Here is a 57,671-nt window from a genome sequence, read left to right as displayed (position 1 = left end):
TATGGTGAGCATCCCCTGTCGCCCCGTAGCCGATGAGTTCTCCATATATGTGAGCACCACGAGCTAAGGCATGATCTAATTCTTCTAATATGAGGATTGCAGCGCCTTCTCCAATGACAAATCCATCACGATTCTTGTCAAAAGGCCGGCTTGCTGTGCTTGGATCTGGATTTTTTGAAAGTGCGGTCATATTAGAAAAACCAGCAACGGTCATTGCCGTAACCGTAGCTTCAGTTCCGCCGGCAATCATCATATCCACATCTCCCTTTTGAATCACGCGGAATGCATCACCGATGGAATTTGCTCCGGATGCACATGCGGTCACCGAACAATTGTTAATCCCTTTGGCACCTAGTTCAATAGAAACTTGGCCTGCCGCCATGTCAGGAATAAACATAGGAATGGTAAATGGATTAACCCTTCTTTGCCCTTTTTCAATAAATTTTAGATGCTGTTCCTCGAATTCTCCTAAACCGCCGATACCGGATCCAATCCAAACACCGACTCGTTCAGGCTGAATATCCTTACCAATTTGAATGCCAGCATCCTGAACAGCCATTTTACTTGCAGCGACAGCGAACTGACTATAACGCCCCATTCTTCTAGCTTCTTTTCTATCCATAAATGCTCCCGGAGAGAAGTCTTTTACCTCTGCTGCAATTTTGACATCCACTTTTTCCACATCAAATAATGTCGCAGGACCAATCCCAGAAACCCCATTTTTTATGTTATCCCATGTAGTTAAAGCATCATTCCCTACAGGAGTGACCGCTCCAATACCTGTAATCACTACTCTTTTCATGTAAACTCTCCCACCCGTTTGATAATAAAACCGTTAACAAATCTCTTATCCTTCATCTTTATATTCTAACTAAATAAGAGGTGTTGGACAAATTGATTTGTTTGAGAGACCATGGAAGCAAGGAATTGATCACACAGTAAGAGCCAGAGGATAAACCTCTGGCTTTTACTTCGTTGCATGTAAAATGTTTACTTTTCTATCCCTAATTTTTGCATTTTCCGCAATAAGGTTGCATGGCTTATTTGTAAACGGGCAGCCGCCTTCCGAATACTCCCTTCAATTTCAAGTGCCTGTCTAATTAATTGACTCTCAAACTCACCCACTTGGGACTCCCACGAACTAATAGACACAGGTTTTGCTTGGATATATTCAGGAAGGTGAGCTGATAAAATGTATTCAGCATTAGTACTTATGCAAAGCTTTTCAACCAAACTCCTTAATTCAAGGATATTTCCGGGAAAGGGGTAATTTTTTAAAATTTCTAATGTCTCACTTTTGAACCATTTCTTTATTTTGTATTCCTTACAGTAATAGTCAAGGTAATGGTTGATTAATGGTAAGATTTCTTCCGGCCGGTTGCGTAATGGAGGAACCGAAATATAACCTATATTCAAACGATAGTAGAGCTCTTCACGAAATTTCTTTTCCTTAACGAGTTGAAAAAGCGGAGAAGAAGAGCTTGCAATAATCCGTATATCTAACTTTTTGGTCCAACTTCCTCCTGCCCTATCATTTTCCCGATCTTGTAAAAACCGCAGTAACTTAACTTGTATTTTTGGACTCAATTCACCTACTTCATCAAGAAAAAGTGTTCCCTGATTAGCTGACTCAAACAAGCCAGGCGATACACGGTCTGTTCCAAATAACTCATTATCAGACACCTGGTCCGAAATAGAACCACAGTCTATTTTAACAAACGGCATATTGGACCGATTGCTAAAACTATGAAGTGTCTCTGCGACCATTTCCTTCCCCGAACCTATTTCTCCCTCAATTAAAACGGTAGAAGGAAAATTTGAAAAACGTTTGACCATATCATATAAGGCAATACTTAATGGGCTTTTAATAATATAAGAGATATCCAAGATAGCCTCACCTCTACATTGGTTCAACTTTAAGAAATCCAAAACAAAATTGAACCGCATTTATTAACTTAAAATGTTCATAATCATATTATTATGGTTTATTAACGTACCATTGTCAATAAAAGAAAATAAAAACAGTTGAAAAAAGTAAAAATATTTTGTATATTAAATAAAAATTAACTATCAACGGTTCATAATTGAACAGAAGGGAGAGTGTGCTAGATTGAGAGAAGCTGATTGGCAGCATCATATTCAACAAATGGCGCGGGATTACCAAATTCATACAGTACGTATGTCGCTAAATGATAACTCTAATATCGCCCGGGCAAGGTACATTCCAGTGCAAAAGTTCTTAGAAATGGGAACAAGTGGACGTATTTCCTTTCCATCAGTGCTATTTTCTATGGATACTTCTGAAACGGTACAAACAAAGGTTGGAGCAGGATTTAGCGGGGGATATCCAAGCTGGGAAATCCAACCGGATTACTCAACATTTGGCCCTCTCCCCTATAAAACCGGAATAGCAAGGCTGATTGGGGATCTTTACAAAGGGGACGGCACACCGATCGAAACAGCTCCACGCTACGTGTTAAAGCGAGTTCTAGAAGAATATAAAAAATTGGGCTATCGAGTTTATGGAGCTTTCGAATACGAATTTTACGTCTTTAAAGAAACTGCAGAGGGGCTGGAACCGGCATGGAAAGGATTACACTGTTTTTCTGAAACGAAACAATCGCAAGTGGAAGATATATTTGTTTCCTTGTTGAATGGTCTTTCTGAAATGGGAGCTGGACCTGAAGTAGCCAATACGGAGTATGGTTCGGGACAATTTGAAGTAACTCATTCCCCATTTTGGAATTTAGAAATTGCTGATATGGCTTTTTACTACCGGACAAGCATTAAAGAAATTCTACATGCTAAAGGCTATAAAGCCACTTTCATGAGTAAACCGATCAATGATATGAGTGGAAGCGGTGCCCATTTAAATTTATCCATTCATAATGAAAAAGATCAAAATTTGTTTGACGATGCATCAGCACCGGATGGCTTGTCTGATTTTTGCCGGTGGTTTATCGGCGGTCAGCAACAGCATGCCCGTGCTTTATGTGCACTCGTGAATCCGACAGTTAATAGCTACAAACGACTTAAGCCGTATTCTTTTGCCCCATCGACGAACACTTGGGGTTATGATCATCGCGGAGCAATGATCCGCATCCCGGGGCAAAGGGGAGTGAATACCCGATTAGAGCACCGTTTATCTGGAGCAGATACCAATCCTTATTTATCCCTTGCCGCTATTTTAGCTGCAGGCTTAGACGGGATTCGTAACAAAATAGAGCCAACTTCGCCACTACAAAATCAGGATGCCTATCATTCGGATTTTGAGCCGCTTCCAAGGTCACTTTGGGAAGCCATCAATGTTCTTACAATGGATACATTTTTTAAAGAAATGCTCGGGGAGTCGTTTATGATGGATTATCTTACCCTGAGACAGGCAGAGTGCGAACGTTTCATGTTCCACGTAACCGATTGGGAAATACAAGAATACCAGGATATTTTTTAACAACAATAGTGGAGGTTTAGTATGTATCGAGTAGAGAAAAAAAATTTAGTTTACGCTATGTCTGATAAAAACAAACCAGCTCTTTATGCAGAGAATGGTTCAACAATTGTGTTTGAAACCTGTGATTGTTTTGAAAATCAGATTACTTCTGCAGACACACCCTTTAATGAATTAGATTGGGACCGAATCAACCCCGCAACTGGACCTGTCTTTGTAGAAGGAGCAGAGCCAGGAGATATTTTAGAAGTAAAAATAGAAAAGATTCAATTAGCGGATCAAGGTGTTATGGTGACTGGGCCAGGACTTGGGGTGATAGGTGAGGAGTTAAGCGAGAATGTGATTCGAATCGTTCCCATTCGTGATGGAAAAGCGATTTTCCTAGAAAAAATCGAACTGCCTATGAACCCGATGATTGGTGTAATTGGAACTGCTCCAGCTGGGGGAGAATCGATTTCTTGCGGCACACCTGATAAACATGGTGGAAATATGGATTCAAAAGTGATTACAGAGGGTACCACGCTTTATTTACCCGTCAATGTAGAAGGTGCCTTATTAGCACTGGGAGATCTGCATGCTGCTATGGGAGACGGAGAGGTTTCCGTTTGCGGGGTAGAGATTCCAGGAGAAGTTACCGTTACCGTTAATGTGATCAAAGGAAAGCAATGGAAAGTCCCTATGGCGAAAACAGAGCATGCACTCTATACCATTGCTTCGGAGAAACTTCTCGATGATGCGGCTACGACGGCAACAAAAAATATGGTGGATTTTTTGGAAACAGAAGCTGGCTTAACCAAACATGATGCGATCGCTTTACTAAGTATTGGGGGAAATTTACAAATTTCACAAGTGGTTGATCCACTGAAAACCGCTCGCTTTGAATTACCTTTGTCCATTGTTCGTCAACTCAAAATAACCATTTAAGGAACTGGGGGAAAAGAACATGTCATTAGAGAATTTCGGTTACAAGCAGGAATTAAAGAGAGCACTTACCTTTTGGGATTTATTGATTTACGGGATGATTTTCATGGTACCCATTGCTCCTTTTGGCGTTTACGGTTATATTGCTGATGCTTCTAAGGGAATGGTAGCTTTGGCGTATATGATTGGGATGGCCGGAATGATCTTCACGGCTTTGAGTTATGCAAGAATGTCCGAAGCTTTCCCAATTGCTGGCTCGGTGTATGCCTATGCCCAACGAGGAATCAATGACAAGGTAGGCTTCCTTGCAGGATGGGCTATCTTGCTTGATTATATCCTAGTTCCTGCACTTTTATATCTCGTTAGTGCCGCGGCCCTAACCGCATTAATCCCGTCTATCCCAATTTGGGCATGGCTGATTCTATTTATCTTAATTAATACTGTTATTAACGTTTTTGGGGTAGAGTTTACCGCAAAAGCCAATAAGATTATCTTAATCTTGGAATTTATCGTATTAGGAATCTTTATCGTTGTCGGTATCGTAGCTCTGTCTCAAGGAGTTGGAAACGGACATTTAACTACAAAGCCTATTTTTAATCCAGGCGAATTTAATTTATCGCTGGTAATGGGGGCAGTGTCTATTGCTGTATTGTCCTTCCTGGGGTTTGATGGTATTTCCACAATGTCTGAGGAAGTAAAGGGAGGCAGTAAAGTAGTAGGTAAAGCTACCATTTCAGCCCTTCTTATCGTAGGTGTGTTATTTATTGTCCAGACTTGGGTAGCCAGTGACCTTGGGGCCGGCTTAAGTTTAACCAATCTAGACACAGCCTTCTACGTGATCGCAGGAAAAGCTGGCGGAGCCTGGTTAAAGAATTTAACCATTATCGCTACGGCCTTCTCTTGGGGAATCGCAAATGCACTTGCTGCTCAAGCAGCTATTTCAAGAATCTTGTTTTCTATGGCACGTGACCGTAAATTGCCTGCTATCCTTGCAAAGGTTCATCCGAAGTTTAAAACCCCCTACATTTCTACGATTCTAGTTGCAACTGTATCGTTAATTGTTGGGTTAATCTTCCAAAGTAATATTGGTGTTCTAACTAATATTGTTAATTTCGGAGCATTGACAGGGTTCCTGGTCCTCCATGTATCGGTTATTAATCATTATATGATTCGCCAAAAGTCAAAGCAGTTTGTTCGGCATCTAATTCTTCCGCTTATCGGATTCCTTGTCATTGGATATGTAATGAAAGGAATGGATATAACTGCAATTAAACTTGGGGTAATTTGGGTTATTATTGGTGCTGTTTATCTATTCATTATAACTAAAGTATTTAAGGCATCAGCCACTTCACTGGATATTTAATAATCGCAAGAGAAATTAACTAGAGCAGTCCAGTCCCATAAGTCTAAAATTAGACCCTGGGCTGTCTCTTTTTCTCTAGAAAACCTTATCTTAAACATAAAAAATAGCAGCACCGTCCAATATGAACGTCGCTGCTATTTTTATGGTTTCATTGACTGCCAGCTGTCAAAATGGTGAACAGCTACACCACTATACCCAGATGTCCCGGCATAAAAGCTTTCTACCTTCGCCAGCTCCTGGTTCATATAAGCTTCTCCTTCTTCATAAAAGGAAATGGATTCACCTTCACTTGTCTCTCCTGTTTCTACACCAACGACTAGCTGCTTATTATAATTACCTGCAAGGGCAATTTCATTTTTTACAAGATCAATGATCATTGATGCCGAATCCCGATAAGCCATAATTGTAACGCTATTTGTATTAGCTATTACCCATTCAGCTAATGTTCCTCTTCCATATGTGTTTTTATAGGCAGTTTCATCAAACCAGAAGGGAATGTCTGCTTCTAGCGGCACAGCTAAAACAGCAGCACTGCTTTTTGCTTTCAACAATAGGGCTTGATATGATTTTATGATTCCAGCCTGGTTGGTTGACCAGCCGCTGTATAAATAGGGCTCCACATCTAAATGGACACCAGCAAACTTTTGGGAAGAAGATGATCCATTTTGGTACGTTTTTAACCAATTCATCAATAGGTCTAGGTTTCTATCCACTTTTGGAGCTACCCAGTTAGGTCCACCATCAAGTGCGTAGATTTTGATTCCTTTGGCAGAAGCTTTCTCGATAAAGCTTCGGTAAACCGTTAGCGGTATCTCACGATCTATTTGCAAATATACCTTGTTTACGTTTTTTCCTTCGAGAAAGGCAAGAGTACCTGATTCATCATTCACAAGTTTCCACGGATTCCACAGCCAGGTAGCCAAGGTTTGCGCCCCGGATGCTTTTGCACTCCCTCCAAAGCCCCCCGAAAAAATAGAGAAAAAGACAACTGCTGAAATGACTAGTTTTTTCACAAGTTAATCCTCCATTCTGTCACCCATGGCTCACAGAATGGAACCTGGCAACCTCTATTATACACGATTTTGAAAGCATGGGGACGGTTCTCCTGCTTCCAAAAGCAGGAGAACCGTCCCCATGTTCACTCTATATCTTTTAGATCTAAAAATTCACTTATTCTTTTAACATGGCTTTCTTTTTGATAGGTCCGGTATAAATTGCTAGATAATCGAATAGGGTCGCCAAAGAAGTATCTTTCATAGTGAGTTTGCCGTGTACCAAATGAACTCATGGTTAGGTCCCATGCCAGACGAAATATCTTAACACGATCCTCGGCATTCATAGATTTGGCTTGTAGATACTGGTCTAATTCTGGTCTTATTTCTGAATTAAAAGATTTCTCGGTTGGTAATGAAACCATTCCACTAGCTCCGATTAATTGAATAATTTCGCTGAAACGGGGATAAATCTTAGGAAAAGTGTTACATGCAATCTGCAACGGAAGCGTACTAGGACGCATCAGACCCCACTCATCTATTTCTGCATCGTTTTCCGACTTCTCAAGTAAGGCCTTCATTGTTTCAAGACCAATCATGATTTCAGATAGTTTTTCCTGGATATGTTGATACTCACTAACATTTATCGTTTGGACAAGAAGTTGAGCAACACCCAGAATAAATTCTATTTTTACGATTTGCCTTGTGACCACTTGATGGTAAGCAAAGGTGTGGAAGGAACTTAGATTCATGAAGTCATTAGCCGCTTCGACATTGTCGTAATAAAATACCCGGTCCCATGGTACTAACACATTTTCAAAAACAACAATAGAATCCATTTCCTCATATCTTGAACTAAGGGGATGATTAAAAGAGGATTCTCCTCCTACAAATGATTCTCGGCAAATAAATTTTAATCCTTCTGTATTAGAGGGAATGGAGAAGGCAAAGGCCTCATCGGGATCTAAAAATAACCTTGGAGCGGTAATCACCAAAACCTCATCCGTCAAACCACCTTGAGTCGCAAGCAAGCGGGCACCTTTGATAACTATTCCCTTTTCATTTCTATCAATCACCTTAGCGGAGATCGGCTGGTCGGATAATTCCAAATAGCCTTGAGCACGATTGACCTGGGGGGTAATAAAAGTATGTGTGAATGAGAGGTCTTGCTCCATTGCCCGTTTGTATAAGGCTTCTATGTTCTCAGGAAAACAATTTTCCCTCCCCTTTAAAAGAGAGGCAGAGGAGGCAAAGCTCATAACAGCTGTGTTCATATAGTCCGGACTTCTCCCCATCATCCCATGAGTAAACCGCGCCCAGTGTTCGATCATCCTTCTCCTTCGCTTTAAATCCTCTTTTGTTTTTGGCTGCAAATAGGAGATTCCTACAGGTTCTTCTTTATCCGGTAGAAAGAAAATCATCTCCTCTTTAAGCTCGGGATCATTTTGTAAATCATAAAGGGATGCCTTGGACTTCATGATCCCTTTAAAGGCAGGATGCTCTGAAATTTCACCCTTAATTTTTTCACCATCATACCAAACTTCATTTTTCAGCCTATTTAAACGTTCAATAAACTCTTTTCCGTTAATGATTCCCATTTTCCCCCTACTCCCTTATGTGGCGTACTCTAAAAAACGTACTAGCTCAGCTAGTATCATTTTATTGAAGGAAAAGGAAGCTTGTTCCGATTGGAAAAGCCTAGTTTTAAAATAGAGAAAATGTCCAATAACGAAGCATGGGGACGGTTCTCTTGCTTCGGAAGCAAGAGAACCGTCCCCATGCATATAATTACAATTCTTCACCATTTGTTGTGATGACATTTTTGTACCAATCGAATGATTTTTTCTTCTTTCTTTCCATTGTACCATTGCCATAATCATCTTGGTCGACGTAAATGAATCCATATCGTTTAGACATTTCTGAGGTACTCGCACTGATTAAATCAATACAGCCCCAGCTGGTGTAACCCATCACTTCTACTCCGTCTTTGATGGCTTCTCCCATTTGGTCAATGTGGGCGCGCAGGTAATCAATTCGATAATCATCGTTGATCGAGCCATCCTCCTCCACTTTATCGTAGGCTCCTAAACCATTCTCCACGATAAATAAAGGTACTTGATAACGGTCGTACATTTTCTTCAACGAAATCCTTAAGCCCTTAGGATCGATTTGCCAGCCCCAATCAGATGCTTCTAAATAAGGGTTTTTAATCCCATTGAAGAAGTTTCCTTTTTCCTTTAAACGATCAGGATTACCACTTGCCACCATCGTCATATAGTAGCTAAATGACAAGAAGTCTACCGGATGCTGTAACAAAATTTCTTCATCACCAGGCAGCATATCAATTTTGATATTATTTTTTTCAAAATAGCTTAACATATAGCTTGGATAATATCCGCGTACTTGAACGTCCGTGAAGAATAGATTCTTTTGATCTTCTTCTAATGCCGCTAAAATATCATCTGGACTGCATGTTTCTGGATATACCTCCATACGAGCCAGCATACAGCCGATCATGGCTCCTGGAATGATTTCGTGACATGCTTTTACCGCTCGTGCACTTGCAACAAATTGATGATGGAGCGCTTGATAAACTGCTTGTTCCTTATGCTCGACACGGTCAACAAGAATCCCGCTGCCGATATATGGAGAGAAGGTGGATACATTTATCTCATTAAATGTTAACCAGTATTTTACTTTCCCTTTATAACGATTAAATACCGTTTCCGCATAATGAACAAAGTAATCGACTAGGCGACGGTCAGTCCAGCCATTATATTTTTGTACCAAGTGAAGCGGCATTTCATAGTGTGATAGAGTGACCAAAGGCTCAATGCCATACTTTAATAGTTCATCAAACACTTGATCATAGAAAGCTAGTCCTTCTTCATTAGCTACTAACTCGTCACCGTTTGGAAAAATACGCGGCCATGAGATTGACATGCGGAAAGTTTTAAAGCCCATTTCAGCAAACAGTGCAATGTCTTCTTTATAACGGTGATAAAAGTCAATTCCACGGCGCTTAGGGAAATTGCCTCCCTCTTTGGCCGCTAATAAGTTCTCCAGTTCTTCTTCACTTCTGACATCCATCTCGATGTCGTTTTTTCGTTCCTCTTTAGGGATAAAGGTAACCATATCAAAAATGGACAATCCCTTACCGCCTTCATTATAGGCACCTTCTAATTGGTTAGCTGCGGTTGCACCGCCCCATAAAAAACCTTCTGGAAAACGTCTATGTGTCATTAGAATACCTCCTATTATTGAATCAATAAGATATCAGCTATAAGATAAGCATACTATCATTAGACAAAAAAAACTGGTCTATTTAAGACCAGTTGAAGACTAGCTGAAGTTGGATACCGAAAAGCGATGATAACGGTCGATTAATACATCGAACAATCGCAAAAGGGTGAAACTGCTGACACCGCTATTCTCAATTTTGCCGCATTGCAAAATATCATGGAATATTTCCAATTTATAAAGGTCACTAGAAAAAGTAATAAGTAATTTCTTACCTTTAGCGGTTTTGAGTTTTTCCATGATTGGAAAATGATAGGAAAGGATATTCCCCTGAATGGAAATCGTTATGATCATGTCTTCATCTGATAGATCAGATAATGCATCAATTTGTTTAAAAAGATTAGTATCACATTCGCAGAGCTTTCCAAAGAGAAATAATTTCTTTTGTAATTCCATTGCTTGAATTTGATTCTTTTCAAAACCTAAGATAACAATTCTTCTCGATTGGTGAATTTGGTTTACGATTCGATCAATATTTAGTATTGGGATATTTTCGATCATTTCAATATTCTCATTCAATTGTTTTAAAAACATCTGGGTACTTAACTCTGTTTCTGCTTTTTCATACAAATTTACTCCCATTGGAATGGACACACTATTTCTTAGGTTTGAAAAGTTTTTAAAACCTATTCTTTTACAAAAACGATTAATAGTAGAAGGAGCCACATTACAAGCCTCAGCAACGGTATCTAACGAAAAACTCTCTATCCTATTTATATGTTCCAAAAGACTTTTCGCTATGTAATAATTTATATCCTTATTAAGAGAATTATTTATATAAGCCAAAAGTGTATAAATCAGCTGCTCCAATTTCCCCACCTCAACTTAAAATTCTATCACACTTCACTAAACAACAAAAAGTGCCTTTCCCCCACCGGGTAAGGCACTTTTTGACACGGGGACGGTTCTCTTGCTTCCGAAGCAGCAGAACCGTCCCCATGCTTCTTTAACCAAAAACTGTTAATAATGTTTCTTTTTGTTCAATTGATTCTTTTTCTGTGGGGTTAATTTCTGCATAATCTGCGCTGTTTGTGATGATTACAGGTGTTGTCACTTCACAACCGGCTGCTTTGATTTTAGCGATGTCAAATTCGACTAATAAATCTCCTGCTTTTACTGTATCACCTTGTTGAATGTGTGCGATAAAATGTTCTCCCTCTAATTTAACTGTATCCATTCCAACATGGATAAGGATTTCTACACCGTTATCGGATGTAATACCAACGGCATGTTTGGTTTTAAATAATGTCGTTACTACACCGTTTACAGGGGCAACTACTTTTCCTTCTGATGGCTCAATTGCTACGCCTTTTCCCATTACTTCACTTGAGAAGGCTGCGTCCTCTACTTGATTTAATGGAATTATTTTTCCTTTTAAAGGGCTTACAACTTCCTGTGTACGATTTTTATCAAATACTTTTCTAGTTTTTGTTTCATCTGCTTTTGTTTCTTTGCTTGCAGGATCTTTGAAACCGAATAGATAAGTTAAAACAAACGCTACTACAAAGCCTGCAACTAAGGCGATGATTGCTCCATAGAAAGACATATCTAGTGATGAACCTGGTTTGATGAAGGCAGGGAAAACGAAAATGCCCATCCCACCAAACATCCATAATTTACCCGCAGTAGCAGCAATAATACCACCGCCGACTGCACCACCAATACAGCTCATAATAAATGGTTTCTTAAGCGGTAATGTTACACCGTAAATAGCTGGTTCCGTCACACCAAAAATACCTGAAATGAAAGCTGGAAAACTTAGTGATTTCAATCCTTTGTTTTTTGTCTTTAACATAACCGCTAAAACTGCACCAATTTGTGCGAAACAAACCATTACTGTTGTTGCTAGAACCGGGTCGTAATGTAAAGTTGTTAAGTTGTTAATGGCGATCGGAACAAGTCCCCAGTGAAGTCCAAAGATAACGAATATTTGCCAAAAACCTCCGATTATTAAACCAGCTATAACAGGGCTTAACTTATAAATCCATAATGTCGCTGCACCAAGAAGACTACCTGCCCATGTAGCAACTGGACCAATTACTAAGAATGTTAATGGAACCATAACAATAATAGTTAAAAATGGAACGACGAAAGTTTTTACAACATCTGGAACGATTTTTTTGAAACCTTTTTCTACTTTTGCTGCAAATAACGTTGAAAGAAGAATCGGAATAACGGATGAAGCATAACTCATCATAATTACTGGAATACCTAAGAATGTAATGTGAATATCAGATTGGAATAACGTTCCTTGAAACAGTGTATAAAGTGGTTTCCCTGATGATAACGTTGACAAAGTTGGATGCACCAAAGCCGCGGCGATTGCCATTCCGATAAAAGGTGTTCCACCGAATTTTTTCATTGCTGTGTAGCCTAGAAAGATAGGTAAGAAATTGAATAAGCCGTCTCCTGCGATATTCAGTAGGTTATAAGTTCCTGAAGTGGCCTCTACCCAATGTAAAGCAAGTATTAGTGCAGCAAAACCTTTAATCATACCGGTTGCGGCAAGAACGCCTAAAATGGGAGTAAATACTCCTGAAATCATATCTATAAATCTAGCAAATAATCCTGCTTTGTTAGCTTCTTCAGAACCAGTATCAGCTGTGCTACTAATATTTGCTACTTGTAAGAATGTTGCATAGACATCAGGTACATGATTACCAATAACCACCTGATATTGCCCGCCGCTTTGCATGACGGTCACAACACCCTCTAAATTTTTAATCTCTTCTGTTTTGGCAAGTTTCTCGTCCTTCAACTTAAATCGAAGTCTTGTCACACAGTGGAAAACACTATTGATATTATCTTTTCCTCCGACTAACTCTAAAATGTTCCTCGTTAAGCCTGTGTAATCCTTTTTAGCCATAAAAAACACCTCCAAAATGTATAAAGCCAAAGTTTGTATCCGTTTCCATTCTAAAAAACAAAAAACCTAAATTACTCAGAATATAAGAACATAGCATTCTCATACTTTGATTAATTTAGGTTTTGCCTGCCGGACCAGTAACAATCCTAATAGATTTATTTGATTGATTATGCTTTCATTCTATCAGGTTCAGCAAGATTGTCAACGCTTTCATTGTATTTTTTTGATGAATTTGTACTGGTAATATATACCTAGTTTAAACACCTAGCTATATATTAAACATTTTAATGATGTATCTTTTTGAAATATTTATAAATCCTCTCTAACTTCTTCCATTGGTTTCCTTTTGGACTTTCCATATTCCCAAACTCAAAAAATTTCACTTTCTTGATTCCCACGAAGTTAAATAAGGCTCTCTTCATTAAAATTTTATGAGCATTATGTAACCAGAGCAATGGATAGTAAGCAGGTCCCTTCATGGTTGATATACAAACCACGGACTTTCCTTTTAAAAGCCCTTCTGGGAAAAGTCCTTTCTTGTCTTTATACGCAAAATTAGATGCAAATAGTTGATCTATATATCCCATAAGCATGGATGGAGGTCTCCCCCACCAAATTGGGTAGATAAAAACAATCTTGTCAGCCCATATAATTTGGTTTCTATATTTTTCGGTACTCGGGTCGATATGCATGTCTCGTCTGCGTTTTCGTTCGTTAAAGACTAAGAGTGGATTAAAATTCTCTTCATATAAATCTAGGACTTGCAGCTCCTTGATATGAGAATTTTCCTTACTGCCTAACAGCACTTTTTGTAAAAATTCATAATTTAGACTTTGATGATTTGGATAGGTGTAAATTATCAGCAGTTTCATTATCGCACCCCTTACTTATCAATTGATAACTAAATAATAACATTCTTTCACTTACTTATCAAATGATAATTGTATTTAGATAACTTTTTTGTTATCTTGACTTTAAGAGGTGAGAAAAATGGACAAAAATGCTCTTTTTTATAAACTTGTGTCGTTTACAGCTTCGGTTCATCGTGTGACCACTGAATTGACCAAAGATGTAAAGTCAGATTTAATCTCACAGGTTCAATATAATATTCTTGAATATATTGCGGTTAGTCAGCCCGTGACACCAAGCGAAGTCAGCGAATGCCAGAATATATCTATGCCAAACACAAGTCGTGAGCTTAGGAAATTAATGGAAAAAGGATTAATTGAAAAGTTTACTGATACAGAAGATCGACGAAAGCAATATATTCGTCTCTCGCTTAATGGAAAAAAAATGATGGACGAGACCTTTGCATCTATCGAATCTCGTTTTTTTAATCGAATGGAACATGCTTCGAAAGAGGATTTAGAGGAAATTGAACGTGCCCTCGAAATCCTTCAGGCAAAAGTATTTTATCAATAAGATTAATACGGGAAGAATGCTCCCTCAATCAATTATGCTTTTAAAAGAGGGAGCTCCCATACATATAAGAAGGATTAGATATTTTTTTTATTTAGCACACATATAAATATAAAAGTGTATTTTAGTACAAGGTTAAAGAGGTGGGTTATATGGGCACAGACCCATTTACTAAAACTGTATTCGAAGCTTTTGTAGAGGCACTGATTCCAACTACTCTACCGTTTGCTCAAAAACTTTGTCACGCACAATACGTTGGTGCATCTGATTTACTCATCCATGAATACATCATCTGGACACTAGACCATTCGATTTCCCTCATAAAAAATACAAACTACTCATTATCAAGACAAACAGCTGAACTGCTTGAATTAGCAGCCCATCAACTAGTATTAAACAGCAGGAATACCCAGACCCATACCTTCTATAAAATTCCTAATAACATACTTTTCTCAGCACTAACACCAAAAGACCGTTTACGCTCGGTAACTCTTTTAGAACAACTTACAATCAATCCTGCTTCCTTACCCTATCCTTTTAACCAGAACCCTCGTTTTGTACTGCCTGTCATTGATGTTATAAACAGGCTTGCTATGTTTGGTTTCTACTCGGAATGGTCTGGATATGGGACAACACGTTTGAACCCGCCTAACAATCGTCATGTAGAATCTTTTCCCGTAAGCTGGATCCAAGTTAAATATCCCGGCCCTTCTAAAGGGTATCATGCGTGGCGGGGTTACCTAGTCGATAGGTTTATAGAATAGGAGGCACTAAGCATGTGTCTTGATGCTGATGTCATTGTTATTGGAGCCGGCGGCGGCGGCGCGGTCATCGCCAAAGAGCTTGGTGAAAAAGGAATATCTGTCTTACTATTGGAAGCTGGGCCTTGGTACGGCAATCAAAAATGGCCTGAACCTAACAAGCATCCTGGAGCCCTATCCAGCTCGAGTGAAACCGATTTAAGTAAAAAGATTTTAGACAAATGTTTTACCGATTATGAAGCAGACATGAACGATTTGGTATCGGGAAAATTTCGCTGGGGACCAGCCGACAGGGATCAAAAACCGTGGTTTCGGGGATTCCAGCAAAAGGGATTTATCTGGCAGAATTCTGGAGTAGGCGGCACAACCCTCCAATATCTTGCAAACTCACCACGAGCCTATCCGATGGCAGTCGATGATGTTTGGCCTATCTCCTATCGTGAAATGATTCCCTACTATGAAAAAGTCGAAGCTACTCTTCCTGTGAAACCAGCACCGATGACCGCAAAAGAGGAGTTATTTTTTTATGGAGCGAAAAAAGCAGGGTGGTCACTATTAATAACCAATAATGTTACAACTCCAGGATACCGTCCGCAGCCCAATGCCATTCTTCAGCCTGACCCTCAAATCAATCATCCTGGATTTGATTTTAATGAGCCTCATTTAGGATGCACCCTCAGAGGGCATTGTATAAATGGTTGTAAAATGGGACCCTCCATTGAAACTGTAGCGAAACGATCAACATTAGTTAGTTATATACCATTGGCTCTAAAGACAGGAAATGTCGTAATTCAACCAAACACGTTTGTGACTAAGATTTTAACTGATGATGATTCCACTAGAGGACTTTCAGCGATCGGAGTACAGGTTAGAAACACTTGGACAGCTGAAACAGATGAATTAAGAGCAAAGGTTATCGTAATGTCAGCTGGTGTGATTGAAACACCTCGACTTTGGCTGAATTCGAAACTACCAGATAATCCTTGGGTGGGAAGAGGATTAACCAACCACTGGTTTGATTGTATTACAGGTATATTTGATGAGAGGGTCTTAACGAACATCTTGGGAATTTCAGAGGGATTACCGTACATAGGACAAACCTCTGGGGCAAGATTTGACTACCCTGGTCTTGGAATGCTATTAGCTTTCGGAACCAGCCCTGGTGCTTACTCTACTTTATTATACGGATCGAGCCAATCGGGTTATGCCCTTTTTAATGCTCCCTCGCCAACGGTATTAGAAGGAGTAATAACAGGTTCAATGCTAAAAAAAGTCATGTCCGACTATCCAAGGACTTTAAGTATTGCCGTTATTATTGATGACGAGGTGAATCAAAGGAATGGAATTTCGTTAGATCCCGTTCGAATGGATGATCATGGACATGTTCCAATCCTTAATTATCAACCTAGTAAAAACGACATTCCTAAAAGAGAATACTTAACTAGAATTGGTGCAGATATTTTAAAAAAGGCGGGTGCAAAACAGATCATTCGTACAAACATGCCGCCCGGTGTGTTTATTCATATTCACAGTACCATGCGAATTGGTTATGTCACGGACACAAATTGCGAGGCACTTCAGGTAAAAAGGTTATTCATCGCAGATAACAGCGTACTTTACAATAGCCTTGGCGGGCCTAATCCAACTCTTACCACCCAAGCACTCGCAACACGTACAGCAGAAAAAATCTCAGAAATATATTTTTAGTGTGTAATATTAATTCTACAGTAAAAGAGAGGCAGCGAAGTATGACGCTGCCCCCCTTTTGATGAATGCGAATAAAAACATTTAATAAAACAAATCGATGAAATCCTTATTTTTCTATTAACTTAAGGATTTCCTCCTTTGTTGGAAGGGAGGAAATCGCCCCTTTTCCTGTGGTCGTAAGAGCCCCGCTTGCATTTGAAAACGCAAGGATTTCTTGATGATACTCCTCGAGAACTTCTTCAAGATTCTGTTGTCTAACATTTTTTTCTAAAAGCTTATATAAAAAACCGCCAATGAAAGCATCGCCTGCCCCGGTAGTATCCTGCACATCCACTACATATCCGCTTGATTGATATCGTTGGTCTTTTACAAACAGTTCTGCCCCTTGGGAGCCTTTTGTAAAAATAACCGCTCTAACATCCCCAACAAATAAAGACTGAATGGCTGAATGTACCTCATGAATCCCAGTAATAAATTCCAGCTCTTCATCCGATATTTTCACAAGGTGTGCCTTTGGAAGAAATTCTATGATCGTTCTTCTGCACTCTTCAGGATGTTTCCACAGAGGAAGACGCACATTTGGATCAAAGCTGATAATACTGCCATTATCCTTTGCTGCAGAAATGGCCTTTTCATGAGCATGCTTCATCGGACTTTCCACTAAATCTACTGAACAGAAATGAAGAATATCTCCCTCACCAAACCAATGATCCTCTATTTCATTTTCATGCAATAAAAGGTCAGAAGAAGGATTACGATAAAATGAAAAGTCCCTCTCTCCGTCAGCACGTAACGATACGAAGGCAAGCCCTGTTTTTGCATCACTGGTTCTTGAGATTTTATCCGTCATAACACCTGCCTGCTGAAGTTGCTCTAAAAGAAAGTCACCAAACGCATCATTGCCTAACTTGGTAATCATCGATGCCCTTCCCCCGTATTTCGCCACAGCTGCAGCAACATTTGCAGGTGCCCCGCCTGGAGCTCGTTCAAACTCTAATACATCCTTTAGGGCTTTACCCTTTTGGAGGGGAATAAAATCGATAAGTACCTCACCGATCGAATACATAGTTTTCATCATATACACCTCATGCTCTTACTAAATGTCCCATTTGCTTGCTTGAAAGTATGCTCTTCCGCCTTCCGCAAAAAAGCGAATTTCATTGCTGTCTGTTTTCGGAAAAATTCTGCTTGTAAAAACCTCTTCGCCATCATTTATAAAGATTTCAACAGAAGAAATGTCCACAAAAAGGTGAAACTTTATTTTAACCCCATCCACAGAACACTCCCTCACTGTTCCATACTCTTCTCCAACCGGTTCTCCTGAGAAAGTACGATCTAAGATGACCTTCTTCTGAACCGTATCATATTTAAGAATCGTTTTTTCCTTATCTCCAGCTCTAAATTCTATCCCAAATTGAGCGGCATCAAAATTCTCAAATTCACAGAGCATCTCGTAAGTGGTTCCTGTTAGATTATTAAACTTCTTTGTTTCATGTAACAAGACATCACTTATTTCGTACTTCTGTTTACGGAGAACTTGGAGCTCTTGTACTGGCTTTTGGATGAGTTTATCATCCTTAATAGATAGCTCTCTAGGTAATGTTAAGCAGTGGGCCCAACCATTTCTATCAGTCGGATACTCCATCTCGGGAAGCCCCATCCATCCTATTAAAATCCGGCGGCCATCTGGCGACAGCATTGTTTGAGGTGCATAAAAATCAAAACCTCTATCCAATTCTTGAAAAGACCCGTGTGTCAGGGTTCGATTACTTACATCCATTGGTTCACCAAGAATATACCCAGATTGGTAGATATTTTGAAACTGCTCTCCATCTGGTGAAATTCCCTGTGGTGAAAAAATTAACATCCCTTTGTCTTGAAGTTCAAGGTAATCCGGGCATTCCCACATATATCCGAATAAAGACAGATTGGTTTTCAATTCACCTTTAAATTCCCAATGAAGCATATCTAATGAACGATACAGAACAACACAGCCTGTCTCATTTTCTCGCTGCGCACCTATAACAGCATAGAATTCATTTCCTGCTTTCCAAACTTTAGGGTCACGGAAGTGGTCCGTATAGCCATTCGGTACGTGATTAATCACAGGCTGTTCTAATTTTTCCATTCTTCCGGATGGATCCATAATCGCTAGGCATTGATAAGGATGCCGGACCCAGTTCTCATCACGGGTATTACCTGTATATAGTAAATACAATTTTCCGTCATGCTCGATCGCACTTCCCGAATAAGCCCCATGGCTATCGTAAGCATTTGAGGGTTCAATGCCGATTCCGACATTTTCCCAATGAACCAAATCCTTTGATTTCGTGTGATACCAATATTTTAGTCCGTGCACGGGTCCTAACGGAAACCACTGGTAAAAGAGGTGATATTCCCCATTAAAAAATGAAAAACCATTCGGGTCATTCAATAAACCAGTTTCAGGCTGTATATGAAAGGTTTGGCGCCACTCGCAGCCCCCAACGTCTGATTGCAGTTTCAACAGTTCGTCCTTGCCCGCTTCTTCAATTCGACGATAACGCTTTTCTTTTGTCCAGATCATGTTTGTCAAACTCCTTAAGAAAGAAAGGAGAATCACTTGATTCCCCTGTTGTTATTAATTATGCGGCTTGTTTTTCATTAACCGCCGTACTTTTTCTTGAATCACGCTTAGCTAACACAAAAGTAACTATGAATGCCACTACAATTGATATAGCCATTCCAATGACATAAGTTAGAATGGAACCTGGCTTGATTGAAATGATTCCTGGCAGGCCGGCTGCTCCTAATGCAACAGCTTTTACCTTAAAGAAGGTAATAAACCCAGATGCAACACCAGATCCAATGATCGCACCTATAAACGGATATTTCAGCTTTAAATTAATACCGAACATCGCTGGCTCTGTAATTCCTAATAGGGCAGAAATACCGGAAGCAGAAGCAAGACTCTTTAGCTTTTTATCTTTCGTCACAAGCAAAACAGCAAGAGTTGCTGCCCCTTGAGCGACGTTTGACATAGCTGCTATTGGGAATAGGAACGAACCACCTGTTTTTGCAATATCAGAGATTAGTTGTGTTTCTACTGCAACAAAGCTTTGATGCATACCTGTTATTACGATTGGGGCATAGAATAACCCTAAAAGGGCGCCGCCAATAAATCCAGTTGTATCATATAACCAAACAAGACCATCTGTAAAAAGGTTACCAGCCGTTCTCATAAAAGGACCTACAAGGGTAAAAGTTAACACGCTCGTAACCAAGATTGATAATAGTGGTGTTAATAAATTATCCAACGCTGATGGAATGAACTTACGTAAACTGATTTCAATTTTTGCAAGAATAAAAGAAGAAGCCAAGACGGGCAACACGGTTCCTTGATATCCTACTTTTTCAATATCCAAACCGAGTATGTGCCAAACAGGTACTTTGTGATCGACTAAAGCTGCTCCGTAGTTATAGGCATTTAATAGATCTGGATGAACCATAATCATACCTAGGGCAGCCCCTAAGTAGGCATTTCCTCCAAATCTTTTGGTTGCCGAAAACCCTATTAATACCGGCAAAAATACAAAGGCCGCATTTGCAAACGTATTAATCATTGCAGCTAAGTCAGCAATCCCAGGATTCGCATCGATCAATGATTTCCCATCAATGAATAAATCTTTTGCCGTTAATAAGTTATTCAGCCCCATTAATAGACCGCCAGCAACGATGGCTGGAATAATAGGAACAAAGATATCAGAAAGCAATTTAACTAACTGTAATAGAGGATTCTGTTTTTTCGCTCCAGCATTTTTCACCTCACTGGTTGACATCTCGTTAATTCCTGCAAGGCTTACAAGCGGTTTATATACTTCATTAACAATTCCAGAACCTAAGATGATTTGAAATTGCCCAGCTGTAGAAAAGGTCCCTTTTACTGTATCAATAGCTTCTAAGGCAGCTTGGTTCACTTTTTCTTCATCATGTAAAACTAAACGCAGACGGGTAGCACAATGTGCTGCAGCAGAGACATTTTCTTTACCGCCAATGGCATCCAAAATCGCTTGTGCAACTTCTTTGTGATTCATGATTCATTCTCCTTTATTATGGGTTTCTTTCGTAAATATCTCTATAGAACCGGTTCCAAAAAGAATTAAAAATAAAAACCACAGACTTTGTGGAACCGGTTCTATTTTTAATGTTTGAAAAACGGTTCTTTATGGAACCGATTCCAAACACATTATAATTTACGACTTAATAAGTTGTCAACGCTTTCCCGTTCAATTATTTTATGTTTTGATAAAAGAAGAGGGGCTAAGTCTTCACTGTTAACTAGTTTAACCATACTTTGAGCGGCCATTTGACCTGCCTCTTTATAAAAAAACTGGACAGTTGTTAAGCCAGGATGAATAATCTCTGTTACATCGTATCCTCCGAAGCCTGTAATGGACAAGTCTTCCGGTACTCTAATCCCTTTTAAATGAGCTGCCTTCATAGCACCTAGTGCGATGTTGTCTGTTGCACAAACTAGGATAGAAGGATGGAACTCATCAATAATATTCGGAACTTTGTTAATTGCCTCAGCCATTTTAAAGCTAGTCTCATAATATTTTACTTCACAGTCCCCTGCTTCTTGAACGGCCATTTTAAATCCTTTTTTCCGATTGACACCGACAGCAATATCCTTTTCTGTTACTCCTAAAAAGGCTATTTTTCTGTGTCCTTTGGCCATTACATACTTGCCTATATCATAACCTGCTTCAAAATCATTGTGAATGACACTATAAACTTCATGATGCCGCTGACCAACAAGTAGAATGGGGATTTGCAGCTGCTGAAATGCTTCAATGTGTGTATTGGTAATTTGTGTTGCAAGCAGGATTATTCCTGCAACCTTTTGCCTGGCCATGGTGTAAATATTTTCGATTTCACGTTCTAGATCTTGGCTGGTGTTTGATATTAACATTTGGTAATTAAGTTCCCTAAGTTGTTCATCTATTCCTATTAACGTTTGCGAAGTAGCATATGAATCGAGCCGAGGTACGATTGTGCCAATTATATTTGGTTTCTTTGCCTTTAAACTTCGGGCAAATGTATTGGGAATGTAACCTGTCTCATTTATTACTCTTTCAATCTTTTTCTTTGTTAATTCACCGACAGACCCGCCATTTAAATACCTGGAAACAGTACTCTTGGCAACACCAGATAATCGGGCAATGTCTGCAATAGTTGTCATAATTTCAACCCCATTTTTTCATATAGAAAAATTGTATTTTTTATTTTTATCGTTTTTCCAAGTTTATTTCTTTCATGGTAATTATTTTAGTATAAAATCATTTTTTCCATGAAGAAAGTCATTTAGAATAAAAACGCTGAAATTATTTAACTCATTAGAAAGGACAGCTAAAAATGCTGCCTTTTTTTGATAGTACAAAACTTACAATCCACCTAATTACCAATAGTAATATTTTCTGATTTTATTAATTGCTTCTTTTTCTTTAATAAAATCAAATAATAGAAAATGTAATAAGCAAACATAATGAGCAATAAACCCGCTGTCCAGGAATTCCCAACGGCAGCACTAAAATTTTGGGGTCCATTTGTTTGCTTTTGTGATACGCCAGAAGTCAGGATGCCCGATACGTACATCCGATAAAAACGGAAAATTAATCGAGCTAAAAAAAGAAAAGTAACTGTACTGCCAATCCATATGTTCGGGCGGTAGAAAAAGTTCTTTTCCCTCTTTTCAAAGGTCGTTAATGCGGCCCCATAGTAAGCAAGCAGAATCCCTACGATAATCCCTCCAATATCTGAAATTAAACTGATTGGATGTGAAAGTCCTCCTGCTAAAAAAGCCAGCCCGATAATGGAGAAGATAAACGTCCTAATCACCAGTTTCCTAGTGTTAAGTTCCTGCCAGCCAATATTTCGGCGAACCCTCCTATAGATGCCAAAAAGTACTAAGGCAATGATGATGACAATCGTATACAAGTGCTGTGTCAAGGTTATAACCTCCAGTTAAATTACTTATGATGATCAATCAATTTATTACATAAAATTTCCATATATATATTTTAGAACATGATTGCGTTATAAATAACTACAATTTTATCTAAGATTCAGAAAAAATAAGTATAATGAAACAAAGGGGTGATTTGGTTGAGTTTGAGTTTACGAGGACACCATTTGTTATGTGTTCATGGCTTTCGCGGGATGGGATATAGCCCGGATTTTGTTAAGAAAATGGGCGAAATTGTTGAGCAAATCAGAGATGATCAAATGGATTTTCCAATTAAAGTGGTGGCTGCATTAGATGATACTTGTTTCACATGCCCCCACAAAGGCAAAACGACTTGCGAAGCCAGCGTTGGTTCTAATGAACATGTTCTAACTATGGACCTTAACGTCATCCGTCATCTCGGTTTAATTGAAGGGGCTGTTTACAAAAAGTCCTATTTAGTTAAATTAACAGCCGAAAAAGTAGAACCGGATGATTTGGACTATATTTGTAAAGGCTGCTCCTGGCTTTCTTATGGAGTATGTAAAGAGGGAATTGCTGATGTTCGAGAAAAGTATTTAAAATAGTATTTTTAAACTGTGAGCTTACTAGAAGGGTATCACCGTTATCGGTATACCCTTCCGTTTTCTTATTAATAAAAAGGAATTTAGTTTAACTAATGCGCCCTTCTTCTTTTAATATCTGTTCAAAAGCCGCTACCACGTCTTTATCATAATGGGAGCCTGCTAATCTTCTTAGTTCATCGATTGCAATCTGTTCTCTAGAGCCCTTTCGATATACCCGGTCTTCAGTCATTGCATCAAATGTATCACTTACAGCAATAATTCTTGCCTCTAAAAGGATATCATCTCCACTTAATCCATACGGATATCCAGTTCCATTTATTCTTTCATGATGCTGTTCAATGATAGGAGCAATTTCATGATAATAAGAGTCCTTGACCATTTTTGCACCATCTATTGGGTGTTTTTTTATGATTTCAAATTCTTCATCCGTTAACCGGCCCGGTTTGTTTAAAATTTCTATAGGAACATGAATTTTTCCAATATCATGGAGGGTAGCAGCAACTGTTAAATTTTCCAGCTGTTCTTTACTTAGTTTTAATTTTTTTGCTATTTTCACAGAATAATTAGCAACGCGGTCATTATGCTTATGAGTGTACCTATCCTTTAATTCAACTTGTTTGGTAATTTCCATTAAAGAGGTTATGTCTTTACTAATATGAACAAAGGTTTGTTCAGTAAAAACACACAACAAGGTGACTTTCGACAGAGCCGTAAAATAGATGGGTTCTTTAAGACCTCTGGCAGAAAAGTAATCTTCGGGGCCTAGTCTATACTTTTTATTATCAGTTTCACACTCTACCTCTCCTGATAATATATAATAGAATTCCAATGACTTAGGATTATCGCTTGGATATACATAGAATAGCTTTCCTTCTTCAATGGATTGGTGTAATATCTCCACACCGTCTCCTCGAGAAATTAAGCTAAATTCTAAATTATTCTCAAAATTGACTGTTTCTAGAAAGTTCCCTTTAGTGCCAATCGTAAAGCCATCCATCCTATCCCACCTTACAACGAATAAAAACGAGCTCAAAAAAGAACTCGTTTTTATTGTACTACATATTTATTCTGAATAGTTAATTAAATTAACATCCTACCACCCTAATTGGATCAATCCATACCCACTTATCGGCAAAGCGTACAAGCTTCCAGCTGCACTCAGCTTGAACACCTTTTTCAGCCGCCTTTTTAATTGTTTCATTTGACATTTTAAGTGTTTCTTCATAAACATCGGCAATAATCTTATCTAAGTCCTTCGTAAACTTCTCTGTTTTTTCTTGGTACTTATCGGATTTTTCATTTAAATGATTATTTAGCTTTTCCATTTTTTCATCTAGCCTTTTAGTATCCTTAACTTCTCCGGAACCTATCTGGGCTGTAGCTTCGTCAATTTCCTGTTGGATTTCTGCCATTCTACTATTAATTTTTGTTTCTTGGTCGTTTAGCTTTTCTTCCATTTCAGTTAACTTCTGTTTTAATTCCTCTTGTTTTTTCAAGTCGTTTTTAGAGACTTCTAAATCTGATAATACCTTTTCTCTATCCTCTTTTAATTTGATTACTTGGTCTCCTTCTTCGATTTTACGAATATCAAGAACGTAATCAGCTTGTAACTTATTCGCTTTTTCTACAGCTTTTTCTATTTTCTCGTCAATTGCCTTGTTTGTTTTTTCGATTAATAGTAAAGCTTCTGGATTCTCATTATCTTCAGCAGCAAATGCAGGTGAACCTAATCCTAAAAATAGTGCCGCTGCGAACAAAATCGACAATACTTTTTTCATCTTCTTTTCTACACTCTCCCTTTTTACCTAAAAGTCGACGGCAAAAAAACACCTCTGAATATTATATCTACCATTATTATACAGAGACTTTTGTCCTATATCTATGTCTGTTTTTGTAATATTTTGTATTTTAATTTGTTTAAATTTATGTTCTAGTCATAAGATCTCCGTTAAAGAATCCCCCATTCTTTGTGAATGAGGGATTCAATTTTACCTATTTAGGTTACAAGCCTCCGCAGGATTGGTTCGACACCTTTGATTGCTTAGTTCGTGCTTCTTCAGCTTCTTTTGTAATGGATTCCAGACCATAACCAGTAGAGCTTATTTCTAACTTCTCTTCTTGATTGTTTTTAGATGCCGGATTTATATTTGGATCGAAGTTGTTTGTTTCCATGGGCCCTCCTAAAAAATGTGATATATAAATTATCTGCAAAACTTTGGGTTTTCATTATAAAAAAGAATAGGGGCAATCTTTTCTCAAAAAAATTGACAGTAAATTTACAATTCAATCATCTTCGGTTTACAAACCAGGACTATACTGTAGGTATTAAATAACTTATAAAGGAGTAGCCAAATGATCGAATTTTTTGTTCGTTTAATAATTCTGGTCCCTCTTTGCACCATTCTTTGTCCTTAAGGATTTAGGATCAACTATGCATTCCACTTTTTCCTGCCTGACTCTTCCAAGTTTTTTCATACCTAAAACAAGACCCTCAAAATAAATAAAACTTTTACCACCACAAAATTATCTAAATAGACAAGGACAAAAGCTGATAAACAATCATAAAATGTCAAAACACAGGCATAATTGAATATTTGTACTCATATACTTGTAAAACATTTTCACTGGAAAGGGGAATCTTGACCTATGGATATTTGCATTTCTTGTGGAAAAGAATTATCAATTATGGAGAGAAATAGGACCGAATGCTGGGAATGTCGAGATACAACAGTAGAAGCCTATACGGAAGAGGAATAAATAGACCTAATTATGATACGTACCTTTTGTATTATAGTAAAAGAAAGCCCAGTCCCTTACTACCTTAGGACTGGGCTTTATTGATTATAAAAAAAGCTGATAATAAGGATTATGAATATGGCATCAGTGTTAAACTAAGCGAGAGTAAATGGTACGAAAGAGTGGTGAAAGTATGGATTTTGCTCAAGCCCAGGATACACTGACAATATTCGAGTGGATTCTCCGAGCCGTGGTTGTTTTTCTCTTTTTACTTATAGTGGCTAAAGTTTTAGGACAGCGGGCTATCTCTCAATTAAGACTGCTGGATTTCGTGATCGCCTTAGTGATCGGAAATATTATTGCCCATCCCTTGTCGGATGATCATCTCAATTTAAAGGGTTCTATGACCACCACGATTGTATTAGTTGTATTATATCTTTGCGGAATTTTTCTGACGCTTAAATTCCCTTGGTTTAGAAGGCTGGTTAACCATGCTCCCATCACGCTCATTCAGGATGGAGAAATTATTTTTAAAGGATTAAAAAAGGCAAGAATTACCATAGATGCTTTATTAGAGGAATTACGGGAAGAAAAAGTGGGGGACTTAAAAAAAGTGGCTTTAGCTCTTTGGGAAGCTGATGGGAAAGTTTCAGTTTTTCTAGACCCAAAATACGAGCCGATTACCCCAGCGACTAATACTATGCAAACAGAACCATTTGAATTACCTAGAACGATAATTAAAGAAGGCAGGATCAATACAGAAGAGCTAAAACAGATACATAAGGACGAAAACTGGGTGATATCTTCTTTAGCACGTTCCTATCAAACAGAGGTTAAAGACGTCCTGCTAGCAACCCTTGATACAAAAGAAAACTTAAAAGTATTTTTATATAAGTGATTAAAAAACTGACTCAAAAATCATTTTGAGTCAGCCGCTATTTTATCCTCCTCCTTTTATTGCATGGGATTGGAGTAGTCATTAATTAATATTTGAACTTCGTCCGATTCGTGGATAATCCCAGGCCTTTCGACTGCACAAACAATTCCTCTGCGTTTAAACCCGGCTTTCACAAAACGAGTGGCGATTTTTTCATGACCTTCATAATATTTTTGTATTTCTTCTCCTGGCAAGGTACATGGCATATTTTCTCCCATACAAATTAATCCTGCTACACTTGGAAAAAGGATTCTTGAGCCTTGTGTAAGTTGGGTTAATCCCGGGAATCCCTTAACTAAGAGATTGGCCCCTAACCACTCCGGCAGGACCTTTTCTACTCCTAGTTCTTCAGCAATTTGACCCAATTCCTCTTCAGAAACAATCGTAATTTGCCGGCGGTTTAGGATCTCCGTTCCTCTTGGATACATCGGCTGCCTTGAATCTGCCTTACTTGTTATCCCAAAATGGCGGTCACCTCTTATCCCTCCGAATTCAAACAATGTTTTTGGAATCCGTCTTGTCACAAAGGTCTCTGGAAGATCTGCTATTAATAATGCTTGAATACTTGCTTGTGCTTTTTTCAAAAAATGAACCTCCATTGCTTTTTTGTAAATTTGTTATCTCTATTTTACCAGTTACGATTCCCTAAAACATGCCAATTGATTTTTTCATCCTTCTGCCAATACAATGAAACTATTATTAAAATAAAGCAAGTGAAGAGGAGTAAACCATGTACGTTTACCGCGATTATCCCGAATTTTCTTGGTCTAACTCCAGGCACAAGACCTTTTTAGAATGTGTACGGAAGTATTATCATCAATACTATGAATCTCATAATGGCTGGGAATATCAAGCACCAGAAGAAAACAAGGCGGCTTACCGGCTTAAGAATATCAAGAATATCCCTATTCTCTTAGGGGATGAAATTCATAAGGTCATTGATCAGCAGCTCAAAAATTTTCTAAACGGTAAAAGACTCTTTACTGAGAGTGAAATGGTCGATTTGGTAACGCGAAATCTCAATAAGGCCTATCTAGATTCAACTAAGTTTCGCCAGCATTGGTTCCAGAAGCCTAAGCGCTATCAAATGCTCCATGAGATTTATTATGGAAATGGACTTAGCCCTGATGAGATTACTTCTGCCAAAACAAAACTGCGGCTATGCGTAAACAACTTCTTCAGAAGTAAGACCTATCAGGATGTCTTTAACAAGTTAGAAATGCATGTCCTGCATTCAGAGGACTTTCAAACTTTTGAAGTAAATGGTGTGGATGTGTTTGTTGTTCTCGACTTTGTGTATAAGGATGTAAGTCAGGAAAAATGGATTGTGGCCGATTGGAAAACTGGTAAAGAATCGGAGGATGACCGAAAACAGCTGGCGTTCTATGCCCTCTTTCTTTCACAGCAGCACCATATTCCGATTGAAGACATCATCTTACGGAATGAATATTTGCTAACAGGTAAAAACCAGGAATATAAATTAACCCAATTCGAGATCGATGCTGCTCAAACATTAATGAATGAAAGCATCTATCACATGCTGGGCTATCTTGAAAATCCTGCTAGGAATAAGCCTGTCGCTATTGGCCATTTTGAGAAAAACCCATCGAACAAATGCCAACGCTGTAACTTCAAAGAAAAATGCGAAGTTTAAACTGCCGAAATAGTAATAATGGTGTCAGGCACCACAGAAATAAAATATCACCACATTCCGCATGTGGTGATTAATTTCTTGAATTTTATCTTATTTTTTTAATCTAAGTTTATAAAAGTCAGGGTCAGTGGCTTCTTTGCTAATATTCTTTAACATCTCTAAATCCTCATATACGGATACTACCCGTCCGATATAGTCATTCAGCTCACCTGTTGCCATGTAATAAACAAACTGTGGTGCTTGATTTGGCGGTACATCAATGTTTTGTTCAAATACCGTTTCGATATCGCTTAAATAGCGCTGGCCATCTTCCGTATATCTTTGATATCTAGTCATATCCGTGTCATTTAATCCCGGGTCTAGTGCAAACACTTGAATAGGAGTATTCTTTAATTCTTCAGATAGATTTTCAGTAAATCTAGCAATTGCTGTTTTCGAGGTTCCATATCCATTCCCATACTTAAAAGCCCCTATGGTTCCGCCGCCAACAATATTGATAATCCTTCCAAAGCCTTGGTTTAACATCATTGGGACTGCCGCTTGGATACAGTAAAAGGTTCCAAATAGGTTTGTGGTTACGTCATTGACCCAATCTTCTTGTTTTACTTCCCAAGTAGGGCCAATGGCCATGAATGCACCAGCATTATTAATCCAAACATCGATGTGTCCATATTCATTAAAAATATTTTCTACTACTTGTTTTACATCCATAGGTTTGGTTACATCCATAGAAACCATCTTATTTTCAGATGAAAAGTCTTTTAGTTCTCTTTCCACTTCTTTTAGTTTCTCAACATTTCTTCCTGTCCCAATTACTTTATAACCTTTTTCAGCAAAAAATAAAGCTGTATTCCGTCCAATCCCTCTCGTTGCACCTGTTACAACGACAACCTGCTTGTCTTCCATCTTTTTTCCCCTCCTGCACCAAACATTCAATTTCATTTTACTAAACCTATCCATACGAGAAAAGTATTATTTAATAAAAATATAAATTAATTAATATTAGACCTAACTATATTTCTGTAGTATAGTTTGAATTGTTAGAATAATATTTCAGCAGATTGCCACCTAAATCAACTGTATTGGAGGACCTGTAAATGCAATATCGACGTTTAGGCAATACCGGATTAAAGGTAAGTGAAATCAGTCTTGGAAGTTGGCTTACATATGGCGGATATGTTGAAGAACAAAATGCGGTTGCCTCTATTAATCAAGCCTATGAATTAGGTATTAATTTTTTTGATACCGCAAACGTTTACATGCGTGGTGAAGCCGAAAAAGTAGTTGGAAAAGCATTAAACAAATACCCAAGAAGCTCTTATGTCTTGGCCACAAAAGTTTTTGGAAATATGGGCGAAGGACCGAATGATCACGGTCTATCACGCAAGCATATTATGGAGCAATGTGATGCCAGCTTAAAGCGCCTTGGCATGGATTATATTGATATTTTTTATTGTCACCGCTTCCATCAAGAAACCCCACTGGAAGAAACATTGCGGGCGCTGGATGATCTTGTTCGTCAAGGAAAAGTACTTTACCTTGGCGTGAGTGAATGGACAGCTGAACAAATCACTGAGGCAGTTCATATTGCGGATAAAAAATTGCTGGACCGAATTGTTGTAAATCAGCCAAATTACAGTATGCTCCAACGGTATATTGAAAAGGAAGTACTTCCGGTAAGTGAAAAACATGGTATTGGACAAGTAGTCTTTTCTCCATTAGCACAAGGTGTGTTAACAGGTAAGTACAAAAAGGGTGAGCTGCCGCCAGCTGGAAGCCGTGCGGCACAAAAAGATATGAATTTATCTCATGTACTAACAGAGCAAAATTTAAATAAGGTAGAGCAGTTAAAGAAAATTGCAGCAGAAGAAAATTTAAGCTTAAGCCAGCTGGCGCTTGCCTGGATTTTAAGACAGCCGAATGTGGCCAGTGCTCTTATTGGAGCAAGCCATCCGGAACAACTTGTAGAAAATGTAAAGGCCTCTGGTGTGAAATTATCATCCGATAGTCTTGAACAAATTAACGAAATTTTAAATGCTTAAACGATATTAGAGGAAAAAATTAAAAGACCTAAAGAACTCAGGTGATGTGGTTCTTCAGGTCTTTTTCATCTTCATGCCTGCAAACCCTCACTTCAGTTTCCCAATTCATTCATAAAAGCGTGGAAAAGAAACATGCTAATAAAGAAACTATTGAATATTGAGGTGTAGGTATGCGACATAGGTTAATTTTCGGAATTTTTTCCTTAGGCTTAGGCATTATCTTGTTTGCTACAATTCGTCCCTTCTTTTTGGATAAAGGTGAACAGCGAAATTATACTGTCACCCGTACCGACAACACTGGCAGACCCATGCAGGTGCAAAATGTCCAGCAGCGTAATGGACAAATACAAAGGATTAATATGATTAAGACCAATCATCAGGTCGTCCACCAACTGAACAACAGCGCGGCTATAAAAGTTATTAAGCATAATAAGAAGGACAAAAGCCATTACTATGAAAATGAAATTGTTGTCAATTTTAAGACCGTCCCTTCACCAGAGAATATTAACCAATATCTACGAGATATTGACGGAATTCTTAAGGAAAACCATGAAACTCTTTATATTTTTAAATCCAACAGCAAAACAGCCAATGAACTTGAAAAGTACTTTATTAAATATCCATCTGTCGAATATGCAGAGCCACATTACATCTTTTTGCCAAACGAAGTAAACGACACTTACTATCAAAGCTATCAGTGGAATTTACCTGCAATTGGAACAGAACGAGGATGGGGTTTGACCCGCGGTTCTAAGAAGGTAAAAATTGCTGTAGTCGATACAGGTGTGGACCTAGACCATCCTGATCTAGTTCGCCGCTTAACAACAGGTTATAATGCCATTGATAATAGCAATAACCCTGATGATGATAATGGACATGGTTCGCATGTTGCCGGAATTATTGCAGCCGACACCAACAATGGTGTAGGTATGGCAGGGATTACTTGGTATAACCCCATTATTCCAGTAAAGGTAATGGGCGCTGATGGGACAGGCGGTTCCTTTTATGTTGCGAAGGGCATCCGCTGGGCAGTCGATCATGGTGCAGATGTAATTAACTTAAGCCTGGGTAACTATCAAACCTGTGATGTACTTGAAAGTGCGGTCGACTATGCCAATGAAAAAAATGTCGTGGTCATCTCTGCCGCTGGAAATGATAATACTAACCAGCGAAGCTATCCCGCTGCCTATGCTGGTGTCTTAGGGGTTGCTGCGGTGGATTGGGATGGAAACAGAGCAAAGTTTTCTAATTATGGCGATTATGTCGATGTAGCAGCACCTGGTGTGGATATACCGAGCACTTTTTCTAATGGAGAATATGCGGCACTTTCTGGAACCTCAATGGCCGCGCCACATGTTACGGCTTTAGCGGGTTTAATCCGCTCTATTAACCCTAAATTAAAAAATACAGAAGTTGTAAAAATCATTACCCGCAGTGCACAACCGGTGAACAAGCAAACCACACGAAGTCCTTACTTTGGGAATGGGATTATAAACAATGAAGCAGCCCTTCAAATGGCTGCTAAGAAAAAATAAGTTGTTATTGAAAAGGGCTCAGTTCAAGCGAGCCCTTTTTAATTGTATTTAGATATATTTAATCCACTGCCTTCTTGCCATTCTGCATAGAAGATTTCTTTATAACTATTAATGTTTTTTTGGATTAATTGTTTATTAAGCCATTCCTCATCTAATCCCGCTTGGGCAAGATTGTCATCGATTACTTTCCCATCCATGATAAGTGCGAATGGCAGGTTTACTTGTTTTACAGGAATATTTAAATCTTTCTTCGTTGGAGCCCCAAAATCATGTTTTGGAGCCACACTTATTTGTCCGTCCCGCTCTAAAATCACATATTCAGCTTCATATATGGAAAAATAACCTTTCTTTCTCAATAACTGTTGTAATTGATTTAAATCGACATGGTTCTTCTTTAAGTTTTTATAGAGAATTTGTCCATTCTTAATTAAAAGTGTTGGCTGGCCTTCAAAAATGGATCGCAGCCAAATGGACTTTTGAGTTAAGAACTCTACAATGTATATCAGCAGCCCCCAAATGACTACACTAAATATAATTTCTAATGAACCTATTTTATGATCAAATACGGCATCACCCACGATGTTCCCCAAAACTAATCCTGTTATAAAATCAAAAGGTGTAATCTGGGAAAATTGAATTTTACCCAGGAGCTTTAATACGACAAGAAGAGTCAAAAACCCTACAACTAATTCCAATGCTATTTCTAAGTACATACTTTTTCTCTCCTATTAGAAACAAATATAATAAACATCTTATATAGATTGTCACAATTTGTAAGATTTTATTATTAGTTCCTAAGTAATAGGGACGGTTCTCTTGCTTATTCGGAAGCAAGAGAACCGTCCCCATGTTTTAATATGGATCAGATGGATGTCCCATTTCTTCTGATTTTGTAACTGCTTTTTCCGTTTTTGTATCAGCATTTGTTACAGTCTGACTCAGACCTTCTCTCACTCTTTTCCCATATTCTTCATCACATTGTGTAAAGATTTCAACCATTTGATCTTGAATCTCTTTTCGGCAGGTCGATAATGCATCTACTAGATTAGAGATTAATTCGTTCCGCTCCCAATCGCTAAATCTCCGAAAGGTTTCGCCCGCTTGCCCAAAGTTGTTTTCACGAGAAATTTTTTCACGTGTCACCTTACCTTCCACGTATGGTTCGTGTTCCTTACCAGGATTTGGGGCTTCTTTTAATCCTCCCATAATAGACGGCTCGTAATTAACATGAGGATTTTTATGTTTGCCGATGTCGGTTCTATAATCCATCTGTCCGCCTTCTTGATTCGTAGCAACATGCTTCTTTGGACGATTAATCGGTAATTGCAGATAGTTTGAGCCTACACGATAACGCTGGGTATCGGAGTAGGAAAAGGTTCTTCCTTGAAGAAGTTTGTCATCAGAGAAATCCAGCCCATCAACGAGTACACCCGTGCCAAACGCCACTTGCTCCACTTCTGTAAAATAATTTTCTGGATTTTTATTTAAGACCATTTTTCCAACCTTATGCCATGGATAATCTTCTTTGTACCAAAGCTTTGTTGGATCAAGCGGATCAAAATCTAGTTCTGTATGCTCGCCATCTTCCATGATTTGAACATAGAGTTCCCATTCCGGATAATCACCGCGTACAATTGCCTTATACAAATCTAAGGTTGCATGATTAAAGTCTTTCTTTTGAATTTCATCTGCTTCTTTTTGCGTTAAGTTTTTTATTCCTTGAAGCGGTTCCCAATGGTATTTGACTAATACGGCTTTGCCTTCTTCATTAACCCATTTATAAGCATGAACGCCAGATCCTTGCATTTGCCGGTAGTTTGCTGGTATCCCCCATGGTGAAAAAACAAACGTCACCATATGAGCTGCTTCGGGACTTTGAGATAAAAAGTCAAACGTTCGTTCAGGATCAGCCACATTTGTAACAGGGTCTGGCCGGAAGGAATGGACCATGTCCGGGAATTTTAACGGGTCACGGATAAAGAAGATCTTCAAATTATTCCCTACCAAATCCCAGTTTCCATCCTCAGTATAAAATTTAATAGCAAAGCCTCGGGGGTCGCGTAATGTTTCCGGAGAATGACCGCCATGGACAACCGAAGAAAATCTTACGAAAACCGGTGTTTGTACCTCTGTGTTTGTAAACACTTTTGCCCTTGTATACTTTGAAATAGGCTCACCATTTACCGTACCATAGGACTGAAAATAACCATGTGCACCAGCACCGCGAGCATGAACAACACGCTCAGGTATTCTCTCACGGTCAAAGTGGGAGATTTTTTCTAAGAAATCATAGTTCTCTAATGTCGTAGGTCCTCTATTCCCTACAGTTCGAACACTTTGGTTGTTTGTAACAGGATGTCCCTGCTGGTTTGTTAACGTTTCTTCCGATTCATTTTGTGGATGGTGATTAATATTCATCTTACGCCTCCCTATTCATTCACAACAATAGGGATTTTTACCAAATATTATGGAATTATGTATCACAGTTAATATTTAAATAGTAAAAAGCAGACAGTAGTTGATACTGTCCGCTTCTCTTATGATTCACTCATTAAATTTTTCCACTCAATACGGTACAAGTCCCGCCTGCGGTCTTGTAATTGACGAACAGAACCAGATTTCTGTGATCGTCTCAGTTTTTCAATATCCACGTCACCCACGACCACAGTATCTATATTGGCGTCACATTCTCCCACAATCCCATCACGTGCAAACTCAAAATCCGAGGGGCTGAAGATTCCGGATTGTGCATACTGGATATCCATGTTTTTCACGTGAGTTAAGTTCCCCACAGTTCCAGCAATGCAGGTATATATTTGATTTTCGACAGCCCGTGCTTGGGCACAGTACCTCACACGTAAATAGCCTTGACGGTCATCGGTACAGAATGGAACAAAGATAATATTCGCTCCCATATCTACGGCCATACGTGCAAGTTCCGGGAATTCAATGTCATAACAGATAAGGATAGCAATTTTTCCACAATCCGTCTCAAACACATTAAATTCGTTCCCTTCCGAGATTCCCCACCATTTCCGTTCATTAGGAGTAATATGTAGCTTGAACTGCCTCTCGATCGTTCCGTCTCTTCTGAAAAGATAGGCAACATTATAAACATCACCATTCTCTTCAACGAAATGGGAGCCGCCGATAATATTAACGTTATATCGTACCGCAAGCTCAGTAAATAACTCGATATATTGATCTGTATAGGTTGCTAGCAGCCGTACGGCCTGGTCCGGTCTTTTTTCCTCTGAAAAAGACATCAGCTGCGTCGTAAAGATTTCAGGAAATACAGCAAAATCCGAACCAAAGTCTGCCGCAACGTTAACATAATACTCTACCTGGCGGGTGAACTCTTCAAAGCAGCCAATTTTCTTCATCATATATTGGATGGAGCAGATTCGGACAGGGGAGGCAGCTCTGTAGACACGCCGTGACTTGGAATGATAATCAATATTATTCCATTCCATAAGGGTTGCAAACGCCTGAGATGCCTTGTCATCTGGCAGGTATCTCGAATTAATTCGTTTAATGCTAAATCCCTGCAGGAGTTGGAAAGATAACACAGGGTCATAAATGCTGTGTTTTTCAACAGCATCTACATATTCACGTGCGGTCATTTGATCCTTGTATAAGTGATAATTAGGGATCCTTCCGCCAATGATAATACTTTGAAGATTTAACTGTCGTGCAAGCTCCTTCCGTGCCTCATATAGCCGTTGGCCTAACTTCATGCGGCGGTAATCAGGATGGACCATTACTTCAATACCATAAAGATTAAATCCATCAGGATCGTGATTAGTGATATACCCGTTGTCCGTAATGGTATTCCACGTGTGTTGGTCTTTGTATTCGTCAAAATTTATAATTAAACTTGAGCATGAGCCCACAATTTTGTCTTCAAATTCAACACAGAACTGGCCTTCAGGGAAAATACGGATATGACTTCGCAGCTGCTCGCGTTTCCACGGTTCCATGTTTGGGAAGCAAACCTTGCCTAGCTCTATAATCGAATCAATATCTTCCATCCGTATGTTACGGATAATGATTTTCTTTTCGTATTTAGAAACATCTGTTTCAGTCAAACTCTCACACCCTCTCTATATGTTACTTACCCTTATACTTTTAAAATAAACTATTCTCTATTTATAGTTCCCAATAAAATGCTTAATTACATATTCTTACTTATTTTTACCAAAGAAGGATTAACCGCCTGAAAAAGAGAATACACATTATAAGATAATTTTGAGGACGAAAGGATAACATAAATGGTTATTATCTTTTGGATTTTAGGATTACTTATTACTCTACTAGTTATTGCAACCCTTTCATCAATAGATAATCGGTTGAAAAAATTAAATGAGACTAATGAGAAAATTGTTGAGTTACTGACTAAGTTGAAAAGAGAGAAGTGAAAGTGAAATATAAGGGGAGTTGCTTGAGATGATTGAACTATGCTATTTTGAACGACCTGACTTTCAACAATTAATTAGTTGGATTGAATCACCTGAATTCCTTCTTCAATGGAGCGGACTTGCATTTGAATATCCCTTAACGGAAGAACAGCTGGAAAAATACTTAGAAAATGCTAATAAAGAAGGATCCACTACTTTGGTATTCAAAATAATGGATAGAGAAACTCGAGATGTCATAGGCCACATCTCATTAGGGAATATCGATCGAAAAAATAGTTCTGCAAGAATTGGTAAAGTGTTAGTGGGTGACCTAAATGTAAGAGGCAGAGGGATTGGTCAGCAAATGATAAAGGAAATTCTGAAGATTGCCTTTGATCAACTTCATCTGCATCGAGTCAGTCTGGGCGTGTTTGACTTTAACACTTCTGCCATTGCCTGCTACGAAAAAGCAGGTTTCATAAAAGAGGGTTTGCTTCGAGATTCTAGAAAGAATGGGGACGAATACTGGAGTTTATGGGAAATGAGTATGTTGGAAGATGAATGGCAGAACACGAAAAAATGACTTGGAAACTGTCCAGGTCATTTTTAAACTAATTTTTGAGATTTATTGCCCTTTACACTTTCAGTTAGCTCCACTACACCCCAACCCATGACAACATTCTTTTTCCAATTCTCAAACATTTTTGCCAGAGTATCCTTTTTGGTATTCATTTTTTCCATACGTGAAACACCCCTTATAATCGTTAGTTCCCAAAAATTTATTAAAAATAAACCATTTATGACAATTCCTTTGTAAGGATAAATGTTACGATAAAATTCACAATTCGTAAAATATTTTGTCAGAATAAATGCCATAACTTTTAGTTATAATGAATCTCAAAACAAAAGGACCCAGTGCATTGATTGCTGGATCCCTGTACTTACCGTTTCTCTTTAGTTAAAGACAATTCCCTTATTTTTTCAATCCAATCCTTGAAGCTCCCAAATTCATCTGAATCAAATCCAAAGTGTCCTTTTATCATCCGGACAAATTCCCCTTCATGATCATGAAAGACTCCATCTGAGTAGATTAATTGAAAGAGTTCAGTTAAAACAATATTTTTAGATCTTTCACTTTTGAAGGTGTTTAAAATATCTCCAAGAGCCTTACCTGTCGGTTTATAATCCTCAAGCTCCAATTCCTTCTGATACTTGTTCAGGATCGTGGTTTCAAATATAGATAAATTTCCATCAATGGACGCAATTAAAACGGCAAGTTCAAGGAAAGCGGTCTTTTCCTCTGGCTGAAGTTCTGCTAAAAACATCGCTACATCTCCTTTTCCTCTTTCATATATATACGGAAAAAAGTTGGACTAGGTTTCAACTTTTTAAAGGATTATACAGATTAGTGCTCACGGCCTATTCTAATAAATTGGTATAATTATGATTAGTTTATGCAGGTATCATGATAAAAGGAGATTAAATGATGGATAGAAATAAATTTTCAGCAATAGCCCATCGTAATCACGCATTTGCGAATCCTGTTCAAGAAGGTAAGCTCATGAAAATGATAGGAATGGCCACGCCCAAGCCTAAAGATTTAGTAATAGATATTGGCGCCGGTAAATGTGAATTGCTCATCCGGCTTGTGGAAAACTATCAGGTAAGGGGTAGGTAACACACTCCTGGGTTGTCCTGCATCCCCTTGATAAGGACATTTTTGAGATTCCCCATCCCGAAATACCCTTCATTTCCTGATAAGGGATATACGCCCTTTCCATTAGTCCCCCTCACTCACCTGTATACTCCCTACGAACAATCGCAATATTGTCATCATGACATTTCTTTGTAAAGTTCGAAGGAAAGGCCATTTCTTTTTCCAAAGCATTCAGTTCCTCGCGATCTTCTTTCGTCACAGCGCTAATCAAACGATTAAGATAATCCTGTGATAGCAATATTCGGCGATTAATCTCTTCTAGGTTAGCCGTTGTTTGCCCATGCCCTGGAACTAACACAGAAACCTTATGATTTAACAAAACTTTCTCTGCTTTCCGAAGCGTTTCCTCATAGGCTTTTGCACTATAATATATAAACGGCAGCTCAAAATCTGATAGGTAATCGCCAGCAATCCACAGCCCTAGCGGTTCTACCAACGTAAATAACCCGTCGTGTGTATGCCCTTGTGCTAGATAAAATTTCAATGCAGTCTCCCCTACTACCAACTGCTGCCCATCCTCACTAATCACGAAATCTACTTCCGGGAAGCCAATCTTATAGGGAGGGTGAATATAGTACTCATTATAGAATTGTTGAATCAATTCTAATTTTTGCCCTTTTGCAGGATGCTCTTGTAGTCCCTTACTTCCAATCACCTTTGCTCCTGGAAACGCATGATAACCGATGATATGATCAAAATCTCCATGTGTAAACAGCAAAAACACTTCTTTATCCCCTTGAACCCGGGCAACGTGATGCTTGATTTCTTCGATTTCATGCGGCAGCCAATTTGGATCTGTGACAAGTACGATATCCTTTGTCACTGCCACAGTACAAGTTGTTTGGAATAAGGCACTTTGAAAGACGGTTATGGACTCATTCTTAAATTGGATCATAGCTTCCCCTTCTCCCTAAGGAATTAATAATATTTTCCCTGTGCTCTTACGGCTTTCAAGATAGCGGTGTGCTTCCTTTCCATCCTGCAAATCAAATATTGCTGGCTCCGCTAAACGGACTTTCCCCTCTTCCATCCAGCCGAACAACTCCTTTGAACGAACGACCCGTCCCTCTCTCGTGGTAAGAACATTCCATAAATCTCCGCCAGTCAGAGTCTTGGACGTATCCATTAACATTCTTGGATCAACTGGTGCTGGGTCTCCTCCGGCCATACCATAAAAAACAACCGTTCCCCCAATACGAGTAACCTCAAAACTATCAGAAAGGGTTGACCCTACTGATTCATAGACCGCATCAACGCCTTTACCGCCAGTCACCTCAAGAATTTGCTTTTTCCAATCATCCTGATACAAAAATACTGTTTCTGCCCCTGCTTTTTTGGCTGCAGCCGCTTTTTCCAAGGATGAGGTTAATCCAATGACCTTGCCGCCAAGCAAGTTAACCATTTGAATTAAGAGCTGTCCGACACCTCCCGCAGCCGCATGAACCAATACGACATCATCCTTTTTCACAGCATAGCTGTCCCGTGTTAAATAGTGTGCAGTTAACCCTTGAAGCAAAACAGATGCCGCATCATTCAATGAGATTGGCTCTGGAACAGGAATCGCTTTTTCAAAAGGAACAGCGACCATTTCGGCATTCGCATATGGTACATCCGCAAAAGCAACTCGGTCGCCTTCCTTAATTCCCTTTACATTAGCTCCAAGTTCCACCACGATTCCGGCCCCTTCATAGCCAAGAATATAAGGAGGCTGCCCCGCCAAATGATAGTTTCCTTTTCTTCTGTATATATCAGCAAAGTTCAAGCCAATTGCTTTCATTTTTATTAAAATTTCATTAGGACCGATTACCGGTTTTTCAATATCAGTATATTCCAGTACTTCCGGTCCTCCAAATGTATTAAACACAAGTGCCTTCAACTGATTTCCCTCATTCACTTTAGTTTTTTTAAGTTAACTCTAATTATTTAGAATCACCGCTAAGAAAGCAAGTTACTAGTTGTGAGACTTTATAGTAACTGACTTTTAAAAGGCGGAGGAACACTTCCACCGCCTATAACACTATTTAAGGATACTTAATCTCCAGTTTACCTTCATGGCTTATTACCTCAACCAACTGATCAACAAACAAATATGGTGTATCGTATCGGTCTTGCTTTTTGATATCAACATAACTATTATTAGCAGTCAATACTGGAAACACCGCATTCGTCTTTTTAAATAAATTTTGGGTAACCTCTACTTCTGCCATTAAGATAATTTGTTTATTGGAAAGGGCAAAAAATAACTTCCCAATCTCGCGGTCATCCTCTACGATTTTCACCTGCTGCAGGAGAGAGATTAGGCAGGTCATTACATCATTCACCTGTTCGTTCGACAATCCAATTAATTCCGCAGCCGCCAACGCTTTATTTAGGCCATTCTTAATTTCTTTAAACGGGAATACATCTTCAATCCGGAAGGCTGATTTTGTTTTCCCAAGACTTTCAAACTTTTTCCTCGTTTCAGAAAGGTATTGTTTTACATAGCCTTGATGTTCTTCACGAAGGATCACAAAATCCATCAGTTCTTGCAAACTTCTAATCTCTTTACTTTGCTTGCGAATGGATAGCAAAAAACCATAAAGATCCTTCTCATCAAAGGTGTTTCCCACTATCTTTTCATAATAATAGTTCAATAATGATTGCTCTTTTTTATCCATTGTTGTCTCCTAATCATTTAATACCTCATCTATTGTACAATATAGGAGAACCATTCTACTAAGATTTCAAAAAATATTCATAGCAGGCAACACCCTCGACCTGCTTAAAATCTTCATTCATTTACGGAAGGGGGGCTGGTAGTTCTCTTTTATAAGTAAAACTTATCATAATTTATAATATTTATTAATTTTCTTTAATTAATCGTTTGAGTTATGATGGAATAAAGGTTAATTCAGGGCTATTTACCCAGGAACCAGGTGTGATTGGAGGTTTTAGCGATGAATTTACATGTATTAGCTTATGTATTACCTCTCTTATTTTTACTTTACCAATTGATTATTGATTTTATTGATTTGTTCCCCTTCAACGATGTCAGGTCCCGTGATAAAAGGCTCCGTAAATACGAGGTTTTAGGAAATTACCCACCATTAATTATCATTGCTTTATGTTTCTATTTTAACAACCAGTTTGCCTATTGGGTCGGACTTCTTTTAACATCCATTATCATGATCATGCACTTATTTACTTGGTGGTTTCCCTATTTTTTTGGATATCCTAATAATATCAGGACTGATTACGAGAAGTATTTCAAAAGAACTTTTAAGTTTTTACCGAAAATTAAAGATCACATTATCCCGGATGCAGAACATGTCGGAGTGGGAATTCTATTAACGATAACATTACTAGTTCAAATCATTTTTGTGAACCATTAGAACTATTGTGTTCCCCCTGAACAAATTGGTTTGGATGGGTATGAATGTTTTTCTGAAAAATCAGCCAAAAAACCCATCTATTCGTTCAGTATTTTTGATATAATTGTTGTAATCATTCCCCATAACTTCCTGCATAAAACCCACTAGAATGTAAACTATTTTTCACTAAAAGGAGGCTTCACTATGTACCAAATCAAAGGAAAAGAGAAAATATTTGTTTACACAGGTCCAGATGGATCAGGCCGTAAGACAATTGCGAAAATGGTCGCTACCGCGTTTGATATGGAAACTGTCATCTCTTACACTACCCGTTCCCCACGTCACTATGAAAAGAATGGTGAAGACTACCATTTTATCAGCGAAGAAGTCTTCAAACAGATGGAAACTAATCAGGAATTTCTTGAAAGTGTGGAGATTGATGGTATTCACTATGGAATTCGTGAACAAGACATTGTTGATGCCTTTAAAAATCACGATTATGTCTATTTAACCCTAAATCCTGAGGGTACGGAGAAGTTAAAGAAGATGTACGGTGATAATGTCGTTCGAATCTTTATTTTCGCTGACCGGGATACCGTTATCCAAAGACAGCATGATCGTCAAGATCCGGATGATGCCATTGAACGGCATATGACACATTACGATGAAACCATGAGCTACAAAACTAACTGTGAATATGCATATGAAAACTTTGATTCCCCACAAGTAGCGTATCAAATCAGCGAATTGATTGAGTCTTTTTTGGATCGAAATCTCACAGTTACTGATTATTAATTAGAGTTCCATGAAGGCAAACAGTGCTAAGCACTGTTTGCCTTTTTTTGTATGACTAGACAAAAGATAAGGAAACATGATATAGTTATCCAGGATAACTGTTACTATAGGTAACTAATTTAACTAACTTAGAATGACCTTAGGACCCACTTAACACAAAGATAGTGTCTCCATATTGATTAATAAAAAGAGGTGTTGACCATTAAAACTTCCCAAAAATTCTTTCATCAATTACTTATGCTCTATCGGCCGTTTGAAAATAGACTAAATGTTCATCTTGCCGAACATCAGCTTTATCGAGCTCAATGGACGATTTTGTACTACTTAGCCAATAAAGGGCCCGCTACACTTGTAGAGGTTTCACAGTATATGGGGGTTGAAAAGCCTACGGTTACAAGAACGATGAGCCGTTTAGAGGAACTAGGGTATGTCGAGCATGTTCCCGGCAAGGACAAACGGGAAAAAAGAATGCAGCTATCAGTTGTTGGCAAACAGGTTTATACAGATGTACGTGTAACAATTGATCAATTCGAACAAGAAATTTTAGAAGGGATCACAGAGCAGGAACAAATAGAGATGATTCGGATCATGGAGAATATACGGAATAATATTACAAAGTAAGGGGTTAATAATGTGAATTCATCTAGATTATGGACAAAAGATTTTATTATTGTCTCAGGCATTAACTTTTTAATTAACCTAGTATTTTATCTTTTGATTGTCATTATCGGGGAGTATGCTGTAGATCAGTTTCATGCATCGACAAGTCAGGCGGGCCTGGTGACAGGAATCTTTATCATCGGTTCGTTAATCGGAAGACTTTTTACTGGCCGCTTTATCGAGTCGCTTGGCCGTAGAAAAACCTTATTTATTGGTCTAGTCTTTTTTATTTTAACGACGATGCTTTATTTAATCAGTTCTAATATCGGCATCATGCTGACTACACGTTTATTGCATGGTGTAGCCGCAGGTATCGTAGGGACAGCTACGGGTACAGTTGCGGCGCAAATTATACCGGCTGCCCGGAAAGCTGAGGGAATTGGTTACTTTAGCATGAGTACGACCCTTGCTACAGCAGTTGGTCCGTTTGTCGGCCTTTATATGACACAGCATACTACTTTCCAAATGATTTTTGTTTTTTCGGTTGTTTTAGGTATTATTAGTTTCATTACTTCATTATTTGTTTATGTACCGGCTGTTACAATAACAGCAAAACAGCCAACGTCCGAAACAAAAAGCTTCAAGCTTTCAAATTTTATAGAGCCAAAGGCCGTACCGATTGCAATTATCACACTGGTTATCTCTTTTTGTTATTCAAGTGTTCTTTCATTTATTAAATTCTATGCGAATGAAATTAACCTAGTTAGTGCCGCAAGCTTTTTCTTCCTAGTTTATTCGGTCGCGGTTTTATTCTCTCGTCCCTTTACAGGACGCTTGATGGATTCGAAAGGCGCGAACTATATTATGTATCCTGGCTTTTTCATTTTAGCTGGCGGTATGGTGCTGCTAAGTTCCGTTAACTCGGGGTTGATGTTACTTATGGCCGGTGCCCTTATTGGTCTTGGCTTTGGTAATATGCAATCGAGCACACAAGCCATCGCCGTAAAGTTAACACCGCCGCATCGAATGGGACTGGCTACGTCTACTTTCTTTATTGCTCTTGATGCAGGATTAGGCTTTGGACCTTATATTCTTGGTTTCATCATTCCAGGAACAGGTTATCGATCATTGTATGTGATCCTTGGAATAGTTGTCCTCCTATCAACTGTCCTTTACTATTTTTTACATGGCAAAAAAGAACGTGGTATAAGAGCAAATCTGAATACGGCTGCATAAACTATGCAAGAGGCGGACTTTCGCCTCTTATTTTTATAGAAAGTATTCTAGGCTATTGTTCTTGACTTGCATAAGACCTGCTTGTAGAAAATAAGATAAAAAATAAGCATCCTAAATAAAGGGGTTGTTTCAAATGGCGATTCTTAATAAAATTGCGTTGTTTTTTGTCATTTTGTATTCAGTTATTATCTTGATAAATACCTATTTAGGAGAAAGTGAACGGCTTCAATCAAATGTTATGGTTTTATTGATGAATGGATTCGCTTATATTGTATCGGCCTTGGAAGTGGAAAAAGAAAAACAAATTGTTTTAGAAACCTAATTTTGTCGTAGCACGCAATCAAGTTATTTTTAATTAAACGTTTGTTTAGTTTAGCTCCAATATTAATTAAACGTTTGATTAAATTATTAAAACTCCTGATATATTAAGGACTGATAACTAGTCAATTAAACGTTTGATTAATTATAAAAAGGCGCCTCCACCTTTTAGGTGGAAGGCGCCCTTTTATTTGGACTTTTTTAACCTGTAGAGAGTTTTATTTTTTCCCTTATCGACGAGAGGTACTTTCTCACATTTCCAAGCATCGGCTTATCCTGTGGATCCTGGTCAATAATAGGTTCATTTCTTTCTTGATCAGTTACATTGACCGCTTCGTCCATTAGTTCTTGAGAGTAAATCCGTCTACCCGCTATTATGCTTCGAATAGAATCTGCTAACTCTTCACTGGGACCATCTTTTAATAAATATCCTCTAACATCAGCCTGTATGGCCCTGTACCAATAGCCTTTCCTGGCAAAAGTGGTTAAAATGATCACCTTACAATCCAGCGGCTTAATCATTTCGGCTGCTTCTAGACCGCTTTTTACAGGCATCTCGATATCCATCAGACAAACATCGGGGTGTAGATGATGGACTAGCCGAATGGCCTCTTCCCCATCTGCCGCAAGTCCAACTACTTCCATGTCATCTTCCAAATTGAGGAGGGAACCAATTGCCTCTAACAGCATTTCTTGATCTTCTGCTATTACAATTCGAATCATATTCGTTCTCCCCTTATCTGGCAGCCATTTTTTTATAATTCAGGCTTTGCTTGAACAGATATTCTCTTTTTTTCAACTGCTTTAATATCCTTAAAAGTGATAAAGTTCTTTGCTTTCTCATCCCAAAGGCGGAACCTTAGTGAGCGAAGGCTTGTTGCAAGAGTAATGGTTGGGACATGTTGTAATGGCGTTGTGCTACTGTGTGCCTCTTCCAATTTATAATTAGGAACCCTTGGACTTAGGTGGTGCACATGGTGAAATCCAATGTTACCTGTTAGCCACTGTAATACTTTCGGCAGCTTATAAAAGGAACTTCCCTCAACTGCGGCTAATACATATTCCCACTCTTTGTCATGCTCAAAATAAGAATCCTCAAAGGTGTGTTGGACATAGAACAGCCAAATTCCTGCTGCTCCGGAAATCATGAAAATCGAACCTTGTACTATTAAAAATGCCTGCCATCCGATTGCCCAACAAAGCAATGCAATTAAAGCTACGATAATAACATTGGTTAAATACGTATTGTTTCGTTCCTTTGGTCTTGCACCCTTGCGGTTAAATCTATTTTTTAAAAGGAATACATAAATAGGGCCTAATCCAAACATGACGAAAGGATTTCGATAGAACCTGTAGGCTAAACGAGTTCGGAGTGGTGCAGCTAAATATTCATCGACCGTCAGCGTCCAAATATCTCCTGTCCCGCGCTTATCCAGGTTACCGCTTGTTGCATGGTGAACAGAGTGGTCATGTCCCCATTGATCAAATGGATGCAATGTAAGGACACCCATAAACGTTCCTAGGATACGGTTGGCACGGCGGCTCTTAAAAAAGGAAAAGTGAGTACAATCATGAAAAATGATAAAAATTCTTGTTAAGAAACCAGCTGCTATCAAAATCGGAACCAACGCTAACCAATAAGAAACGGATAGGCTCAAGTAAGCTAGGTACCAAAGGGCAATAAATGGGACAACTGTGTTGAAAATTTGGATAACACTTTCTTTCGTTGTTGACTTTTCAAACGGAGCTACTTGTTTCTTCAAATTCTTCGTATCATGTAAGGTCATTTTAGTTAAATTCCCTTCCTTCTTAGTCTTTCTTCGAATTATAAAGGAAGGTTTCATGACATGTTAGTAGCAGGTGTCATGTATCAACCATGATAAATGTCATATTGAAGGTAGAAATATTGCAAACGGTGTCAGGCACCGTTGATTTTACTCGGTTTGCGGAGGTTGAATTGGAATAAATTACATAAAACTTTTTGAAGGTATTATATTGACTCTCCCCTATCAAAGTCTTTAACCAAAGAAAAAAGGCTGATTCAAAGCTCTTCTTTGAATCAGCCTCCTCTCTTCGAAGCTAGCAGCAAACATTGTGCATTCTGAATGGACAATGTACACGAATGGTGTCAGGCACCATTTACAATATTTTCACCATGCTGCTATTCTAAATTGCTGTGACGGGCGAAGGCGTCTTTGTTGCTTACGCTGCTTAGCTTACTGTATTGCAGACAGATGGTATCAAATAGCAGGTGCACGCATTGGTCGAATAATGATCCTAGCGGCTGGATGGTTTTTAGTTCATTCTCGCGGCGGTATTTGGTTGCCGCAGGAACATGCAAAATTCTAGTAGAAGCTGCTGCTAGTGGTGATTCTGGATTTGTGGTTACTCCGATCACTGTGCAGCCAAGAGATTGCGTCTTCTCCGCTGTCCAGACAACACTCTTTGTCGTTCCAGAGCCTGATACCGCCACTAATAGATCTCCCTCCCCAATAGAAGGGGTGATCGTTTCCCCAACAACGTACACCGTTGCACCCAAGTGCATTAATCGCATGGCAAAGGATTTAGCCATCAGCCCTGAACGTCCTTCACCAATAATGAAGATACGTTCTGCTTTTTGCAATTCTTTAGCTAATTCCTGCAGTTGTTCTTCTGCCACTTGGCTTAATACCGTCTCAACTTCCTTTAAAATAGTAGGAACGATCATACTAAATTCTCCTCCTGAAGACAAATTTGTTTAAATTTAGCAGCGGCTGCAGCCGGATTATCCGCTTTTGTAATCGCCGATCCAATAATCGCAATAGCCGGATTCAACGTTTCTCTTAATTTACCTATCGAATCCAGCGAAATCCCTCCGGCTGCTGCCACCAGAATATCCGGATCTTCCAATAGTTCGCCATTCTTCATTCCACGATTCTGCGAGCCCGAAATCTCTTGTTCGTCCTTACTTACATGGTCACAAAAGATCGCTTCTTTATATTTCATTAATGCCCTTTTTTGTTCGGCAGATGTATTTAATAAGTCTATCATTACTTGCTTATTGTACCGCTGTGCTACTTCCATGCAGGCAACAATCGTAACAAGGGGTGACACCCCCATAACGGTGGCTACATCTGCTCCCGATTCAAAACACATTTCGAACTCATACCTGGCATTATCTATCGTTTTAATATCAGCGACCACTGTTTTCGCAGGAAAGGCTCGTTTTAGTTCTTTTACACTAGCAACACCGAATTCTTTGATTAAGGATGTTCCAACTTCGATCCAGTCAATCGAATCTGCCACTTTCCTCGTCAGCTCAATCGCCTCCGCAATCTCCATCCTATCCAAAGCTAATTGTATTTTCATCGTTTTTTAACTCCTTTTTTAAAAAGTAAAACGGTTTACTAAATCGGTTTATTAAAAGTATACGATATTTTCATGTAATTGGATAGAGGGGACACTAAATATCCTCCTCTATACTAACTTGCTTGGAAAGACAAACTCTTCTGGTTTCCTTTCCACTTTATTGATTTGTTCAAATAATAATTCCGCAGCCTTTGTTCCCATCTCAGTCGCAGGTTGAACAATAAACGTAATTGGAGTTTCGACTACCTGTGCAAACGGAATATTATCAAAAACTACTAGCTCTATATCCTTGCCAACCTTGATTCCTTTATCTTTCAAGCACTTCACAACCTCTAAAAATACACGGTCATTTCCTGCAAAAATAGCAGTTGGCCTTTCTTCTAATGAAAATAACTTTTCAAGCTTATGGCTCATCCCTAGAATATCTGATTCGATTATATAATCGGGATTAATTTCTATACCCGCATCCCTCATTGCCTGCTGATAACCTTCAAACCGCTCCGTACGAGTACTCACCTTTAACGGCTGAACAGCAAATGCAATCCGCTGATGCCCCTTCTTTACGAATTGCTGAATCGCTCGATAAGTAGACTCCTGATTATTTGTGACAATTGAAAACACGGGTAGATTTTGTACTTTTCGATCCATAAAGACAACTGGATAATCTTGTTTCATCATACTTTCATACAACTCATTATTTTGTCCCGTTGGAAAAATAATCAGGCCATCTACTTGCTTGGCTCGCAGCATTTCAATATACTTCTTTTCCTTCTCAGGATCATCATCCGCATTACAGACAATTGCATGCAGATCATGTTGGTGGAAAAAATCCTCTATAGCACGGCTTACCTCTGTTGAAAAATAATGCATTATATTCGCGACAATAATACCAACCATCGAGGTCCTTTTTTGCTTTAAACTTCTGGCAATATAATTAGGCTGGTACCCCAAGGTTTGAATCGCCTCTTCAATCTTTTGTTTTGTTTTTTCACCCATATATTCAAATCGATTATTTAAATACTGTGATACTGTGCTTTTAGAAACACCTGCTGCTTTTGCAACGTCTGCCATCGTCACTTTTTCCATATGCTTATCCTCTTTCATTCTCTGTCGATGACTTCATTTTAGCGGCAATGCTGACAAATTTCCATCTAAACGAAAAGAGGATGACAGTTTTTTACAATCAACTGTCAACCCTCTTTGATTTCTTTAAGCTGTGACTTTAATATCAGTTGATTTATTACTCTCCTTTTTTGCAGCCTTTATTGCCCAAACCGTTAAGAGGGCAGAAAGGAATAGAGAGCCCGCCATAAAGATATAAGATGCACCAAATCCACCTGTAGCTCCATTTAAGTAACCAACAATATAAGAACCAACGAATGAACCTAACGCACCCATACTGTTAATGAGGGCCATTGCACCACCAGCCACATTACGAGGCAGGATTTCAGGAATTATCGCAAAGAACGGTCCGTATGGAGCATACATGGCACCGCCTGCAATGACAAGCAGAATAAACGAAATCCAGAAATGATTTGTGCCAAGAGTGTAAGAAGCATAGAATGCAATGGCACCAATTAATAGGAATGGCCAAACAAAACCGCTCCGATTTAACGTTTTATCAGAGAAATAGGAAGCCGTTAACATTAATACAACTGCTAAAATATACGGTACAGATGATAACCAGCCTGTTGTGACAATATCCATGTTTGGTGCTGATTTAATAATAGATGGCAACCACATAACAAAACCATATACCCCAATGCTCCATAGAAAGTATTGAGCACTTAATAAAATCACCGGTTTTGATTTAAAGGCTTCACTGTAATTTTTAACCGCTTTCAAACCTTCTTGTTCTTTTTCTAACTGGTTTTCAAAATCCTGCTTTTCTTGCTCCGTTAACCACTTTGCCTCCCTTGGCTTATCATCAACCAGTTTCCACCAAATGAAGGCCCAAATAACAGCTGGAAGACCTTCAATAATAAACATCCATCTCCAGCCCACAGAATTTAGTAAGTAACCGGATACAATTGACATCCATAAGACAGTAGCAGGGTTACCTAAAATTAAGAATGTATTTGCACGAGAACGTTCTGCTTTCGTAAACCAGTGGCTTAAGAATACTAACATAGCCGGCATAACGGCACTTTCTACTACACCAAGCGCAAACCGAATGACAAATAGTAGATTAATATTGGTAATTAAACCTGTTGCAGAAGCTAAACCGCCCCAAAGGATCAAAGACCAGAAAATTAGTTTCTTCGCACTCTTCTTTTCTGCATAGTTCGCACCAGGCACTTGGAAAAAGAAATAACCTAAGAAAAATAGCGAACCAAGTAATGATGAAGTACCAGGTGTGATATGAAGATCTTTTGCTAATCCCGCCGCTGCCCCAAATCCATAGTTTGCTCGGTCAAGATAGGCAAGGCTGTAAGTGATAAAAGCAATTGGAATTAAGCGAAGCCATCTTTGTTTTGCAATTGTTTGTTTCATCCTTATTTCACTCCCTGTAGATTTTTTTCAATATAGGCAAGTAATTTATCTTTGGTCGGATAACCATCATTGTCTCCCGGTGCTTGAACCGCCAGAGATCCAATCGCATTACCTCTTATAACTGCTTCTTTAATAGTAAGCCTATCAAGTAATCCACTAATGACTCCTACCGCAAATCCGTCACCGGCACCAACGGTATCAATTATTTTTTCTACCTTAAAACCTTGTACTGTCCCTTCTTCGGATGCTGTTTTATAAAATGCTCCCGCACTTCCAAGCTTAATCACTACTAGCTTAACACCTTGATCAAGGTAAAAGGCAGCAATATCACGAGGATCTTTGAACCCTGTTAATATTTCACCTTCGGATACCCCAGGCAGCACATAATCGGCTTGAAATGCTGCTTGGTTAATATGTTTAATCATTTCTTCTTGAGAGCTCCAAAGACTTGGGCGTAAATTGGTATCAAAGGAAATCGTACGGCCATTCTTTTTCATAAAGGCTAAGGCATGGTACGCAAATTCTCTTGCCTCTTCCGAAATCGCTAGGGGAATTCCTGTCATATGCAGGTGCTTTGCGGCTAAAAAGTAGGCTTCATTAAAATCAGCTACGTTAAGATGACTTGCTGCCGAGCCCTTTCTGAAGTATTGAACCTCAGGATCCCCTTCGAGCACCTTCGATTTTAATTGAAAGCCTGTTGGATATTTATCATCAATCCATACATGATCAATGTTGACGTTTTCATTTTTCAGCCGGTCCATGATAAACTTTCCGAACACATCATTTCCGAGTTTACTTGCCCACCCTGCAGAAAGTCCCAGTCTTGCAAGGCCAATAGCCACATTAGTTTCAGCACCTGCAAGTTCGCGGGTGAACTGACTAACTTCATGTAAAGGCCCCGGTTGATTGGCGATAAACATCGTCATGGCTTCCCCAAAGGTAACTACATCTAGCTGTTGCATGTTAATAACGCCTCACTTTCTCTCCCCATATCCATGATCATTTGGATATAGTCTCTTGTTTTCTCTTTCGGTACAATTGGAAATTCGAGCGCTTTCACCAAATCTGCCGGAAATTGCCCCATTACTATCTTCCAGCTATGTTCCCCATCCGGTTGCAACGGCACTGTTTCAAGTGCTTCAGTTACTTGTTTTAAATGGAGGTAAATGACATATGGAGTTAGTTTTTGCAGCGCAACTTCAACATCCTGCCCTGAATAATACCAGTTTCCTGCATCAAATGTCATTTTAACAGGAACCCTATGCTCTACAGTGTTTTCAAAAAATGCCTGTAAATGTTCAACATTTCCTCCATGGGGTGTTTGATCATTTTCAATTAGTAGCTGAATCTCTTCCTGCTGTCTCAGAAACTCATCGAGTTCTGCCATATTTGATTTGTTCTTCTGAAAATGACCTAATGAGATCTTAACCCATTTTGCACCAAGAGCGGCCGCTTCTTGAAAAATCAAACTTAATTGCTCTTTGTTTAACTGATAATCCTCCTTCCAGCATTCAATCGGAGCGGAATAAACAGTGAACAGCTCATATTGATCCATTTCACTCTTTATTCTATCAATCTCTTGATTTTCAACCTGCAATAATTCACGGCGAATTTCCATTCCATAAGCTCCGGCTTCAGCAATCAATCTAACAAATGATGCTTGGCCCTTTGTTGTCACTTCGATGCTGTCATAAGCATTTAACGGGACAATCACGTTTCTCATATTAAAGATCCTTTCTAGATGAACATTTATTCTAAAACGTTTTAGTAAACCGGTTTAGTAAATCGATTTATTCATATTATAAACCAAATGTAAGCGCTTTTGCAACGATATTTTTTATAAAAAGTCTGTTAAAGAATATTTTTGATATTTTAACCATAGAAAAATCCCCTCCAAGTAGTAATGTATCCTCCATGATAAAATCATGGTCTTTTTACACTGTCTACTTAAAGGGGATAATACCATAGTTTGGTCTTTTTAATACGTTTTTCAACTAACCACTTGTTACGTTAAACGAACTTATTCTAATAAGAATAGGTCGTTGAATAGACTATTGTCTTTAATTTGGCTTAACTGTTTGTTCCTACTTTATCTTTTGCCAAATAATCATAAGCTACGGTTGGTGCTGCAAGTTTAAGGTCAGTAAGAATATGAGAAACATGAACGATTTCAAGAACTGGGAGGTCCGCCATTGGTGCAAGCACATGTTCAAATAATTGCAAACGGGCAGGTCCTGTCCATGCTCCATGGATAGTTAATTCCGATATATCTGTTCTAACTAGTTCACAAACCTTTTGCTTCCCATTAAAGTCAGGAACGATTTTTAGCATAAAAGTTGGACGAGTGAGCTCTTCTCTCGCTAATTTTATATCCATCGGCTGATGTTTATAGCCCATTGTCGCATTTGCGACACGGAGACTTCCATAATCTAGTGTTCCAACAAGGGTATCTGAGTCGATATAAAGCTTAGGAGCACCTAGCTTTTTCGGATAAGCACTTGCTTCTCTACCCAGTGCAATGGCAGGATGATTATCCACATACATAGCATGGAGGTATTCTCCTTTTTCATTATTGAAGGTTATTGGAATAACCTGACCGCACTCCGTGTAGGCACCCAAACCCGTAACATCAGGCATGTACATGATTTCAAATTTAACAAGAGGGTCTTCAATCTCTAATGGCTCTGGAACTACTTTTTTTAATGAATCCATATCTGTACGGTAAACAATATTCAAGTATTCCCTGTTGCGGAATAAATAAGGACCTTTTGGATAAGCTGGTGCACCAAGTGGTGTCGAGATTTGCTTTTTTACATCTTCTATTAACATACGATTCATCCTCCTTTTATACACCAAATTTTAATCCTAATTTAAATATAGGTAAAATACATATAATGAATATCATTTATTCCGTACATGAATAAAATTAGAACTTGGTACTTTTTTCTCTATTGCTTGTTGGAAATTTAGACTGGATAAAATAGAGCAATTCCCTTGTGGCATAAGATAGATATTTATTTTTTCTCCAAATGATAGCAAGATTCCATGGGATTTTAGGTTCCCTTATTGAAACAGTTTTAATCACTGATGGATCTAGTTTACTGCAGAGAGGTTCTGGCAAAATAGCTACACCATGCCTATTCGCAACCATTTCACTAATGAAATCCCACTGGGAGCTTTCATAAATGACGTTGGGATTAAATCCAGCTTGAATACAGGATTCACGAATACGATCATGTAAAGCAAATCCCTCCCGCAGGAAAATAAAGGAATCATTTTTTAATGTTTTAAGAGGAATTGTTTCAACATTAGCTAAGGGATGCCCTCTATCTACGATTAACTTTAACTCGCTTTTAATAAACGGGCAGGAATCAAACAGTTCCTGATTGACAGGTAGTACAGCAAAACCAAAGTCTACACTCCCTTCTTCTATCATCTTTTCTACTTTTTTAGCCCCCTCCTCTTCCAATTCTATTTGGATATTTGGATAGGACTGACGAAAGTCCATAATCAACTTAGGAAAAAAGAGAGAGCCTATAACTGGAGGGAGTCCAATTTTTATAGTACCTTTTTTAATTTTCATCATATCAGCAAGCTTGTCTGACAGATTATTCATCAACCTCATAATTTCCTGTGCTTCTTCATAGACAATCTCCCCTGCATCCGTCAATTTCATATGTTTTGTCGTTCTGTCAAATAAAAGGACATCTAACTCTTCCTCTAAGTTTTTAACCATTTTGCTCAAAGTAGGCTGCGTTATATTAAGCTTCTCTGCTGCCTTCGAAAAGCTAAGGTGTTTGGCAACCTCGATAAAATATCCCAATTGTCGGCTTTCCAAATGCCAATCCCTCCTTTTATAATTATTTTTCATAAATATTATTCAATATATGTATTTTACCAATATATCCGACTGCTTTATAATAAAAAAGGTTTTTAATAAGCCTTATTTAGAACAAAGGTTTTCAATTTATAGAAAAGGGAGAATATCAATGAAAGAGCATACAAATAGAACAGTCATTGTTACAGGTGCTGCTAGAGGTATTGGTTATTCCATTGCCGAGGCGTTTGTGAAAAACGGCGATTTTGTTGCCATTGCAGATTTAAATCTTGATAATGCTGTAAAAAGTGCAGAAACACTTGGAAGTCAAGCTAAAGGTTACCAGGTAAATGTTGCAGACGAGGATTCCGTAAAAAGCTTTATTGATCAAGTAGTGGCAGACAGGGGTTCTGTTCATGTATTGGTTAATAATGCTGGCCTACAGCATATTGATAAGGTAGAAGATTTCCCAACTGAAAAATGGAATCTATTGATTGGTGTTATGTTAACGGGACCATTCCTGTTGACTAAACATGTTATACCACTTATGAAAATACAACAATACGGAAGAATCATCAATATTTCCTCTGTTCACGGAAAAATGGCTTCGCCATTTAAAGCTGCCTACGTTTCTGCAAAACATGGCGTCGTTGGCTTAACTAGAACGGTTGCGATTGAAGCAGCTAATGACGGCATTACTGTTAATGCAATCATGCCTGGAGTAGTAAAAACAGAATTGGTTATGAACCAGCTTGCTGCCTTAGCACAGGAGGATGGAACGTCCGAAGAAGAAGCATTGCACAAACATCTTTTAAACAAACAAGCTCTAAAACGTTTTATCGATCAGTCTGAAGTTGCCTCAGCTGCTATTTTCCTTGCATCTAATGGTGCAGCAGCCATCACTGGAGAAACTCTTAGTGTTTCTGGTGGAATGTAAAAACGGTTTGCAAGGTAGCTAAGTGTTACTAAGGTGTTGCTAAAAAAAGGTCACGAGAGTTCCATTTTCCTCGTTACCTATTAAATAATTAGAACCTCTGTATATCTCTACAATATAAAAAAATCAGTTTGTTTGGATTACTTCCTTTATGTACTATAATCGAATTAATAAGCGTTTAGTAAACTAGGTGATAAGATGACAAACATTAGAGATTTAGCCAAAATGGCTGGGGTTTCGGTGACGACTGTTTCAAGGGTACTAAATAACCATCCATATGTTAGGGAGGAAAAGAGAAACAAGGTCTTGTCCGCCATAAAGGAGAGCAATTATCAGCCAAATATTAATGCGATCCACTTAAGTATGGGTAAAACCTTTCTTATTGGTGTGGTTGTGCCCTTTATTGACCATCCATACTTTTCTCTTTTAATAAAGGGAATTGCGATAGAAGCATTAGAAAACAATTATAAGCTGGTCCTATTTCAGACCAACTATGAGGTGGTAAAGGAACTTGAGGCCCTGCAAATGCTAAAACAAAAACAAATTGATGCCTTAATCATCTGTTCAAGAATCTCCGAATGGCCGATTATTGAAGAATACTTAACGTATGGCCGAATTGTCTTATGCGAGGATACCCGAGGGAGAAATGTCTCTTCAACGTTTGTAGACCACTATCAAGGTTTCCTGACTGCTCTTGAATACTTATACGAAAAAGGTCATCGAAACATTGGTTATTGTATTTATCGTAACTCAGGTGCAAATAGCAAGAATAGAGCATTGGCATATGAGCATTTTATTGAAAAATATCAGTTGCCCTATCATCCTGAATATATTATTACTCAATGTCTTCAATTTGAAGATGGAGAAAAAGTACTCGATAGAGTTCAACAAATGTCTAATCCTCCTTCTGCTATGCTGGTCACAAGTGATGAAGTTGCAGCCGGAATTGTTACCAGTGCACAAAATCGCAATTTCTCCATTCCAAGTGATTTAGCGATTATTGGTTTTAATAATCAGCCTATCGCTCATATGATGCAGATTACGACGATTGAAATTCCTCTCATGGAGATTGGAAGGAAGCAATTTCTTCAGGCGATGAACGAAAGTGAGATTGCTGTCTATCAAGAGGTGCCTGTTACATTGATTGAACGTGAGACAGTATAATGGTGTACTAAACTTGAGCCTACAGGTTCAAGTTTTTTTTAGGGTGATTTTAAAATTTTCATAAAATTACTTGACCTGAAACGCGTTTCATAAAATATGCTCTAGGTGCAAGACATACAGCACAAGCCGGCGTGATCGAATCCTTCGAGCGTAACGGCAGTGTTGTATCTTATCGGAGGTGTAAAATATATATATGAAAAAACCAATTGTATTTTTTGATATTGATGGAACGTTATTAGATGAAAGAAAAGTCATTCCTGAATCCACGAAGAAGGCCATTCGCCGTCTTCAGGAAAAAGGGATTCAAACTGTCATTGCGACAGGTCGTGTCCCCAAAATGTTCTACTGGATTCAAAAGGAACTAAATATTCATTCCTATGTAGCCATGAATGGACAATACGTAGTATTTGAAGGGAAAGAGGTTTACTCTAATCCCATTGGATCAGATGTACTGCAATCAATGTCCGATATGACGGCCCAAAACGGTCACGCTTTAGCTTACTGTAGTCATGATAATTATAAAGTAACTGAGAGTAATCATCCGTTTATTGAAGCTAGCTTTGATTCATTAATGATGCCCTATCCAGAGGTAGATAAAGAGTATTTCAAACAATTAGCGATTTTTCAAGGTCATTTATACTGTGACCCAAAGGATCTCAAACAATATATGACCAGCTTTCCTGAATTTAGTTTTGTAAAATGGCACGATGTTGCCTATGACATTCTTCCAAGTGGTGCTTCAAAAGCAGTTGGAATTCTAAAGCTCCTAGATGCATTGAATTTAAAAAAAGAAGATGCTTTCGCTTTTGGGGATGGTTTAAATGATATTGAAATGCTCACAACGGTTGGTACAGGAGTTGCTATGGGGAATGCGGTTCCAGAAGCAAAAACAGCAGCAGATCTCATTACGACTTCCTCTTCTCAAAATGGAATTCTTAATGGTCTTATCCAGGTCGGGCTTTTAGAGAAAGGTATGGCCGTTTAATCTAGTGAGGTGGTGCGAACAGTTGAGAGAGGCTGTTCGCTTTTGATATTTATTAGTTTTACAGCTTTACGTAAAAAAACCTGATTCCCCTATGGAAATCAAGCTTTCTTGAGTGGGCCTAAATGGACTCGAACCATCGACCTCACGCTTATCAGGCGTGCGCTCTAACCAGCTGAGCTATAGGCCCCAATTGGAGCGGGTGATGGGAATCGAACCCACTACATCAGCTTGGAAGGCTGAGGTTTTACCAGTAAACTACACCCGCA

57 protein-coding genes and 2 tRNA genes (1 of these 59 running past the window's edge) are annotated in these 57,671 nt (G+C 38.7%); 21 read left to right on the top strand and 38 right to left on the bottom strand.

Annotated features, from left to right (window positions below; all coding sequences use genetic code 11):
• Positions 1-802, bottom strand: partial view of a beta-ketoacyl-ACP synthase II gene (gene fabF, locus CVD27_RS13580; protein ID WP_101648447.1) — the 5' portion only. The gene continues 437 nt to the left of window position 1, outside the view; the window shows 802 of its 1,239 coding nt (coding positions 1-802); it begins with the start codon at positions 800-802; its stop codon lies beyond the left edge, outside the window.
• A 188-nt stretch (positions 803-990) separates the two neighbouring features.
• Positions 991-1,887 carry a sigma 54-interacting transcriptional regulator gene (locus CVD27_RS13575; RefSeq protein WP_180960276.1) on the bottom strand — a complete coding sequence of 299 codons (897 nt, stop codon included), beginning with the start codon at positions 1,885-1,887 and terminating at the stop codon, positions 991-993.
• A 223-nt stretch (positions 1,888-2,110) separates the two neighbouring features.
• On the opposite strand from CVD27_RS13575, the gene CVD27_RS13570 reads away from it, so the two are divergent.
• From CVD27_RS13570 to CVD27_RS13560, 3 genes are read left to right on the top strand one after another with little or no spacing between them, the layout of a single operon-like run.
• Entirely contained in the window at positions 2,111-3,451 is a 1,341-nt protein-coding gene (locus CVD27_RS13570; protein ID WP_219621311.1) for a glutamine synthetase family protein, read from the top strand.
• Positions 3,452-3,472: 21 nt separating this feature from the next.
• The gene (locus CVD27_RS13565) at positions 3,473-4,372 is read left to right on the top strand and encodes an acetamidase/formamidase family protein (RefSeq protein ID WP_101648445.1); all 900 of its coding nucleotides are present in this window, start codon (positions 3,473-3,475) and stop codon (positions 4,370-4,372) included.
• A gap of 19 nt (positions 4,373-4,391) precedes the next feature.
• Positions 4,392-5,732, top strand: coding sequence for an APC family permease (locus CVD27_RS13560; protein ID WP_101648444.1), 1,341 nt, complete (start codon positions 4,392-4,394; stop codon positions 5,730-5,732).
• Positions 5,733-5,872: 140 nt separating this feature from the next.
• Here the strand turns inward: CVD27_RS13560 and CVD27_RS13555 are convergent, their stop codons facing one another.
• The 6 genes from CVD27_RS13555 to CVD27_RS13530 all read right to left on the bottom strand — a co-directional run bounded on the left by CVD27_RS13555 (position 5,873) and on the right by CVD27_RS13530 (position 13,762).
• Complete coding sequence (locus CVD27_RS13555; protein ID WP_101648443.1) at positions 5,873-6,745, bottom strand: amidase; 873 nt, start codon at positions 6,743-6,745, stop codon at positions 5,873-5,875.
• A gap of 125 nt (positions 6,746-6,870) precedes the next feature.
• A complete protein-coding gene (gene hpaB, locus CVD27_RS13550) occupies positions 6,871-8,322 on the bottom strand; it encodes a 4-hydroxyphenylacetate 3-monooxygenase, oxygenase component (RefSeq protein ID WP_101648442.1) in 1,452 nt (483 codons plus the stop codon).
• A gap of 190 nt (positions 8,323-8,512) precedes the next feature.
• Positions 8,513-9,967, bottom strand: a complete 1,455-nt coding sequence (locus tag CVD27_RS13545; RefSeq protein WP_101648441.1) for a glycoside hydrolase family 1 protein — start codon at positions 9,965-9,967, stop codon at positions 8,513-8,515.
• A 99-nt stretch (positions 9,968-10,066) separates the two neighbouring features.
• Entirely contained in the window at positions 10,067-10,834 is a 768-nt protein-coding gene (locus CVD27_RS13540) for a MurR/RpiR family transcriptional regulator (protein WP_180960275.1), read from the bottom strand.
• A gap of 136 nt (positions 10,835-10,970) precedes the next feature.
• Complete coding sequence (locus tag CVD27_RS13535; protein ID WP_101648439.1) at positions 10,971-12,890, bottom strand: beta-glucoside-specific PTS transporter subunit IIABC; 1,920 nt, start codon at positions 12,888-12,890, stop codon at positions 10,971-10,973.
• Positions 12,891-13,174: 284 nt separating this feature from the next.
• Positions 13,175-13,762: an NAD(P)H-dependent oxidoreductase gene (locus CVD27_RS13530; protein ID WP_101648438.1), complete on the bottom strand. Its 588-nt coding sequence runs from the start codon at positions 13,760-13,762 to the stop codon at positions 13,175-13,177.
• Positions 13,763-13,880: 118 nt separating this feature from the next.
• Here CVD27_RS13530 and CVD27_RS13525 point away from each other — a divergent pair, with 118 nt between their 5' ends.
• The 3 genes from CVD27_RS13525 to CVD27_RS13515 all read left to right on the top strand — a co-directional run bounded on the left by CVD27_RS13525 (position 13,881) and on the right by CVD27_RS13515 (position 16,777).
• Entirely contained in the window at positions 13,881-14,312 is a 432-nt protein-coding gene (locus CVD27_RS13525) for a MarR family winged helix-turn-helix transcriptional regulator (RefSeq protein ID WP_101648437.1), read from the top strand.
• Positions 14,313-14,461: 149 nt separating this feature from the next.
• On the top strand, positions 14,462-15,073 hold the full coding sequence (locus CVD27_RS13520; RefSeq protein ID WP_101648436.1) for a hypothetical protein: 612 nt from the start codon (positions 14,462-14,464) through the stop codon (positions 15,071-15,073).
• A 12-nt stretch (positions 15,074-15,085) separates the two neighbouring features.
• Positions 15,086-16,777 (top strand): GMC family oxidoreductase N-terminal domain-containing protein, encoded by a 1,692-nt coding sequence (locus CVD27_RS13515; protein ID WP_101648435.1) that lies wholly within the window; start codon positions 15,086-15,088, stop codon positions 16,775-16,777.
• 106 nt (positions 16,778-16,883) lie between these two features.
• Here the strand turns inward: CVD27_RS13515 and CVD27_RS13510 are convergent, their stop codons facing one another.
• The 5 genes from CVD27_RS13510 to CVD27_RS13490 all read right to left on the bottom strand — a co-directional run bounded on the left by CVD27_RS13510 (position 16,884) and on the right by CVD27_RS13490 (position 22,765).
• The gene (locus CVD27_RS13510; protein ID WP_101648434.1) at positions 16,884-17,852 is read right to left on the bottom strand and encodes a carbohydrate kinase family protein; all 969 of its coding nucleotides are present in this window, start codon (positions 17,850-17,852) and stop codon (positions 16,884-16,886) included.
• 21 nt (positions 17,853-17,873) lie between these two features.
• Positions 17,874-19,343, bottom strand: a complete 1,470-nt coding sequence (locus tag CVD27_RS13505) for a glycoside hydrolase family 32 protein (RefSeq protein WP_101648433.1) — start codon at positions 19,341-19,343, stop codon at positions 17,874-17,876.
• Positions 19,344-19,401: 58 nt separating this feature from the next.
• On the bottom strand, positions 19,402-20,850 hold the full coding sequence (locus CVD27_RS13500; protein WP_101648432.1) for a sucrose-specific PTS transporter subunit IIBC: 1,449 nt from the start codon (positions 20,848-20,850) through the stop codon (positions 19,402-19,404).
• A gap of 152 nt (positions 20,851-21,002) precedes the next feature.
• Entirely contained in the window at positions 21,003-21,998 is a 996-nt protein-coding gene (locus CVD27_RS13495; RefSeq protein WP_101648431.1) for a LacI family DNA-binding transcriptional regulator, read from the bottom strand.
• A 212-nt stretch (positions 21,999-22,210) separates the two neighbouring features.
• Positions 22,211-22,765 (bottom strand): DUF1453 family protein, encoded by a 555-nt coding sequence (locus CVD27_RS13490; RefSeq protein WP_101648430.1) that lies wholly within the window; start codon positions 22,763-22,765, stop codon positions 22,211-22,213.
• Positions 22,766-22,975: 210 nt separating this feature from the next.
• Here CVD27_RS13490 and CVD27_RS13485 point away from each other — a divergent pair, with 210 nt between their 5' ends.
• Positions 22,976-23,347: a DUF1284 domain-containing protein gene (locus CVD27_RS13485; protein ID WP_101648530.1), complete on the top strand. Its 372-nt coding sequence runs from the start codon at positions 22,976-22,978 to the stop codon at positions 23,345-23,347.
• An 85-nt stretch (positions 23,348-23,432) separates the two neighbouring features.
• Here CVD27_RS13485 and CVD27_RS13480 read toward each other — a convergent pair whose 3' ends face one another.
• The 3 genes from CVD27_RS13480 to CVD27_RS28130 form a co-directional block, all read right to left on the bottom strand.
• Positions 23,433-24,344, bottom strand: coding sequence for an HD domain-containing phosphohydrolase (locus CVD27_RS13480; protein WP_101648429.1), 912 nt, complete (start codon positions 24,342-24,344; stop codon positions 23,433-23,435).
• Positions 24,345-24,432: 88 nt separating this feature from the next.
• Positions 24,433-25,125, bottom strand: a complete 693-nt coding sequence (locus CVD27_RS13475; RefSeq protein ID WP_101648428.1) for a hypothetical protein — start codon at positions 25,123-25,125, stop codon at positions 24,433-24,435.
• Positions 25,126-25,348: 223 nt separating this feature from the next.
• Complete coding sequence (locus CVD27_RS28130; protein ID WP_180960274.1) at positions 25,349-25,519, bottom strand: hypothetical protein; 171 nt, start codon at positions 25,517-25,519, stop codon at positions 25,349-25,351.
• Between the two features lie 757 nt (positions 25,520-26,276).
• Here CVD27_RS28130 and CVD27_RS13470 point away from each other — a divergent pair.
• On the top strand, positions 26,277-26,981 hold the full coding sequence (locus CVD27_RS13470; protein WP_101648427.1) for a DUF421 domain-containing protein: 705 nt from the start codon (positions 26,277-26,279) through the stop codon (positions 26,979-26,981).
• Between the two features lie 56 nt (positions 26,982-27,037).
• Here the strand turns inward: CVD27_RS13470 and CVD27_RS13465 are convergent, their stop codons facing one another.
• Entirely contained in the window at positions 27,038-27,604 is a 567-nt protein-coding gene (locus tag CVD27_RS13465; protein ID WP_257984356.1) for an MOSC domain-containing protein, read from the bottom strand.
• Between the two features lie 146 nt (positions 27,605-27,750).
• On the opposite strand from CVD27_RS13465, the gene CVD27_RS13460 reads away from it, so the two are divergent.
• The gene (locus CVD27_RS13460) at positions 27,751-28,674 is read left to right on the top strand and encodes a PD-(D/E)XK nuclease family protein (RefSeq protein ID WP_101648425.1); all 924 of its coding nucleotides are present in this window, start codon (positions 27,751-27,753) and stop codon (positions 28,672-28,674) included.
• 90 nt (positions 28,675-28,764) lie between these two features.
• On the opposite strand, the gene CVD27_RS13455 is transcribed toward CVD27_RS13460, so the two are convergent.
• Complete coding sequence (locus CVD27_RS13455; RefSeq protein WP_180960273.1) at positions 28,765-29,580, bottom strand: SDR family oxidoreductase; 816 nt, start codon at positions 29,578-29,580, stop codon at positions 28,765-28,767.
• Positions 29,581-29,771: 191 nt separating this feature from the next.
• Here CVD27_RS13455 and CVD27_RS13450 point away from each other — a divergent pair, with 191 nt between their 5' ends.
• The gene (locus CVD27_RS13450) at positions 29,772-30,716 is read left to right on the top strand and encodes an aldo/keto reductase family protein (RefSeq protein WP_101648423.1); all 945 of its coding nucleotides are present in this window, start codon (positions 29,772-29,774) and stop codon (positions 30,714-30,716) included.
• Between the two features lie 170 nt (positions 30,717-30,886).
• Complete coding sequence (locus tag CVD27_RS13445) at positions 30,887-32,251, top strand: S8 family peptidase (RefSeq protein ID WP_101648422.1); 1,365 nt, start codon at positions 30,887-30,889, stop codon at positions 32,249-32,251.
• Positions 32,252-32,289: 38 nt separating this feature from the next.
• On the opposite strand, the gene CVD27_RS13440 is transcribed toward CVD27_RS13445, so the two are convergent.
• From CVD27_RS13440 to CVD27_RS13430, 3 genes are all read right to left on the bottom strand, one after another.
• On the bottom strand, positions 32,290-32,964 hold the full coding sequence (locus CVD27_RS13440; RefSeq protein ID WP_101648421.1) for a DUF421 domain-containing protein: 675 nt from the start codon (positions 32,962-32,964) through the stop codon (positions 32,290-32,292).
• Positions 32,965-33,103: 139 nt separating this feature from the next.
• Positions 33,104-34,669: a catalase gene (locus tag CVD27_RS13435; RefSeq protein ID WP_101648420.1), complete on the bottom strand. Its 1,566-nt coding sequence runs from the start codon at positions 34,667-34,669 to the stop codon at positions 33,104-33,106.
• Positions 34,670-34,788: 119 nt separating this feature from the next.
• Positions 34,789-36,339: a bifunctional GNAT family N-acetyltransferase/carbon-nitrogen hydrolase family protein gene (locus tag CVD27_RS13430; RefSeq protein WP_101648419.1), complete on the bottom strand. Its 1,551-nt coding sequence runs from the start codon at positions 36,337-36,339 to the stop codon at positions 34,789-34,791.
• A gap of 358 nt (positions 36,340-36,697) precedes the next feature.
• Here CVD27_RS13430 and CVD27_RS13425 point away from each other — a divergent pair, with 358 nt between their 5' ends.
• Positions 36,698-37,231, top strand: a complete 534-nt coding sequence (locus CVD27_RS13425) for a GNAT family N-acetyltransferase (protein ID WP_101648418.1) — start codon at positions 36,698-36,700, stop codon at positions 37,229-37,231.
• Positions 37,232-37,254: 23 nt separating this feature from the next.
• Here the strand turns inward: CVD27_RS13425 and CVD27_RS28125 are convergent, their stop codons facing one another.
• Together CVD27_RS28125 and CVD27_RS13420 are read right to left on the bottom strand one after the other, a co-directional pair.
• Positions 37,255-37,524 (bottom strand): hypothetical protein, encoded by a 270-nt coding sequence (locus CVD27_RS28125; protein ID WP_180960272.1) that lies wholly within the window; start codon positions 37,522-37,524, stop codon positions 37,255-37,257.
• Positions 37,525-37,589: 65 nt separating this feature from the next.
• Positions 37,590-37,973, bottom strand: a complete 384-nt coding sequence (locus CVD27_RS13420) for a TerB family tellurite resistance protein (RefSeq protein WP_101648417.1) — start codon at positions 37,971-37,973, stop codon at positions 37,590-37,592.
• Between the two features lie 161 nt (positions 37,974-38,134).
• Between CVD27_RS13420 and CVD27_RS13415 the strand changes: the two genes are divergently transcribed.
• Positions 38,135-38,326 (top strand): hypothetical protein, encoded by a 192-nt coding sequence (locus tag CVD27_RS13415; RefSeq protein WP_101648416.1) that lies wholly within the window; start codon positions 38,135-38,137, stop codon positions 38,324-38,326.
• A gap of 112 nt (positions 38,327-38,438) precedes the next feature.
• On the opposite strand, the gene CVD27_RS13410 is transcribed toward CVD27_RS13415, so the two are convergent.
• The 3 genes from CVD27_RS13410 to CVD27_RS13400 form a co-directional block, all read right to left on the bottom strand.
• Positions 38,439-39,260 carry an MBL fold metallo-hydrolase gene (locus tag CVD27_RS13410; protein WP_101648415.1) on the bottom strand — a complete coding sequence of 274 codons (822 nt, stop codon included), beginning with the start codon at positions 39,258-39,260 and terminating at the stop codon, positions 38,439-38,441.
• A gap of 15 nt (positions 39,261-39,275) precedes the next feature.
• Complete coding sequence (locus tag CVD27_RS13405) at positions 39,276-40,241, bottom strand: quinone oxidoreductase family protein (protein ID WP_101648414.1); 966 nt, start codon at positions 40,239-40,241, stop codon at positions 39,276-39,278.
• Between the two features lie 145 nt (positions 40,242-40,386).
• The gene (locus CVD27_RS13400) at positions 40,387-41,022 is read right to left on the bottom strand and encodes a hypothetical protein (RefSeq protein ID WP_101648413.1); all 636 of its coding nucleotides are present in this window, start codon (positions 41,020-41,022) and stop codon (positions 40,387-40,389) included.
• A gap of 279 nt (positions 41,023-41,301) precedes the next feature.
• Here CVD27_RS13400 and CVD27_RS28505 point away from each other — a divergent pair, with 279 nt between their 5' ends.
• From CVD27_RS28505 to CVD27_RS13375, 5 genes are all read left to right on the top strand, one after another.
• The gene (locus tag CVD27_RS28505; protein WP_219621310.1) at positions 41,302-41,736 is read left to right on the top strand and encodes a hypothetical protein; all 435 of its coding nucleotides are present in this window, start codon (positions 41,302-41,304) and stop codon (positions 41,734-41,736) included.
• A 183-nt stretch (positions 41,737-41,919) separates the two neighbouring features.
• Positions 41,920-42,510 (top strand): guanylate kinase, encoded by a 591-nt coding sequence (locus CVD27_RS13390; RefSeq protein WP_101648412.1) that lies wholly within the window; start codon positions 41,920-41,922, stop codon positions 42,508-42,510.
• Positions 42,511-42,711: 201 nt separating this feature from the next.
• Entirely contained in the window at positions 42,712-43,131 is a 420-nt protein-coding gene (locus CVD27_RS13385) for a MarR family winged helix-turn-helix transcriptional regulator (RefSeq protein ID WP_257984361.1), read from the top strand.
• 12 nt (positions 43,132-43,143) lie between these two features.
• Positions 43,144-44,346 carry an MFS transporter gene (locus tag CVD27_RS13380; protein WP_101648411.1) on the top strand — a complete coding sequence of 401 codons (1,203 nt, stop codon included), beginning with the start codon at positions 43,144-43,146 and terminating at the stop codon, positions 44,344-44,346.
• A 133-nt stretch (positions 44,347-44,479) separates the two neighbouring features.
• The gene (locus CVD27_RS13375; RefSeq protein WP_101648410.1) at positions 44,480-44,668 is read left to right on the top strand and encodes a hypothetical protein; all 189 of its coding nucleotides are present in this window, start codon (positions 44,480-44,482) and stop codon (positions 44,666-44,668) included.
• A 197-nt stretch (positions 44,669-44,865) separates the two neighbouring features.
• Here the strand turns inward: CVD27_RS13375 and CVD27_RS13370 are convergent, their stop codons facing one another.
• The 10 genes from CVD27_RS13370 to CVD27_RS13325 form a co-directional block, all read right to left on the bottom strand.
• Positions 44,866-45,387, bottom strand: a complete 522-nt coding sequence (locus tag CVD27_RS13370; RefSeq protein ID WP_101648409.1) for a response regulator — start codon at positions 45,385-45,387, stop codon at positions 44,866-44,868.
• Positions 45,388-45,419: 32 nt separating this feature from the next.
• Entirely contained in the window at positions 45,420-46,451 is a 1,032-nt protein-coding gene (locus CVD27_RS13365) for a fatty acid desaturase (RefSeq protein WP_101648408.1), read from the bottom strand.
• Between the two features lie 374 nt (positions 46,452-46,825).
• Positions 46,826-47,371: a 6-phospho-3-hexuloisomerase gene (gene hxlB, locus CVD27_RS13360; protein WP_101648407.1), complete on the bottom strand. Its 546-nt coding sequence runs from the start codon at positions 47,369-47,371 to the stop codon at positions 46,826-46,828.
• Positions 47,368-48,012 carry a 3-hexulose-6-phosphate synthase gene (hxlA, locus tag CVD27_RS13355; RefSeq protein ID WP_101648406.1) on the bottom strand — a complete coding sequence of 215 codons (645 nt, stop codon included), beginning with the start codon at positions 48,010-48,012 and terminating at the stop codon, positions 47,368-47,370. Before hxlA ends, hxlB begins: the two co-directional genes overlap by 4 nt.
• Positions 48,013-48,120: 108 nt before the next feature.
• Positions 48,121-49,098 carry a LacI family DNA-binding transcriptional regulator gene (locus tag CVD27_RS13350; protein WP_101648405.1) on the bottom strand — a complete coding sequence of 326 codons (978 nt, stop codon included), beginning with the start codon at positions 49,096-49,098 and terminating at the stop codon, positions 48,121-48,123.
• Between the two features lie 123 nt (positions 49,099-49,221).
• Positions 49,222-50,505 (bottom strand): MFS transporter, encoded by a 1,284-nt coding sequence (locus CVD27_RS13345; RefSeq protein WP_101648404.1) that lies wholly within the window; start codon positions 50,503-50,505, stop codon positions 49,222-49,224.
• Positions 50,506-50,507: 2 nt separating this feature from the next.
• Positions 50,508-51,467, bottom strand: coding sequence for a sugar kinase (locus CVD27_RS13340; protein WP_101648403.1), 960 nt, complete (start codon positions 51,465-51,467; stop codon positions 50,508-50,510).
• Positions 51,455-52,228 (bottom strand): sugar phosphate isomerase/epimerase family protein, encoded by a 774-nt coding sequence (locus CVD27_RS13335; protein ID WP_101648402.1) that lies wholly within the window; start codon positions 52,226-52,228, stop codon positions 51,455-51,457. Before CVD27_RS13335 ends, CVD27_RS13340 begins: the two co-directional genes overlap by 13 nt.
• Positions 52,229-52,575: 347 nt before the next feature.
• Positions 52,576-53,334, bottom strand: coding sequence for an acetoacetate decarboxylase (locus CVD27_RS13330; RefSeq protein WP_101648401.1), 759 nt, complete (start codon positions 53,332-53,334; stop codon positions 52,576-52,578).
• Between the two features lie 97 nt (positions 53,335-53,431).
• Complete coding sequence (locus CVD27_RS13325) at positions 53,432-54,343, bottom strand: LysR family transcriptional regulator (protein ID WP_101648400.1); 912 nt, start codon at positions 54,341-54,343, stop codon at positions 53,432-53,434.
• A 151-nt stretch (positions 54,344-54,494) separates the two neighbouring features.
• Here CVD27_RS13325 and CVD27_RS13320 point away from each other — a divergent pair, with 151 nt between their 5' ends.
• The 3 genes from CVD27_RS13320 to CVD27_RS13310 all read left to right on the top strand — a co-directional run bounded on the left by CVD27_RS13320 (position 54,495) and on the right by CVD27_RS13310 (position 57,405).
• A complete protein-coding gene (locus tag CVD27_RS13320; protein WP_101648399.1) occupies positions 54,495-55,259 on the top strand; it encodes a 3-hydroxybutyrate dehydrogenase in 765 nt (254 codons plus the stop codon).
• 195 nt (positions 55,260-55,454) lie between these two features.
• Positions 55,455-56,420, top strand: a complete 966-nt coding sequence (locus CVD27_RS13315; RefSeq protein ID WP_101648398.1) for a LacI family DNA-binding transcriptional regulator — start codon at positions 55,455-55,457, stop codon at positions 56,418-56,420.
• A gap of 193 nt (positions 56,421-56,613) precedes the next feature.
• Positions 56,614-57,405, top strand: a complete 792-nt coding sequence (locus CVD27_RS13310; RefSeq protein WP_101648397.1) for a Cof-type HAD-IIB family hydrolase — start codon at positions 56,614-56,616, stop codon at positions 57,403-57,405.
• A 113-nt stretch (positions 57,406-57,518) separates the two neighbouring features.
• On the opposite strand, the gene CVD27_RS13305 is transcribed toward CVD27_RS13310, so the two are convergent.
• A tRNA-Ile gene (locus CVD27_RS13305) sits at positions 57,519-57,592 on the bottom strand.
• 4 nt (positions 57,593-57,596) lie between these two features.
• Positions 57,597-57,670, bottom strand: a tRNA-Gly gene (locus CVD27_RS13300).
• Position 57,671 lies beyond the last annotated feature (1 nt).

This window comes from Neobacillus cucumis (assembly GCF_002860255.1).
Taxonomy (GTDB): Bacteria; Bacillota; Bacilli; order Bacillales; family Cytobacillaceae; genus Neobacillus; species Neobacillus cucumis_A.
This window is presented reverse-complemented; position numbering and strand designations above follow the sequence as displayed.

What these genes read in the sequence shown, in the direction of transcription:
- CVD27_RS13565 (WP_101648445.1), top strand. Translation starts at nt 3,473, where the DNA reads ATGTATCGAGTAGAGAAAAAAAATTTAGTTTACGCTATGTCTGATAAA.
- CVD27_RS13560 (WP_101648444.1), top strand. Translation starts at nt 4,392, where the DNA reads ATGTCATTAGAGAATTTCGGTTACAAGCAGGAATTAAAGAGAGCACTT.
- hpaB (WP_101648442.1), bottom strand. Translation starts at nt 8,322, where the DNA reads ATGGGAATCATTAACGGAAAAGAGTTTATTGAACGTTTAAATAGGCTG.
- CVD27_RS13545 (WP_101648441.1), bottom strand. Translation starts at nt 9,967, where the DNA reads ATGACACATAGACGTTTTCCAGAAGGTTTTTTATGGGGCGGTGCAACC.
- CVD27_RS13535 (WP_101648439.1), bottom strand. Translation starts at nt 12,890, where the DNA reads ATGGCTAAAAAGGATTACACAGGCTTAACGAGGAACATTTTAGAGTTA.
- CVD27_RS13530 (WP_101648438.1), bottom strand. Translation starts at nt 13,762, where the DNA reads ATGAAACTGCTGATAATTTACACCTATCCAAATCATCAAAGTCTAAAT.
- CVD27_RS13525 (WP_101648437.1), top strand. Translation starts at nt 13,881, where the DNA reads ATGGACAAAAATGCTCTTTTTTATAAACTTGTGTCGTTTACAGCTTCG.
- CVD27_RS13520 (WP_101648436.1), top strand. Translation starts at nt 14,462, where the DNA reads ATGGGCACAGACCCATTTACTAAAACTGTATTCGAAGCTTTTGTAGAG.
- CVD27_RS13515 (WP_101648435.1), top strand. Translation starts at nt 15,086, where the DNA reads ATGTGTCTTGATGCTGATGTCATTGTTATTGGAGCCGGCGGCGGCGGC.
- CVD27_RS13510 (WP_101648434.1), bottom strand. Translation starts at nt 17,852, where the DNA reads ATGAAAACTATGTATTCGATCGGTGAGGTACTTATCGATTTTATTCCC.
- CVD27_RS13505 (WP_101648433.1), bottom strand. Translation starts at nt 19,343, where the DNA reads ATGATCTGGACAAAAGAAAAGCGTTATCGTCGAATTGAAGAAGCGGGC.
- CVD27_RS13500 (WP_101648432.1), bottom strand. Translation starts at nt 20,850, where the DNA reads ATGAATCACAAAGAAGTTGCACAAGCGATTTTGGATGCCATTGGCGGT.
- CVD27_RS13495 (WP_101648431.1), bottom strand. Translation starts at nt 21,998, where the DNA reads ATGACAACTATTGCAGACATTGCCCGATTATCTGGTGTTGCCAAGAGT.
- CVD27_RS13485 (WP_101648530.1), top strand. Translation starts at nt 22,976, where the DNA reads ATGGGATATAGCCCGGATTTTGTTAAGAAAATGGGCGAAATTGTTGAG.
- CVD27_RS13480 (WP_101648429.1), bottom strand. Translation starts at nt 24,344, where the DNA reads ATGGATGGCTTTACGATTGGCACTAAAGGGAACTTTCTAGAAACAGTC.
- CVD27_RS13475 (WP_101648428.1), bottom strand. Translation starts at nt 25,125, where the DNA reads ATGAAAAAAGTATTGTCGATTTTGTTCGCAGCGGCACTATTTTTAGGA.
- CVD27_RS28130 (WP_180960274.1), bottom strand. Translation starts at nt 25,519, where the DNA reads ATGGAAACAAACAACTTCGATCCAAATATAAATCCGGCATCTAAAAAC.
- CVD27_RS13470 (WP_101648427.1), top strand. Translation starts at nt 26,277, where the DNA reads ATGGATTTTGCTCAAGCCCAGGATACACTGACAATATTCGAGTGGATT.
- CVD27_RS13460 (WP_101648425.1), top strand. Translation starts at nt 27,751, where the DNA reads ATGTACGTTTACCGCGATTATCCCGAATTTTCTTGGTCTAACTCCAGG.
- CVD27_RS13455 (WP_180960273.1), bottom strand. Translation starts at nt 29,580, where the DNA reads ATGGAAGACAAGCAGGTTGTCGTTGTAACAGGTGCAACGAGAGGGATT.
- CVD27_RS13450 (WP_101648423.1), top strand. Translation starts at nt 29,772, where the DNA reads ATGCAATATCGACGTTTAGGCAATACCGGATTAAAGGTAAGTGAAATC.
- CVD27_RS13445 (WP_101648422.1), top strand. Translation starts at nt 30,887, where the DNA reads ATGCGACATAGGTTAATTTTCGGAATTTTTTCCTTAGGCTTAGGCATT.
- CVD27_RS13440 (WP_101648421.1), bottom strand. Translation starts at nt 32,964, where the DNA reads ATGTACTTAGAAATAGCATTGGAATTAGTTGTAGGGTTTTTGACTCTT.
- CVD27_RS13435 (WP_101648420.1), bottom strand. Translation starts at nt 34,669, where the DNA reads ATGAATATTAATCACCATCCACAAAATGAATCGGAAGAAACGTTAACA.
- CVD27_RS13425 (WP_101648418.1), top strand. Translation starts at nt 36,698, where the DNA reads ATGATTGAACTATGCTATTTTGAACGACCTGACTTTCAACAATTAATT.
- CVD27_RS28125 (WP_180960272.1), bottom strand. Translation starts at nt 37,524, where the DNA reads ATGGCATTTATTCTGACAAAATATTTTACGAATTGTGAATTTTATCGT.
- CVD27_RS13420 (WP_101648417.1), bottom strand. Translation starts at nt 37,973, where the DNA reads ATGTTTTTAGCAGAACTTCAGCCAGAGGAAAAGACCGCTTTCCTTGAA.
- CVD27_RS13415 (WP_101648416.1), top strand. Translation starts at nt 38,135, where the DNA reads ATGGATAGAAATAAATTTTCAGCAATAGCCCATCGTAATCACGCATTT.
- CVD27_RS13410 (WP_101648415.1), bottom strand. Translation starts at nt 39,260, where the DNA reads ATGATCCAATTTAAGAATGAGTCCATAACCGTCTTTCAAAGTGCCTTA.
- CVD27_RS13400 (WP_101648413.1), bottom strand. Translation starts at nt 41,022, where the DNA reads ATGGATAAAAAAGAGCAATCATTATTGAACTATTATTATGAAAAGATA.
- CVD27_RS28505 (WP_219621310.1), top strand. Translation starts at nt 41,302, where the DNA reads ATGAATTTACATGTATTAGCTTATGTATTACCTCTCTTATTTTTACTT.
- CVD27_RS13390 (WP_101648412.1), top strand. Translation starts at nt 41,920, where the DNA reads ATGTACCAAATCAAAGGAAAAGAGAAAATATTTGTTTACACAGGTCCA.
- CVD27_RS13375 (WP_101648410.1), top strand. Translation starts at nt 44,480, where the DNA reads ATGGCGATTCTTAATAAAATTGCGTTGTTTTTTGTCATTTTGTATTCA.
- CVD27_RS13370 (WP_101648409.1), bottom strand. Translation starts at nt 45,387, where the DNA reads ATGATTCGAATTGTAATAGCAGAAGATCAAGAAATGCTGTTAGAGGCA.
- CVD27_RS13365 (WP_101648408.1), bottom strand. Translation starts at nt 46,451, where the DNA reads ATGACCTTACATGATACGAAGAATTTGAAGAAACAAGTAGCTCCGTTT.
- hxlB (WP_101648407.1), bottom strand. Translation starts at nt 47,371, where the DNA reads ATGATCGTTCCTACTATTTTAAAGGAAGTTGAGACGGTATTAAGCCAA.
- hxlA (WP_101648406.1), bottom strand. Translation starts at nt 48,012, where the DNA reads ATGAAAATACAATTAGCTTTGGATAGGATGGAGATTGCGGAGGCGATT.
- CVD27_RS13350 (WP_101648405.1), bottom strand. Translation starts at nt 49,098, where the DNA reads ATGGAAAAAGTGACGATGGCAGACGTTGCAAAAGCAGCAGGTGTTTCT.
- CVD27_RS13345 (WP_101648404.1), bottom strand. Translation starts at nt 50,505, where the DNA reads ATGAAACAAACAATTGCAAAACAAAGATGGCTTCGCTTAATTCCAATT.
- CVD27_RS13340 (WP_101648403.1), bottom strand. Translation starts at nt 51,467, where the DNA reads ATGCAACAGCTAGATGTAGTTACCTTTGGGGAAGCCATGACGATGTTT.
- CVD27_RS13335 (WP_101648402.1), bottom strand. Translation starts at nt 52,228, where the DNA reads ATGAGAAACGTGATTGTCCCGTTAAATGCTTATGACAGCATCGAAGTG.
- CVD27_RS13330 (WP_101648401.1), bottom strand. Translation starts at nt 53,334, where the DNA reads ATGTTAATAGAAGATGTAAAAAAGCAAATCTCGACACCACTTGGTGCA.
- CVD27_RS13320 (WP_101648399.1), top strand. Translation starts at nt 54,495, where the DNA reads ATGAAAGAGCATACAAATAGAACAGTCATTGTTACAGGTGCTGCTAGA.
- CVD27_RS13315 (WP_101648398.1), top strand. Translation starts at nt 55,455, where the DNA reads ATGACAAACATTAGAGATTTAGCCAAAATGGCTGGGGTTTCGGTGACG.
- CVD27_RS13310 (WP_101648397.1), top strand. Translation starts at nt 56,614, where the DNA reads ATGAAAAAACCAATTGTATTTTTTGATATTGATGGAACGTTATTAGAT.